This window comes from Nonomuraea marmarensis, from assembly GCF_043197025.1.
Classification (GTDB): Bacteria; Actinomycetota; Actinomycetes; order Streptosporangiales; family Streptosporangiaceae; genus Nonomuraea; species Nonomuraea marmarensis.
Window position 1 is genome coordinate 54,320 of the sequence record NZ_JBICRM010000030.1, and the last position, 56,072, is coordinate 110,391.

Below are 56,072 nucleotides of genomic sequence, written 5' to 3' on the forward strand. Positions count from 1 at the left end.
ACGAGGCCTACCGCGAGTACGTACGCGACGAGGACGTCCCCGACGGCCTCACCCTCTACCCCGACCGGCCGAACGTCTGCGTCCTGCGCACGTTCTCCAAGGCGTACGGGCTGGCGGGCCTGCGGGTCGGATACCTGATCGCGCACGAGCCCGTGGCGGCGGCAGTGCGTAAGACGATCATTCCGTTCGCCGTCAACCACCTCGCCCAGGTCGCGGCCATCGCGTCGCTGAAGGCCGAGGACGAGTTGCTGGAGCGGGTCGAGCGGGTGGTCAAGGAACGCACCCGCGTACGCGAGTCGCTCATCGCCCAGGGGTGGACGGTCCCGCCCACCGAGGCGAACTTCGTCTGGCTCAGGCTCGGCGAGCGCACCCTCGACTTCGCCGCCGCCTGCGCCGTGGAGGGGGTGGCGGTGCGGCCGTTCGCGGGGGAGGGCGCGCGCGTGTCCATCGGCGACCCCGAGGCGAACGACGCCTTCCTCGCCGCCGCCAGAGACTTCCGCTAGACCCTGACTTCTTCTGGTACGCGCGTTCTGGATCTCGAGCGTCGCTCGGTGGACACCACCAGGGCGACGCCGACCAGGATCACCACACCACCGAGTACGATCTGCGCCGTCACGTGCTCGTTCACCACCAGCACGCCCAGGATGACGGCGACGATCGGGTTGACGTACGCGTACGTGGAGACCAGCGAGATCGGCGCGTTGCCCAGCAGCCAGGTGTAGGCGGTGAACCCCACCAAAGACCCCACCAGCACCAGATACGCCAGTGCCGCCCACGAACGTCCCGAGACCGCCGCGAAGTCCAGCCGTTCGCCGAGCGACATCCCGGCCACGACCAGCCCCAGGCCGCCGACCAGCATCTCGACCGTACTGGCCGCCCACACGTTGGACGGCATCGGGATCCGCGCCGACAGGAACGATCCGATCGACCACGACAGCGAAGCGATCAGGATCACCACGATGCCCGGCGTGCTGGCCGACTCGCCGCCGCCGTTCAACGACAGGGCCGCGACCCCGCCGAACCCGGCCAGCACCCCCGCCAGCGTCAACAGCGCGGGACGGTCCCTGACCGCGATCCTGAACACCACCAGCCACAACGGCACCGACGCCACGAGCAGCGCGGCCAGGCCGCTGGAGATGTGCTGCTCGGCCACGGCGACCATGCCGTTGCCGCCGGTCAGCAGCAATAACCCGACCAGCCCGGCTCCGCCGAACTGGCGCCACGACATCCTGAACGGCGCCAGGCCCTTCCTGATCACCAGGAAACCGGCGAGCAGCAGCGCAGCCGTCACGAACCGCAACGCGCCGCTGAGCATCGGCGGCATGGTCTCGATGGCGATCCTGATGCCGAGGTACGTCGAGCCCCACACCACGTAGACGATCGCCAACGCGCCCCAGACCAGGAGCGGAGCATGGGTGTCAGTGGTGTTCGCACGCATGGCTCATGACCCTACCGGGCGGGTACGACAAAAGCCCGCGAGTATCAGACTCCGGACAATGGCGGGATATTAGCGATAGGCGGCTTTTCCGCCACTGTCACCCTTCCGCCCCGACTGACAGGATCCTTCCGTCGAACCAACCCACCCCACCAGGGAGAACTGCTACATGTCCGCTTTCCAGACCCCCTCCCCGCCCGCCTCGGGGACCGTCACACCTGTCACCACGGCAGAAACGATCGCAACGTCCACAGTCACGACAACGCCGGCCGCTGGCAACGCCACGGCGATCGCGCACTTCGCCGCCCGCCTGACCTTCGAGACCGACGTCTCGGACGTGGCCGGCGACCTGGCCGCAGCGGTCCCCGGCCTCGTCGTCATCGACTCGCGCAGCCAGGAGAGCTGGGACCAGGGCCACATCGAGGGCGCCGTACACCTCCCGACCGCCGAGATCGCCACCAGGGCGGCCACCATGGTGCCGAGGGACGCCACGGTGGTGACGTACTGCTGGGGCCCAGGCTGCAACGGCGCCACCCGGGCCGCCCTGGAGTTCGCCAAGCTCGGCTACCGAGTCAAGGAGATGATCGGCGGCTTCGAGTACTGGGCCAGGGAGGGCTTCCCGGTGGAGACCACGTCAGGCATCACCCGCCACCCGGTGGACGCCCTCACGGCACCAATATCCGGCATCTCCTGCGCCTGCTGACCCCGGGGAGCACTGAACCACCCAAGCGCGCCCAGCACCTCCACAGCCCCGCGCAGCACCTTCCTGAAGGCAGCCCACTCCCCAGACGCGGGCTCAATACCGTCCATGCGGAGAATCGGCCCGCACGGATACCGTGACAACCAGCAACACCACCGAGCCCAGGTACGCCACGACAGCCGACCACCGCCGAAACATCAAGCCCGCAAGGGTGATGTGAATCAACCCGAAACCCGCCCAATCCCTACCACGACGCCAACCTCGGTCCACACCAGCGCCCCTGAAAGGCAGGGGACCGAGCAATCCGTCATCGGGCGAGCACATGATGTTGGGCGAAACCTCGCCAAGCCAACCAGAAACGCACACCCACACCGCACGATCAGCGGCATTCAAGGGCAGAGGGTCTCAACGCGCTCAAGCGGAAGATGCGGCGCCGGAAAAATTTGGTGCCCCCGTCCGAATCCCGTCGATCGGGGGCGTCGAAGAACATACCCCCATCTACACGGGTCAACCAATAAGTTCACAAGAGTCAATGCCGTAGTTCGCAAACTTGACACCCCATGTCAACACCAACGCCCACTTCTAGTCACGCGAACCCCTAACGACCCCACGACATCCCAACCCCGGCAACGTGGCCCACAACTCACCCGCCAGCCGGCCCACAGTGCGCCGTTGCGGCGCCCAGCCTTGTGCGGGTCAGAGGCCGTCCCCCTGGAGGCCCTCAACACCGTGCGGCGGGTGGCGCCTGCTTGGCCGGCCGTAACAAAAAGATCTTGGGTTTGGCCCCTGGGGGCCCGCCGTCCTTGGAAGGGGAAGGGGACGACGGACCCGTACATGGGGCGAACCCGCACCAAGCGCGGCTCACCAATCAGCGCGGCCCTAGTTTCTCCACGATCAGCCGGTACAGCTGCCGAGGCCGCCCAGGTTGCGGCGTTCGGTTCGGCGGGAGCGGCCACGCGAGTCCCTCGTCAACCAACGTGCGCAACAACCGCCGAGCGGTACGAGGCGTAACCCCGAGCATCTTCCCCGCACCCTCCGCGTCGACCACGGTGTCGCCGCCTTCGAGCTTGGCCGCCAGCCGGGCCAGCACCTCCACGCCCTTGGGTTTGAGCGCGGTCGCCCCGGTAGGCGGCATCCGCGGGGCGGGAATGAGCGCCCGCCCCTCCCGATCCACCGCGAACCCTTGCGCCTGCTTCCCGGCCTGCGTCCGGGCCAGGGCGGCCCGGGCGTGCGACTCCGCGTCGTGCGTCGTACGCCCCATCCCCACGCCGACCTCGACCGCCAGCCCCAGCTCGTCCCTGATCCTGGCCGCGAACGGCAACACCCGGAACCCGTCCGTGGCCGCCGCGATCGACCCCCTGGTAGCGGTCACCAGGTAGCTGTGATCGTCGATCGGCCAGACGGTGGCGTTGATCCGGTTCGACTCCTGGACCAGCAGCCGGTGCAGCGACAGCCGCAGCTCGTCGCGCCAGTAGCGGGGCGCGGCGCGGCGCACGGGCTCGCGCAGCGTCGGCACCTCCACCAGCACCACGGTGAGCTGCGACTCCTCCAGCCGGTGATGCGCCCCGAGCAGCGCCGCCGTGTGCAGCGCCGTGCGGACCGCCGCGGAGGTCGGCCTGATCCTGATGACCGCTACGCCCGCCGCGTGCAGGCGTTCGGCCACCGCGGGCAGGCACGTCAGAGCTCCCGTGGTCGCGCCCTGCCGCGCCAGGCGTTCGTGGTAGGCCGCGATCGTGCCGGTGGCGCCCGGCTCGTCGCGGCTGTGCACGTCCGTGGCGGGGATGCCGAGGTCGGTGTACGCCTCCTCGACATCGGCCCGGCTGACCACGTCGATGCTGACCCGTTGTGGGTCCATGCGGGTGTCGAGCGCGGCCTTGGCCAGCGCCGCCACCAGTGCTGCTCCGCCGAGTTGCACGTACGTCGCGGGCATCGTCAGCACACCGGAACGCCTGGCCAGGTCATAGGGGACCGGGCTGGCGAACAGGCATGCGTCGACACCGGGACCGAGTCGTGTCACCTTGTCCGGCGCCTCCTGCTCGTCGCGGTAGGCGGCCGCCACCAGGCGACATGGCAGCGGCGCCGCGGCGTGGCCCATCAGCATGACTCGCTCGACCAGGTCGTGTGGTCCGACCACGCCGATGGTGAGGTCCGGTGTCATAGCGCCCGGGCGTGACACTCGGGGAGTTTCTTCGGCCCTCTCGACCAATGTTCGTCCCATCCTGCCGTCCGTTGCAGTGCTCTCTTTTGGAACGATCGCTCGCGGGGGCCGTAATGTCACGCCCGACTTTTCCGGAAAGCCGTTCTGGTTGACCGCCCGACAAGATGTCCTAGCAGCTCAGCGCGGTTTTTCTCGCGTTTTTTAGCGCTCGGAAATCTCTCGTGTAATGTCCGCGCCGAGGGCCCGCATTCGCGCCGCGAGATGTGCGTGACCGCGATCGATCAGGTATCCCGACTCGATCACGGTCTCGCCCTTGGCCGCGAGTCCGGCGAGCACGAGCGCGATCCCCGAACGCAGATCGTGCGCCGTCACCTCGGTTCCGGTCAGCGGCGTCCGGCCGCGCACGACGGCCCGGCTGCCCTCGACCTCCACGTTGGCGCCCATCTTGTTCAGCTCCGCGGCCAGGGCGAACCGGCCGTCGAAGATGCGCTCATGGATGTAGCTGTTGCCGTCGGCGAGCGCCGCGACCGTCATCATCGGCGACTGCAGGTCGGTGGCGAAGCCCGGGTAGGTGTCGGTGATGATGTTGATCGGCCGCAGCGGGCCCTCGCACCGCACGTGCAGCACCGCGCCCTGCCGGGCGAACTCGACGCCCATCTGTTCGAGCTTGTAGCGGACGACGCCCAGGTCGAGCCCGGTCCCGACCAGGCTCAGCTCGCCCCCGGTGATCGCCGCCGCCATCGCGAACACGCCCGCGTCCAGCCGGTCGGGCATCACCGTGTGCTCGACGGCGTGCAGCTCGTCCACGCCCTCCACGGTGATGAACCCCGTGCCGCCGCCGCTGATCCGCGCGCCCATTTTGGTGAGCATGTCGATCACGTCGAGCACCTCGGGCTCCAGAGCCGCGTTCTCGATCACCGTCGTGCCCTTGGCCAGGGCGGCGGCCATGATGAGGTTCTCGGTGCCGGTGTGGGACGGAGTGTCGAGGTAGAGAGTCGCGCCGGTCAGCCCCGACGCCTTGACGTGGATGACGGTCTCGCCCTCGTCCACGATCGCGCCCAGCCGTTTGTAGCCCAGGTAGTGGAAGTCGAGATTGCGGCTGCCGAGATTGCAGCCGCCGACCCCTTCCACGATCGCCTCGCCCAGCCGGTGCAGCAGCGCGGGGGTGAACAGCACCGAGCCCCTGAACCGTCGCGCGATCTCGGCGGGCAGCACCGCGCTCGTCAGCCTGGAGGCGTCGATGACCAGCGTGCGCTCCGACTCGTGCAGCTCGACGTAGGCGCCGACCGCCTCGGCCAGCTCGATCGCGCGGCGTACGTCTTCGATGATCGGCACGTTGCGCAGGACGGTGCGGCCCTTCGCGGCGAGCAGAGCCGCACCGATCATCGGCAGCACGGCGTTCTTCGCGCCCTGGATGAACGCGGTTCCACGCAGTGCGTTGCCACCGCGCACGCGGTAACGGACCATTCGTGCGGCTCCTTGAATTCAGGCGGTGAGGCTCGATCGGGCCAACAGTAGTCGGTAACACCACATGACCCAGCCGAATCATCCGCTAAAGGGAGCCCCCGTGACGCGCTCATACGCTTCTAGGTATCGCTGCCGGGTGCGTTCGACGATGTGGTTTGGAAGCCGAGGTGGGTGGGTTCCAGAGGCTTTGTCCCATCCGGATTCGGGCGATAGTAGCCAATCGCGTACAAATTGCTTGTCAAAAGAAGGTTGCGCGCGGCCGGGTTGCCATTCGTCGGCGGGCCAGAATCGCGATGAGTCGGGGGTCAGAACCTCGTCGCCCAGCGTCAGCACGCCGTCGGCGTCCCAGCCCAGCTCGATCTTGGTGTCGGCCAGGATGATGCCCCGCTCGCGGGCGATCTCCGCTCCGCGCGTGTAGACGTCCAGCGTGATCCGCCGCAGCTCCGCGGCCGTCTCCGCGCCGACCTCCGCGACGACCTGCTCGTACGAGATCGGCTCGTCGTGCTGCCCCACAGGCGCCTTGGTCGACGGCGTGAAGATCGGCTCTTGCAGCCGCGACCCGTCGTCCAGCCCGTCGGGCAGGCGCACCCCGGAGACCGTGCCGTCGTTCCGGTATTCGTTCAGCCCGCCGCCGGCCAGATAGCCGCGGGCAATGCACTCGACCTGCACCATTCGTAGCGGCCTGCACAACACACTGCGGGAATCCTCGCCCGGCGCCACGATGTGATTGGGCACGACGTCCTTGAGCTGCTCGAACCACCACAACGACATCTGCGTGAGAATGGCCCCCTTGTCGGGGATATCCGGCTCCAGCACGTAGTCGAAGGCCGACATCCGGTCGGAGGCCACCATCAGCAACAGCCCGTCATCCCTCTGGTAGAGATCACGTACTTTGCCGGAGTGCAGGTGCTTCATCGGGCGATGTCCGTTCGGTAGTGCGAGCCGCGCATCTCGATCTTCGCGACCAGGTCATAGGCGTGCCGACGTGCGCTCTCCTGGTCGGCTCCGCTGCCCACCACGGTCAGCACCCGCCCCCCGTTGGAGACGACCTGGTCGCCCACCCGCTTGGTGCCGGCGTGGATCACGTACGCGTGCTCGGTCGGCTCCAGGCCCGTGATCACGTCACCTTTGACGGGCGCGTCGGGATAGTTCTCCGCCGCGATCACCACGCCCACGGCCGAGCCCTCCTTGAACACCGGGTCCAGCCCCAGCTCCCCGGTCGCGCACGCCATCAGCAGCCCGCCCAGCGGCGTCTCCAGCCGATCGAGCAGCACCTGCGTCTCCGGGTCGCCGAACCGCGCGTTGAACTCCACCACCTTCGGCCCCTTCGCCGTCAGCGCCAGCCCCACGTAGAGCACCCCCTGGTACGGCAGCCCGCGCCGCGACAGCTCGGCCATCGTCGGATGCACGACCTCCCGCATGACCTGGTCGGTCAGCCCCTCGGGCGCCCACGGGAGCGGCGTGTAGGCCCCCATGCCGCCGGTGTTGGGTCCTTCACCGCCGTCGTGGACCCGCTTGAAGTCCTGCGCGAGCTGCAGCGGCACGGCGGTGCTCCCGTCGCACAGCGCGAACAGCGACACCTCCGGCCCGTCCAGGAACTCCTCGATCACCACCCGCTCACAGGCCCGCGCGTGCGTGAGCGCCTGCTCCCGGTCCTCGGTGACCACGACGCCCTTGCCGGCGGCCAGGCCGTCGTCTTTGACGACGTACGGGGCCCCGAACTCGTCGAGCGCCGCCGCGGCCTCCTCCTCGGTGACGCAGGCCCTGGCCCGCGCGGTCGGCACGTCGGCGGCCTTCATGATCTCCTTGGCGAACGCCTTGGAGCCCTCGATCATGGCCGCCTCGCCGGACGGCCCGAAGCACGCGATGCCCGCGTCGCGTACGGCGTCGGCCACCCCCGCCACGAGCGGCGCCTCCGGCCCCACCACCACGAGATCGGCCCGCAGCCGCCCGGCCAGCTCCGCCACCTGCCCGGGATCGACGGGATCGACGGGATGGACGGTCGCCACCTCCTCGATGCCGGCGTTGCCTGGAGCACAGTGGAGCTCGCTGACCTGGGGATCGAGCTTGAGCGAACGGCACAGGGCGTGCTCACGCCCTCCGGAACCAATGACTAGAACGCGCACACGTTCCATTGTCGCAGGCCCGCCGCCTGGCGCACGCTCAGCCCTGCTACACGCCTTTATTCCGGAATACCGGAAAGAGCGGTCAATCTTTGTGGAGTTCTACCTGAGCCCGGCGCCGCACGGCGGGTATCGTCGGATGGGTTCAGCCGCCTGTGGTAAGTTGGGGCGGCTTTGCGGTGTCCCGTGTGATTGGAGGTGGTCCGGGATGAATCCTGGTGATCCCAGCAGTACGTGCTTCCACACGTACAGCCGGTGTACCCCCGACCACTCCAATCCGGCAGCCTGATCGTGCCTCCACGCATTTGTGTCGATTGAGGTGACTTTTCATCGCGCGTGGAGCGTGCCAGGTCGGGCGGAAAGGGACCGCGATGCGCTCGTCCACGCTTTTCCGTCGTATCAACCGTCACCCCGTACAGCCGCGCACCGCGCGTCAGCTTCCCAAGCCGGTGCGTGAGGTCCGCGTGCCTCCTGTTGACTCCGTCGTCGAGTTCGGCGCCTACGTGCAGGGCAAGAAGGTCGCCGCCACGGGCATCGTCGAGGCGCTCGACCTCGTACGCGAGCACAACAAGACCGCGGACGGCGCCAACGCGTTCGTCTGGGTGGGACTGCACGAGCCCGAGGCTCCCGAGGTGGAGTGGCTCTCCGAGGTGTTCGGCCTGCACCCGCTGGCCGTGGAGGACGCCGTCAAGGCGCATCAGCGTCCCAAGGTGGAGCGGTACGGCGAGTCGTTGTTCATGGTGCTGAAGACCGTCGCGTACCTCGACCACGATGAGCTGACCGGCACCAGCGAGATCATCGCCACCGGCGAGATCATGGTGTTCCTCGGCGTGGACTTCGTGGTGACGGTGCGGCACGGCGAGCACTGCCCGCTCACCGTGGTCCGCGAGCGCCTGGAGGACAAGCCCAAGCTGATGAACCGCGGTCCCGCGGGCGTCCTGCACGCCATCTCCGACCACGTGGTGGACCAGTATCTACAGGTGGCCGACCTGATGCAGCTGGAGCTGGAAGAGGTCGAGGCGACGGTGTTCGCCGACGTCAGCTCCCGCGACATCAACCGGATCTACCAGCTCAAGCGGGAGATGCTGGAGATGAAGCGAGCCGTCACCCCGCTGCTCTCCCCGCTGTCCGCACTCCCGCAGCGCCGCGTCATCCCGTCGGACATGCGCGAGTATTTCCGCGACGTCGGCGACCACCTGTCCCGGGTGTGCGAGCAGGTGGAGTCCTCGAACGAGTTGTGCAGCTCGATCCTGCAGGCCGCCCTGGCCCGCTCGAACGCGCTGGCCAACGAGGACATGCGCAAGATCTCCTCCTGGGTGGCCATCCTGGCGGTGCCCACGATGATCGCCGGGGTCTACGGCATGAACTTCGACTTCATGCCGGAGACCGATCAGGTCTGGGGCTATCCCGCGGTGCTGACCGTCATGATCACCGCCTGCGTCCTCCTCTACCGGGGCTTCCGCAGGAACGGCTGGCTCTAGACCCCTACCGGCTTGAGCGGACCGATGGGCTCGGGAAGCTCAAGTCCGCGTTCGCGCCAGAGCTCCCGCATCCGGTCGGGATAGTCGGTCACGATCCCGGCCACCCCCAGATCCAGCATCCTGCCCGCCAGCACCGGCTCGTTGACCGTCCACACCGCCACCTCGAGCCCGGCCGCCGCCGCCTGCGCCATCAACGCCTCGTCCACCATGATGTGCTCGGGCGAGAGCGTGGTGGCCCCGGCATCCCGCGCGGCGGCCGGCACGTCGTCGCCCACGCCGTCGTTCCAGTGCAGGGTCTTCAGCTCGATCAACGCGAACCGCGGCGTGTCCGGGGCCAGCCTGGCGGCGTGCGCGATGATCCGCCAGTCGAAGCTGAGAATGGCCACGTTGCCGAGCCGGCCATGGCGTTCGAGTTCCTCGACGACCAGCTCGGTGAAGACCGCGGGGTCGGGCGTCAGCTCGGGCCGGGTGGGATCGGACTTGAGCTCGACGTGCAGCCGTACGCCCTCCGCGTCGTAGGCGTTCACCAGCCCCAGCACCGCACCCAGGGTCGGCATCCTGGTCTCGGGCACGGAGACCTGCGTCAGCGCGAAGGGATCGTCGAGGTGCCGCGGCAACCGCACACCCACGTCGAGCGTGCGCAACTGCGCCAGGGTGAGGGAGTTGATCGGCTTGCCGACGTACGGAAAGAGCGGATCACCGGCATGCAGCGGCCGCCTGTCGGCGCTGGTCACGGCGGACACCATGAGATCGTGCGTGAGCACGAGGCGCCGGTCGGCGGTGAGCGCCACGTCGAGCTCGAGCGCATGCACGCCGAGCTCCATCGCGCGGCTCATCCCCGGCAGAGTGTTCTCCGGCCACAGGCCCCGAGCCCCCCGGTGACCATGAATCTCAACACGCACAACCCGGACCCTACCTGCCGGGAGCCATGACTAGGCAGTGCCACGCCGTGTCCTTTTTATCCTGCTACGCCCGTTCGCTTACCGGACGCTCGGCCGTCACCCTGCGCCGGGCTTATTGACAAAAATTGCAACTATTGTGCAATACGCTGGACATCATGGCGGGTGCTGTCAAAACTATCCGTCCCGCAACAGTCCGGGCATGGGTCGACGGCTGGGTGGTCTCCCGCCGAGCCCCGAAGCCCGTACCCGAACCGTGGGGCCTGAGAGTGGACGTGGGCCTCCCGGACCACGTGGCCAGGCACATAGTCGCGGACCCGACCCCGGAAGTCCTGACCCACCTGACCAGGACCCTCACCGTCCCGGGCACCTGGCTGAAACTCTGCGCCTCGGTGGAGGCGGTGGCCCCCCGCCTGCCCGCGAAGTGGTCCGTCAAGGACCCGGAATTCATGATGACCACGACCCTGACCCGCGCGACCCCCCGGACTCCCGCGGGCTACACCCTGGCCATCACGACCCGCGCGAACGTCACAGCCGCCCGCTTACTGACGGCGGCGGGCGAGGTGGCGGCGCGGGGCCAGTTCGCCCTGGCGCGGACGACGGCGGTGGTGGATCAGGTGGAGACGGCGGGCAACCACCGCCGCCGCGGCCTCGGCACCGTCATCATGCAAACCCTGGCGACGACGGCCGCCTCGATGGGCGCCAGAGACGGCGTCCTGGTGGCCACAGCCGAGGGCAGATCCCTGTACGAAACCCTCGGCTGGACCCTCTACACCCCGATGACGGCAGCGGTCCTCACCACGTAACCGACGTCAGTGCTCAGACCAGCGACCGCACCACCACGGTCTGGTCCCGGCCGGGCCCCACGCCGATGGCCGAGATCGGCGCGCCGCTCATCTCCTCCAGCGTCCGCACATACGCCTGCGCGTTGGGCGGCAGGTCATCGAACGACTTCGCGGTGGAGATGTCCTCCTGCCACCCGGGAAACTCCTCATAGATCGGAGTCGCGTGGTGGAAGTCGGTCTGCGTCATCGGGATCTCGTCGTGCCGGACCCCGTCGACGTCGTACGCCACGCACACCGGAATACTCTCCAAGCCGGACAAGATATCCAGCTTGGTAAGGAAGTAGTCGGTGATGCCGTTGATCCGGGTCGCGTACCGGGCGATGACCGCGTCGAACCACCCGCACCGCCGGTTCCGGCCCGTCGTCGTGCCGAACTCCCCGCCGGTCTGGCGCAGCCATTCGCCCACCTCATCGGTGAGCTCGGTCGGGAAGGGGCCGGATCCGACCCGGGTGGTGTAGGCCTTGAGGATGCCGATGATCTTGGTGAGACGGTTCGGCGGGATGCCTGCCCCGGCGCACGCGCCCCCCGACGTCGGCGACGACGACGTGACGAACGGGTACGTGCCGTGGTCGATGTCCAGCAGCGTCCCCTGCCCGCCCTCCAGCAGCACGAACTTGTCCTCGTCCAGCGCCTTGGACAGCACCAGCGAGGTGTCCGCGATATGCGGCTTGAGGCGCTCCGCGTAGGCCAGGTACTCCTCCAGCACGGCGGCGGGGTCGATGCCGCGCCGGTTGTACACCTTGGTCAGCACCTGGTTCTTCTCGGTCAGCGCGACCTCGATCTTCTGGGCGAGGATGCCCGGATCGAGCAGGTCCTGCACGCGTACGCCCATGCGGGCGATCTTGTCCCCGTACGCGGGCCCGATGCCGCGTCCCGTGGTGCCGATCCTGGCCTTGCCCAGGTAGCGTTCCGTGACCTTGTCCAGCGCCTTGTGGTGAGGCATGATCAGGTGCGCGTTCGAGGAGATCAGCAGCCGTTCGGCGGAGATGCCCCGCGCGGCCAGCCCGTCGATCTCGCTCAGCAGCACCCCCGGGTCGATCACCACGCCGTTGCCGATCACCGGCACCACGTGGGGGGACAAGATCCCCGTGGGTAGCAGGTGCAGTGCGTATTTCTGGTCCCCGATGACCACGGTGTGTCCCGCGTTGTTGCCACCCTGATAGCGGACGACGTAGTCGACGTCGCCACCGAGCAGGTCGGTGGCCTTGCCCTTGCCTTCATCGCCCCACTGGGCGCCAACGAGAACGGCAGCCGGCATGGTTCAGTCTCCCGAGCACAAAACGAAAACCCCTGGCGCAAGCGCGACAGGGGCTCTTGCGTAGAGAGACTACCCGAACGTACCTATACGTCCCAAGGGCTAACCCTTGGTCAGCGCGTCGTAACCCGTTTCCGTGCTGTCTTTGAGGAACTGCAGGCACCGCTCGGCCTCGTCCTTCTCGCCGATCGCCTGGGCGGCCCGCGACAACGCGTACAGGCAGCGCAGGAAGCCCCGGTTGGGCTCATGTTCCCAGGGAATGGGCCCGTGTCCCTTCCAGCCGTTGCGGCGCAGCTGGTCGAGCCCGCGGTGGTAGCCCGTACGGGCGAAGGCGTAGGAGGTGACCGCGTGCCCCTTGGCGAAGTATTCCTCCGCGAGAGCGGCCCAGGCCGCCGGGTGGGCGGGGAAACGGGCGGCCACGTCGGCGGCCTTGGCACCGGATTCGAGCGCCTCCCTGGCCTCGGGCAAGTCCGGCAGGTGAGTCGGGGGCGGCCCGGCGAGAAGGTTATCCATAGGACAAGTCATACCCGCCGGGCCACCGAAGTGGCTAGGAGATCTTCGTCCCACTCGACTTGAGGTTCTCGCACGCCTCCACGACGCGCGCGGCCATCCCGGCCTCCGCGGCCTTGCCGTAGGCCCGCGGGTCGTACGCCTTCTTGTTGCCCACGTCGCCGTCCACCTTGAGCACGCCGTCGTAGTTGCGGAACATGTGGTCCGCGATCGGCCTGGTGAAGGCGTACTGCGTGTCGGTGTCGACGTTCATCTTGACGACGCCGTACGAGATGGCCTCGTGGATCTCCTCCTGCAGCGATCCGGAGCCGCCGTGGAAGACCAGGTCGAACGGCTTGTCCTGGCCGTATTTGGCCCCGACCGCGTCCTGGATCTCCTTCAGCACGCTCGGCCGCAGCTTGACGTGCCCCGGCTTGTAGACGCCGTGCACGTTGCCGAACGTGGCCGCCAGCATGTAGCGGCCCCGGTCGCCGATGCCCACGGCCTCGGCGGTGGCCAGCGCGTCCTCGGGCGTCGTGTAGAGCTTCTCGTTGATCTCGCCGACGACGCCGTCCTCCTCGCCGCCCACCACGCCGATCTCCATCTCCATGATGATCCGCGCCCTGGCGCACTTGTCGAGCAGCTCCTTGGCGATCTCCAGGTTCTCCTCCAGCGGTACGGCGGAGCCGTCCCACATGTGCGACTGGAACAGCGGGTCGAGCCCCTTGGCGACCCGCTCCAGCGAGATGTCGATCAGCGGCCGCATGTAACCGTCGAGCTTGTCCTTGGGGCAGTGGTCGGTGTGCAACGCCACCGTGACGGGGTATTTGGCGGCCACCACCCGCGCGTACTCGGCCAGCGCCGTCGCGCCCGTGACCATGTCCTTGACCGTGGTGCCCGAGAGGAACTCGGCGCCGCCCGTGGAGACCTGCACGATGCCATCGCTCTCGGCCTCCGCGAAGCCGCGCAGGGCTGCGTTCAACGTCTGCGATGAGGTCACGTTGATCGCCGGGTAGGCGAATCCGCCGGCCTTGGCCCGGTCGAGCATTTCAGCGTAGACCTCTGGAGTCGCAATAGGCATGATTCATCTCCCTGAGAAGTTACGGCTTCACGCCAGGCCCAGTATCCAGGCTCACTACCCTGATGCGGTAGGGACGATGCGATGGATCCGCAACGAAGCGAGGACATCCATCGCATCCGAGCGCGGCTCGGCCAAAAGGGCGTGGTTGATGGTCACGTCGTGAGCCCCGGCTACGGGTAGGCTCTCGGCGTGGACTGGCTTTGGAATCTCCTCGACCCGACGTGGTGGCTGACCGTGTTGGGGGCATTCGCCACGATCGGCGTTCTGGCCATCATCTTCGCAGAAACGGGTTTGCTGCTCGGGTTCTTCCTGCCCGGCGACTCGCTGCTGGTGGCCGCGGGGATTTTCAGCTCGGCGTCGGTGGCCGCGGGAATGGGCATCGAGGCGCTCTCCCTGCCCGTGTTGTTGATCGGCACGCCGCTGTGCGCGATTGCCGGTGCCCAGCTCGGGCATTTCCTGGGGGCGCGATTCGGCCGCAAACTCTTCGACAAACCGGATTCGCGGTTGTTCAAGAGGGAGCATGTGGTCCGGGCGGAGGAGTTCTTCGAGAAGTTCGGCCCGGCCAGGGCGGTGATTCTGGCCAGGTTCGTGCCGATCGTGCGCACGTTCATGAATCCCGTCGCCGGCGTGCTCGAGATGCCGCCCAAGCGATTCCTCGTGTGGAACTCGATCGGCGGCGTCGTCTGGACCGAGGGCCTGCTCCTGCTCGGCCACTTCCTCGGCGGCCAGGTCGATCCCAAGCAGATCGACAAGTACATCCTGCCCGGCGTCTTCCTCATCGTGCTCATCTCGCTGATCCCGATCATCGTCGAGGTCGTCAAGAACCGCAGGGCGGGCAAGAACTCCCCCTCGCCCAGCGGCAAGCACCACCGCATAACATCTGGCACGGACACTCAGCACTAACAGGAACGCAGCGTTACCAACAGGTACGCTGCCTGCTGTGGGACGCCACAGGTCAGATCCGATGGGCCTCGCCCGCTTGGCGCTCGCCATCCTGGCGGCAGGGGCCGTGGTGACACTCCTGGTCATCGGTGGTCGCGCGCTGCTCGGCTCGTTAGCGGCGGCGCCGCCCGAGCGCGAGCGTGCCTCCGCCGCCGCCACCCCCGACCCGGCCACGGCCGACCCCACCGGGACCGCCCAGGTGCCCACCGTGCACATCGAGTGCGTGGCCGACACCTGCCCGATCGTCACGGTGCGGGTGCCGGGCGGCGACGTGCTGCAGTATCGCGAGATGAGCAAGGGCGAGGAGGTCAGCTATTTCGAGCCCGAGCTCGACGTGGTGCTCAGCGACGCGGGCACGGTCCGCGTCACCGAGAACGGCGAGCCGCGCGAACAGGGCAAGCCGGGCGCCCGAGAGGCCTTCACGGTGCGCGCGCCGGACTAGAGCCCGAGATCCTCGAGCGTGAAGGCCGTGCGGTAGTCCAGGCCCTCGTCGGTGATCCGCTCCCTGGCGCCCCTGTCGACGATCGTGGCCACGGCCACCACCTCGGCGCCCGCCTCCGTCAACGCCTCCACGGCCGTCAGCGGCGAGGCGCCCGTCGTGGAGGTGTCCTCGACCGCGAGCACCCGCCGCCCCTTCACCTCGGGTCCCTCGATCCGGCGCTGCATGCCGTGCGCCTTCTGCGTCTTGCGCACCACGAACGCGTCCAGCGTGCGCCCCCGCGCCGCCGCCGCGTGCAGCATCGCGCCCGCCACGGGGTCGGCCCCCAGCGTGAGCCCGCCCACCGCGTCGTAATCGAGATCTGCGGTCAGGTCGAGCATCACCCTGCCGACGAGGGGCGCGGCCACGCCGTCGAGCGTGATCCGCCGCAGGTCGAGATAGAAGTCCGCCTCCAGACCCGAGGAAAGCGTGACCTTGCCGTGCACCACGGCCTTGCTCTTGATCTCGGCCAGGAGGTTGTCGCGATCCGTCATGGGTCCAAGCTTATGGGTCCTGATCAGCTGCCCAAGGTCCTGATCAGCGCGAGCGCCTGCCCGTACGCCCTGGGCAGCGGGCGCACCCGCGGCGCGAGCCCGCCCGCGCCGCGCCCAGCTCCCAGCACGCCTGCCGCAGGCCGCAGCCCCCGCGCACGGCCCTGATCGCGAGCTCCGCCTCGGGCGTCCACCAGTCGTGGGCCAGCGACCAGCCCCGCGCCATGCTCCTGCCGCGCCGGCGCACCAGCATGTCCGCCAACATATCCTCCGCCATCGAGTCCTCCCTGAGGTAAAGACGCGCTGGCGGTTTAGTCATGACGGGGAATGCGGAATGATTCCGCGGGGCAACCCTGCGTAATCGTGAGGTCACTATGAGTGTCGAATCGCCGCAAAGCGACGCTGATCTGCTGCAGGCCGTCAGAGAGGGCAACGCCGCCGCCTTCGGGCAGCTCTACGAGCGCCACGTCGCCGCGGCCCGTGCGCTGGCCCGGCAGCTCGTCGGGGGCGCCGAGGTCGAGGACGTGGTCGCCGAGTCGTTCACGAAGATCCTCGATCTGGTGGGCAGGGGCGGCGGGCCCGGCGCCGGCTTCCGCACCTACCTGCTGACCGTGGTGCGGCGGACGATCTACGACCGCTCCAGGGTCGAGAGCCGCCAGGTGACCACGGGCGAGATCGAGCTGTACGACCCGGGGCTGCCGTTCGTCGATCCCGCGCTCGTCGGGCTGGAGAAGTCGCTGATCGCCAGGGCGTTCCTGTCGTTGCCCGAGCGGTGGCGGGCGGTGCTCTGGCACACCGAGGTCGAGCGGAGCAGGCCGGCCGAGGTGGCGCCGCTGCTGGGCCTGTCGGCCAACGGCGTGGCCGCGCTGGCGTACCGGGCCCGCGAGGGGTTGCGGCAGGCGTACCTGCAGATGCATCTGGGTGTGCCGCCACAGCAGCAGTGCCGTCCCGTGCTCGGCAAGATAGGCGCCTACGTCAGGGGCGGGCTGGCCAGGCGCGACTCCAAGGCGGTCGACGAGCATGTGAGCGGCTGCGAGGAGTGCCACGGGGTGCTGCTGGAGCTGACCGACGTCAACCGCGGGCTGCGCGTCATGGTCGGCCCGCTGATCGCCGGGCCGCTCTTCGGCGGCTACGCGGCGGCGCTGGCCAAGTCGGCCGCCGCGGGCGGCGGCGCGGCCGGTCTGCTGGGCGTCTTCGGGTGGTTGCGGCGGTCGCCCAAGCAACAGCGGGCCGCGATGGCGGGCGGGGTGGCCGTCACGGTCGCCGTGGCGGCCGCGCTCATGCTCGTCTCCGATGAGGAGCCGATCAGGAAGCCCGCGACCACACCGATCGCCCAGCCGCCCGCGCGCGTACGGCCGATGCCGTCGCCGAGCGAGCAGCCCGCGCGGGTACCGGCCCCGGTCAAGACGAACCAGCCGGGCAAAGCCCGGCTGCACGCGACGATCGACCCCCTCGGAGCCCTGGTACGCGCCCAGCCCGGCATCGTCGGCATCCGGTTGCGCAACCACGGCGACGGGCCGAGCGAGGAACTGGCGGCGTTCGTGGACCTGCCTCCGGGCGTGACGCTGATCCCGCCCGCGCACCGCGGCCACGGCGTCGCCCTGGTCGATCCCGTGGGGACCGTGGACGGCTGGGCGTGCCGCCCGTCAGGTCGTGGCGCCCGGTGCGCCAGGGAGCCGCTGAAGGCGGGGCAGGGCACGGCGGTGTTCCTGCGGGTGCGGGTGGCCGAGCAGGCGCCGGAGGGCGCCGCGCCCGCCGTACGCGTCGACTCGGGCCCGCTGCACATCCAGGCGCGGGCCGAGGAGGGGGTGCGGATGACGGGGGCGCCGGCCAGGTTCGCCACCGATGGGAAGGTGGCCGTCAGGGCGATCGGCAACTCGCTGCTGACCTGCCCCGAGGAGCGCGCGGGTTGCGCGGAGGCCCGGCGGCGCGCGGGCGACCAGCGCGACAACGACCTGTGGCCGATGACCGCACTCGACCGGGACGCCGATCCCGGCACCGCCGCCTCCAGCGCCGCCTGGTTGTCCCTGCCGAAGGGCCGCCGGGTCGTGTGGGCCGGGCTCTACTGGTCGGCGAGCGGCGAGAGCGCCGGGCCCATCAAGATCCGGCCGCCGGGGCGGCGCAAATACCTGACCGTCCGGCCCACTGAGGTGGCGCTGCGCAAGCTCCCCCTGGGGCCCGTCTACCAGGCCTTCGCCGACGTCAGCGGGCTGGTCGCCAACGCGCGCAGGAACGGCGCCTGGTGGGCGGCGGCCGGCGCGCCGCTGACGGAGGGGGTGTCGCGGCATGCCGGGTGGAGCCTGGTGCTGATCGTCACCGATCCGGCGGAGCCGTACAGCCAGGCCGTGGTGCTCGACACGGCCACCGTGGTCGGTGGCGAGGCCCGGCGGCTGCGGATCCCGCTGGGCGGGCTGAGACCGTCCGCCACCCCCGCCAGGGTCGAGCTGGTGACGTGGGAAGGCGACGCCGACCTGAAGGGCGACAAGGTCGCGCTCGGGTCCGGCGCGCTCACCCCCGCGGGCGGCGACCGCGACCGCGCGAACGTCTTCGACGGATCGTCGAACGGCGTGGCGGAGATGACGTTCGGCGTCGACGTCGATACGGTCAGCGCTGAGCTCGGGGTGGATCCCCGGCTGACGATCGCCACGGACAAGGACCTCGTCCTGTTCGGAGTCGCGGCACTGAGCGTGCGTGCGCGGTCGTGACCGTGAACGGGACAAACTGGTACGGTCTGCCTTATTGGTCTGACGCGGCGGTGGCCAGCAGCCGAATCGTCGGGATTAACCCTCGCGCGATCACCTGCTTTCATTACCCTGAGAAAGGGCCGCCGAGTCCGGTCTCTGACGGTGCAGAGCCAGCAAGGTCGGACCACCAGGAAAGGGGCGGTGTCAGTGGATCGCTGTGCGCTGTTCGTGGACGCTGGCTATCTGCTGGCTGATGGAGCGATGGCCGTGCACGGCACGCGTCATCGCGAAGCGGTTTCCTGGGACTACCCAGGGCTGCTCCAGCTGATGACCAGCCTGTCGCGCGAGCGCACCGGCCTGCCGCTGCTGCGGTGCTACTGGTACGAAGCGACCGTCGAAGGCCGCCGTACACCGGAGCACGACGCACTGGCCGACATTCCGGGCCTCAAGCTCAGACTGTCGCGCATCCGGCCAGGCCGGCGCGAAGGCGTCGATGCCCAGGTGCATCGCGACCTGATGACCCTCGCCCGCAACAACGCCATCTGCGACGCGGTGGTCGTCAGCGGTGACGAGGACCTGGCGCAGGTCGTGTGCGACGCGCAGGACCTCGGGATCAGGGTGAGCGTCATCCACATCGCGGCCGACGGCGGCTGGGCGGTCTCGCGGTCGCTCAGGCAGGAGTGCGACGACCTGGTCGAGCTGGGGGCCGTCCACCTGCGCCCGTACGTCAACGTGGTGACCGGCGTCGGCGAGGCGTCCAACGGGCACCACCAGCCGCTCAGCAACGGGCAGGCCGCGCATTCGCTGCCGCCCGCCCAGCCGTCCCTGCCTTCGCTGCCTCAGCAGCCGTCGTCCACCGGCAGCCACGCCGCGAGTTCCTCGGCCTCCCAGCCCAGCCAGCCTTCGTCCAACGGGCCGTCGTCGGGGCGCGGGCAGTCGTCCACGCCGCCCGCGTTGCCCTCCTACACCAACTACCAGCCCGAACAACCTCCGCCCGCGCCGCCGCCCGCGGCTCCGATGACCGGTCCCATGCAGGCCCAGTCTCAGTCGCCGAGCACCGGGCAGTTCGCTTCGCCGTCGAGCGGGTCGTACCAGCATTCGCAGCTGGGGCCGTACACCGGGCCGCAGGCCGCGCCGGTCACGCCGCCGCCGGCCGCGACGGCGGGCGCCACCACGCTGGCCGACGCCGTCAAGGCCGCCCACCGGGAGGGCCACGACTTCGGTGAGTCGGTCGCCCGCGACGCCCCTGCCCTGTGGCTGGAGGCGGTGCTGGCCCGCAAGCCGCGCATGCCGTCGGACCTGGAGGCGCGGTTGTTGCAGGGGTCGTCGCTGCCGATCGACTTCCTGCTGCACGATGAGGTCCGTCATGCGCTGCGGCGCGGCTTCTGGGACGCTTTGGAACGCGCCCGTCACTGACCGCTCCCCGGACGCACGCGCGTCCGGGGCTGAAAGTCCTTCCTCAGGAGAGTGCGTCGAACCCGGCGCGTAGGTGGGTCAGCCGGTCCGTCAGGTCGGCCATCGGCACGGCCAGTGCCGGATCCTGCGACTTGCGAGCCAGCTCCCTGACCCTGGCCAGCTCGTCCTCCACCGCGGTCAGCCGCCGTGACAGCTCGGGCAGCACCGACGCGTGATCACCCGCCCCGGGCGGCAGCTCGCCGCTCAGGCGGTCGCGGAGCATCGACGCCTGCTCGGCCAGGCGCTTGTTCATGTTGTACAGCTCCGTGAAGACCGACACCTTCGCCCGCAGCACCCACGGGTCGAACGGCTTGGTCAGATAGTCGACCGCGCCCGCCGCGTAACCGCGGAAGGCGTAGTCGGGAGCGCTGTCGACCACGGTCAGGAAGATGATCGGGATGTTCCTGGTCCGCTCCCGCCGCTTGATGTGCGCGGCCGTCTCGAACCCGTCCATGCCCGGCATTCGCACGTCGAGCAGGATGAGCGCGAACTCGGTGTTGAGCAGCGCCTTGAGCGCCTCCTCACCCGACCTGGCGCGGATGGGCACCAGGTCCAGCGAGCTGAGGATGGCTTCGAGAGCGATCAGGTTCTCCTCGCGGTCATCGACCAGGAGGATCTTCGCACGATCCGGCATCGATCACGACCCTTCGGCTGATGAGTCGGGCCCCGAGCCCCGTCCGCGGCTGAGCCAGCCGCGCAGGCGTTCGAGCAGACGGTCCACGTCGACCGGCTTGGGCACGTAGTCGGACGCGCCCGAGGCGATGCTCTTCTCGCGATCACCCCGCATGACCTTGGCGGTCAACGCGATGATCGGCAGGTCCGCGAACTGGGGCATGCGTCGGATGGCCGAGGTCGTGGCCCAGCCGTCCATCTCCGGCATCATGATGTCCATCAGCACGAGCGCGACGTCCTCGTTCCGTTCGAGCTGCTCGATCCCCTCCCGCCCGTTTTCAGCGTAGACGACGGTCGAGCCGTGCCGCTCCAGCACGCTGGTCAGCGCGAACACGTTGCGGATGTCGTCGTCCACGATGAGGATCTTCGCGCCGTTGAGCGGGTCGTCGCCCTGCCACTGGGTGGGCGTCTCGACCGGCGGCTCGACCAGCTCGGGCATCGGCAGGTCCAGCGGCAGCGGCGGCTCGGGCGCGGGGGCCGTGGGCTCCTCCTCCGGCGGGGTCATGAGCTGCCTGCGCGCCGTGCCGCCGTCGGTCGCGGCCAGCGGCCCGGTGTAGGAGGCCGGCAGGTAGAGCGTGAACCTGCTGCCCTTGCCCAGCTCGCTGTCCACGTGGATCTCGCCGCCGAGCAGCCGGGCGATGTCCCGGCAGATCGCCAGGCCGAGCCCCGTGCCGCCGTATTTGCGGCTCGTCGTGCCGTCGGCCTGCCTGAACGCCTCGAAGATGACGTCCCGCTTGTCGGGCGCGATGCCGATGCCGGTGTCGATCACCTGGAAGGCCAGCAGGTCGTCGGCGTCGTGCAGCGTGTCGTCGTCGAAGTCGATCCCCGTGGGCGCCGTCGAGACCCGCAGCTTCACCTCGCCCCTCGGCGTGAACTTCACCGCGTTGGAGAGTAGGTTGCGCAACACCTGCTGCAGGCGTTGCTCGTCGGCGCGCAGTTCGTGCGGCACGCCGGACTCGACGTCCGCGGTGAACGACAGCCCCTTGTCCTGCGCCAGCGGCGCGAACGCCGCCTCCAGCAGATCCACCATCTTCGGCAGCGACACCTGGATCGGGTGGATGTCCATCCGGCCCGCCTCGACCTTCGACAGGTCGAGCATGTCGTTGATCAGCTGGAGCAGCGCGGAGCCGGCGCTGTGGATCGTCCGGGCGAACTCGACCTGCTGCGAGGTCAGGTTGCCCTCGGCGTTCTCGGTCAGCAGCTTGGCCAGCACCAGCAGGCTGTTGAGCGGGGTGCGCAGCTCGTGCGACATGTTCGCCAGGAACTCGGACTTGTAGCGCGAGGACACCGCGAGCTGCTCCGCGCGCTCCTCCAGCGTGCGGCGGGCCTGCTCGATCTGGAAGTTCTGGATCTCGATCGCGCGGTTCTGCTTGGCCAGCAGCGCCGCCTTGTCCTCCAGCTCGGCGTTGGACCTGCGCAGCTCCTCCTGCTGGCGCTGCAGCTCGTCGGAGCGCTCCTGCAGCTCGCGGGTCAGTCGTTGCGACTCCGTCAGCAGGTCTTCGGTACGGGAGTTGGCGATGATCGTGTTCATCGTGACGCCGATGGTCTCGACGAGCTGCGTCAGGAAGTCGAGGTGCACCTCCCCGAACGGCGTGAACGAGGCCAGCTCCAGCACCCCGAGCACCCGGCTCTCGAACAGGATCGGCAACACCACGATCTGCGCCGGCGTGGACTGGCTGAGCCCGCTGTCGATGGTGATGAACTTCGGCGGTACGTCGTCGAGGATGATGTGACTGCCCTCGGCCGCCGCCTGCCCGACGATGCCCTCGCCGATCGCGAACCGCTGGCGCGGCCCCCGGTCGGGGCGCACCCCGTAGCCGCCGATCAGGATCAGCTCGTGGTCGCCTTCGGGCTCGATGCCGTAGAAGGCGCCGTAGCGGGCCGACACCAGCGGCGTCAGCTCGCTCATCGTCAGCTTGGCCACCTCGAGCAGGTCGCGGTGGCCCTGCATGAGCCTGGAGATGCGGGCCAGGTTGGACTTGAGCCAGTCCTGCTCCTGGTTGGCCTGGGTGGTCTCGCGCAGGTTGGCCACCATCAGGTTGACGTTGTCCTTCAGCTCCGCCAGCTCGCCCTGCGCCTCGACGGCGATCGACCGGGTCAGGTCGCCGCGCGCCACGGCGCTGGTCACGGTCGCGATGGCGCGCACCTGCGTGGTGAGGTTGCCGGCCAGCTCGTTGACGCTCTCGGTGAGCCGCTTCCACGTGCCCTCGACGCCCTCGACCCGCGCCTGGCCGCCGAGCTGCCCTTCCGAGCCCACCTCGCGGGCGACTCGGGTCACCTCGGAGGCGAACGACGACAGCTGGTCGACCATCCGGTTGATGGTGGTCTTGAGCGCCAGGATCTCGCCCTGGGCGTCCACGTCGATCTTGCGGGTGAGGTCGCCGTTGGCCACCGCCGTGGTCACTTCGGCGATGTTACGCACCTGGTACGTCAGGTTGTTGGCCATGAAGTTGACGTTGTCCGTCAGGTCCTTCCACAGCCCCGACACGCCCTGCACTCTGGCCTGGCCGCCGAGCTGGCCCTGCGTGCCCACCTCGCGCGCCACTCGGGTGACCTCGTCGGCGAAGGAGGACAGCTGGTCCACCATCGTGTTGAGGGTGTCCTTGAGCTGCAGGATCTCGCCCTGCGCGTCCACGGTGATCTTCCTCGACAGGTTGCCCTGGGCCACGGCCGACGACACGGCCGCGATCTGGCGTACCTGTGAGGTCAGGTTGTTGGCCATCGAGTTGACGTTGTCCGTCAGGTCTTTCCAGACCCCGGACACGCCGCGCACCTGCGCCTGGCCGCCGAGCTGCCCTTCCGTGCCGACCTCGCGGGCGACTCGGGTCACCTCGGAGGCGAACGACGACAGCTGCTCGACCATCGTGTTCATGGTCGACTTGAGCTCGAGGATCTCGCCCTGGGCGTCCACGTCGATCTTGCGGGTGAGGTCGCCGTTGGCCACCGCCGTGGTCACCTGGGCGATGTTGCGCACCTGGTACGTCAGGTTGTTGGCCATCGAGTTGACGTTGTCGGTGAGGTCCTTCCAGACGCCCGACACGCCCTTCACCTCGGCGCGGCCGCCCAGCTTGCCCTCGGTGCCCACCTCGCGGGCGACCCGGGTGACCTCGTCGGCGAAGGAGGACAGCTGGTCCACCATCGTGTTGAGGGTGTCCTTGAGCTGGAGGATCTCGCCCTGCGCGTCGACGGTGATCTTTTTCGACAGGTTGCCCTGGGCCACCGCCGTCGCCACGGTCGCGATGCTGCGTACCTGGGAGGTGAGGTTGTTGGCCATGAAGTTGACGTTGTCGGTGAGGTCCTTCCAGACGCCCGACACGCCGGACACCTGTGCCTGGCCGCCGAGCTGGCCCTCGGTGCCGACCTCGCGGGCGACTCGGGTCACCTCTTCGGCGAAGCCGGACAGCTGGTCGACCATCGTGTTGACGGTGTTCTTCAGCTCGAACATCTCGCCCACGGCGTCGACCGTCACCTTGCGGCTCAGGTCGCCCTTGGCCACCGCGGTGGTCACGACGGCGATGTCGCGCACCTGTGCGGCCACGCGGGACGACATCGTGTTGACGGCCTCGGTGAGGTCGCGCCAGCTCCCCGACATGCCGCGCAGGTTGGCGCTGCCGCCCAGGCGCCCCTCCGTGCCGGCCTCGCGGGCCACCCTGGTGACCTCGGAGTTGAACAGCGCAAGCTGGTCGACCATGCCGTTGATGGCCTTGCCCAGGCGGCGCACCTCGCCGCGGGCCGACCGGTCGAGGTCGATCCGCCGCGACAGGTCACCCTTGGCGACCGCGTCAATCACATCGGCCGCGCCACTCACGGGGCTCACCAGGGCGTCGATCAGCATGTTGACCGACTCGACGCTCTCCGCCCAGGCGCCGACCCCCGGCCCCGGCGTCAGCCGCTCGCTGAACCGGCCTTCCTTGACGACCTCTTTTCGTACGCGCACCAGCTCGTTCGCCAAATGCTCGCGACGATCGGCCACTTCGTTGAGCAGCAGCCGCACCTCGCTGAGAATCCCAGGAGGCGCATGAGGAACCCGACGCCGGAAGTCGCCGTCACGCCAGGAGAAAAGAGTCTCCAGGATGGGCACGAGATCCGATTCGGTATATGTCCTCTCCTCCGGGCTTAGCGTGGCCTTGGCCGTGGTCATGGGGCCTCCTTCACTCGCGGTGGGCTCCGGCGAGTGATTCAAGTCTGTCACGATGAGTAGCTCGTAGTCCTGTCCTTGGATTTACCCCAAGTCAGCGGGAAGTGTGGTAGGCACGTTGGGATGACTGCTTCTCCCCATGCGGTGCTGGCTGCGACGTTCGCGCCCGGCGAGACCGCTGTGACGGCTGCGATGAGGTTCACGCGCGAGGTGATGACCGCGTGGGCCACCGGCGGCGTGCTCCATACCGCCGAGCAAGTCGCGGGAGACTTGGCCGAGCAAGTCGCTGACGAGCCGTTTGAGGTGATCTGGAAGCATTTCGGGGATGCCGTACAGGTGGAGTTGAGGCAGCGAAGCCTCTCACAGGGTGATCCAAAAGCTCCTTCCGCGGGTGTTGAAGAGTGGGGAGTCACCTTCTCGGGCGATTCCCGTGTCCATTGGGCAAGGCTCACGCTACCTGGCTCCGTGGACCGGGTGGCGGCCGAATGGCTGGAGGAGAGCTCCCGAGGGCCACATTGGCTGGGGTTCCTGGCTGACGCGAGTGACCTGCTCGCGGGCACTCTAGACCCCGACATGGTGCCGGCGATCATCGCCCAGGTCGTGGTGCCGAGGTTGTCGAGCTGGTGCGCCGTCTACACCTCCGACGATCCGCTCGGGCCGCTGCGGCTGGTCTACCTCTGGCACGCCGACGAGGCCAGGATCGACGGCCTGCGCGAGCAGCTCACGGGGATGGACGTCTCCGCGGCCGATACACGCGTCACCTCGGCGATCCACCTGGCCGACGCGCAGGTCCTCGCGGTCCCGCTGACCGCCCGCGGCCGCAGCCTCGGCATGATGTGCCTGGGCAGGTCCGACCGCTTCCCCGACGAGGTCATCCAGTTCGCCGAGGACATCGGCAGGCGCGCCGCGCTGGCCATGGACAACGCCAGACTCTACGCCCAGCAGGCCGCCGCCAACCGCGCGCTCCAGCGCAGCCTGCTGCCGCCCAACGAGCCCGAGGTGCCGGGGCTCGACTACGGCGTCATCTACGAGCCCGCCGGTGAGGCCAACGAGGTCGGCGGCGACTTCTACGACCTGTTCAAGGCGGGCGACGACTCGTGGCGGTTCGCGATCGGCGACGTCTGCGGCACCGGCCCCGAGGCCGCGGCCGTGACGGGCCTGGCGCGCCACACACTGCGGTTGCTCGCCCGGGAGGGGTACGGCGTGGCGGCCGTGCTCGGGCGGCTCAACCAGGCGATCCTGGAGGAGGGCGAACGGGCCAGGTTCCTCACGCTGCTGCACGGCGACATCACGCCCGTGGCGACCGGGCTGGAGGTGCGCCTGGTGTCGGCGGGGCACCCCGAGGCGCTGCGGCTCAAGCCGAGCGGCAAGGTGGAGGCGGTGACCACGCCGCAGTCGCTGCTTGGCGTGTTCCACGAGGTCCTGTTCGAGCCCGACACCGTCCACCTGGAGCACGGCGACGTGCTGCTGGCCGTGACGGACGGGGTGACCGAGCGGCGCTCCGGTGGGCGGCTGCTCGACGACGACGGCGGTTTGGCTAAATTGCTGGCCGAGTGCGCGGGGTTGTCGGCCCGGGCCGTGGCGGAGCGCATCCGCAGGGGCGCGGCCGAGTTCGCCTCGCAGCCGAGCGCCGACGACCTGGCCATCGTGGTCCTGCGCGCCCGCTAGGCCCCCCGCACCTGCCCGCCGCTGCGAGCCGACCTGGTGGTCGCCTTTCATCGCGTCCGCCGCGCCGAGCCGGCCGAGGGGTGATCGGCCAGGCTGATCGCGGGTTTGGTGGTCAACATGCGCCCTTCGAGTGACAACGTTGGGCGCGATGGTGACAGCGGTGACGACCGACGATCAAGACCGGAAGTCAGCCAACTTCTTACGAAATGTCAATTGTTACTGTGGATTAGCGTGCTTTCTCGCGAATTCGAGCTGAAGGGTGATTTGCGCGATTCGTTCCGCGACCACGAGAGAGCCGCGAATGGCGTCGTAGGTGTAAACCTCGTGCTCCCGCCCGTGCTCGGCCAGCTTGGCCACGTATTTCTCGATCTGGCGCAGCGGGCAGCGCGTGTCGTTCTCGCCCGCGAGGATCAGCAGCGGGCTCTTCACCTGGTCCGCGTAGGTGATCGGGGAGCTGGCCGCGTACTGCTCGGGCTGTTCGTCGGGCGAGCCGCCCAGCAGCGCCCGGTGGTAGGCGCGCAGGCTCTCCGCCTCGTCCTCGTACGAGGTCTGGTGGCAGGCGATCGGTACCGCCGCGATGCCGGCCGTCCACAGGTCGGGCTGGGTGCCGAGGCCGAGCAGCGTGAGATAGCCGCCCCAGGCCGAGCCCGCGAGCACCATCCTGCCCGGGTCGGCGATGCCGCGGTCGACCACGCACTGGCGTACGGCGGCCACGTCGGCCAGCTCGATGTGCCCCACGTCGCCGTGCAGCGCGTCGCGCCAGGCCGAGCCGTAGCCGGTCGAGCCGCGGTAGTTGACCCGCACCACCGCGAACCCCGCGTCCACCCAGGCCGCGACCTCGGGCGAGAACGCGTCGCGGTCGTGTGCCGTCGGGCCGCCGTGCAGCAGGAAGACGGTGGGGAAGGGGGCGGTGCCCACCTCGGGCTTGGAGACCAGGGCGTGGATGCGGCCGCCCTCGCCCTCGACGTCGAGGTCCTCGACGGGAACGCTCGGCGGGGCGGGCGGGCCGCCGGGGTTGACCACGACCTGGTCGTTGCTCGATCGGATGACCGGCGGGCGGGAGGCGCTCGACCACAAGTATTCGACGTGGCCACCGGGTCTGGGAACGGCCTCGTCGATCACGCCGTGCGGCGTCTCGATGAGGGTCAGGCCGCCGCCCGGGAGGTCGTAGCGGTGCAGGTAGCTGCGCGCCCGGTCGTCGCGCAGGATCAGCAGGCCGCGGCCGTCGTCGTACCATTCGGCGTTGAGGTCGCCCGAGTCCTTCAGCCAGATCTCGCGCTGCTCGCCGGTCACCGGGTCCCAGACCAGGGGCTCGTGGCGGTGGCGGCGCTCGTGCAGGGCGAGCAGGCGCCGGTCGCCGACGACCGGGGCGAAACTGAGGCCGATCACGCCCTTGGTGACGCCGTCGTGGAGCTCGCCCACGGTCTCGCCGTTCTGGCGGACGACTCGGAGCGCGGGATGACGGAAGTCACCGTATTCGCCGTGATTTATCGCGATAAGTGAGCCGTCGAGGGACATGTCGGCCACCCATGCGGCCTCGGTGTTCTCGTACAGCAGTCTGGCCGGCTCGCCCTCCTGCACCAGGTGGATCCGGAACGTACCGGCGCTGGCCAGGCTGATCGCCGCGCCGCCCGTCGTGGACAGCGCGATGCCGCCGGGCTGGCCCGGCGGCAGGTCGGGCGCGACCAGCTCGTCGGGGCCGCCGGTGAACGGCTGGCGCCACCACACGCCGAACTCGTCGCCGCCGGTGTCGGCGAACCAGTAGATCCACTGGCCGGTGGGGTCGATGGCGGCGTACGCGGTGCCCTTGGGCCGGTCGGTGACCTGGCGGGTGGTGCCCGTCACGCGGTCCCAGGCGTAGACCTCCCACGTGCCGGTGGCGTTGGAGCGGTAGATGGAGCGGTTCGGGGCCTGGCGCGCCCAGGACGGCAGCGTCATGCGCGACGCCCGGAACCTGGCCTGCCAGCGTTCCTCCGCCTTCATCCGGCGCGCCCCCTCCCATTGATGTCCCGCGCCTCCGGGCGTGGGATGCCGTCCAGTATTGCGCCTGTGTCGGGGAAATACTTGGGGAATGTGGGGGAATTTCGGACTAAATGCCCCATCAGTAACACCAGTCGCACATGTCCGTCAAGAAACGGACCTTGATCGGGGTGTGGGCTCGAAGGTAGACAGATGAAACGCCGCGTGCGTTACTACTTTTTCGCGCCTTTTCGCGACATTTTGGGAGACAAATCCCGCGATTCGCTCATCAAGCTCGGCCTCGTCGGTATGCCACGCACTCGGGCCCATCCCGACCACTCGGGCGATGTCGCCATGCCCCAGCTCCATCTCGAACTCGATCGAGCGCCGCCCGGTCTCGACGAACCCCTCCAGGCTGCGCGCCACCCTGCGCTCCTTCTCCTCGTCCACGGAGAGCAGCCCCAGGTCCTCGACCAGCGGGCTCAGGTGCGTCCTGGCAGGTGTGACGACCACCACGACCCCGTCCGGTCGCAGGATCCTGCTGAACTCCGGCCCGTTCCTGGGCGCGAACACATCGATCACCACATCGGCCACCCCACTCCGGATGGGGAGCGGTCGCCACACGTCCGCCACGAACGCCCCCAGCCTCGGATGCGCCCGCGCCGCCCGGCGTACAGCGTGCTTGGACACATCGAACGCCATCCCGATGCCACCGTTCACCGCATTGAGCGCGGCCACCAGATAGTGCCCGGTGCCCGCGCCGGCGTCGACGATCACCGGCGCGACCCTGCCCTCCGCGCGACGACCCTCGACGATCTCCGGCTCCTGCCCGGGACCTCCTGGTCCCACGCCGTAACCGGCCTCCACTCCCGCCCCACGGTACGCCCTCAGCTCCCTGCCGTCATTCGTTTCGGTAGAGGACTCATGTTTTCCTGGAACGTTCTCAGGAACCCCATGTGCCTTTACCGTCTCCGCCACGGCCGCGGTCAGCGGGGCGTAATGCCCGGCGTCGAGAAACTCGGCCCGCGCGGCCACCATCGCCGCGCTGTCGGCGGTGCCGGGTGGTCTGGAGCCGACGAGCAGGCTGACGTATCCCTGCTTGGCCACGTCGAACGTATGCCCTTGCACGCACCGGAGCGTCGACTCGCCCAGCCGCAGGTCGGCGCGGCAAACGGGGCAGATGAGGTATTCGACGATGTCGGCCAGCATGCGCCCATTCTCGCGGACCCGCGGGACGTGGCGCCGCCGTGCGGGTGCGGCCGGGATGGCGTCTCAGGTGGCCATGCGCTGCAGTGTGGCGCGATGAACGCGCATTGGAGGGCGATGGGCGTGTGGTGATGGCGGTGAGCGACCCGGGGCCGTGGGGCGTCAGGCGCTGGCTTCGAGGAGGAAGGCGGCGTTGGAAGGTGTGGAGCGGAGCTTGCTGACGAGGAGCTCGAGCCCCTGCTGCTTCTCGAGAGTCGTGAGCATCCGGCGCAGCCGCCAGATCACCTGCTGCTCCTCCGCATGCAGCAGGATCTCCTCCCGCCGAGTCCCCGAGGCGTCCAGGTCCACGGCCGGGAACAACCGCCGCTCGGCCAGCTCCCTGACCAGGTGCAGCTCCATGTTCCCCGTGCCCTTGAACTCCTCGTACAGGTTGTTGTCCATCCGCGACCCCGTGTCCACCAGCGCGGTGGCGAGGATGGTGAGGGAGCCGCCGCCCTCGACGTTGCGGGCGGCGCCGAAGAAGCGCTTGGGCGGGTACAGCGCCCGGGCGTCGATGCCGCCCGTCAAAACGCGTCCCCCGCTGGGCGCCAGGTTGTTGTACGCCCGCCCCAACCGCGTCAGCGAGTCGAGCAGCAGCACCACGTCCTGCCCCGCCTCCACGAGCCGCTTGGCCCGTTCGATGGCCAGCTCGGCGATGGCGGCGTGGTCGCGGTCGGGATGGTCGAAGGTCGAGTAGAAGACCTCGCCCTGGATGGTGGCGCGCATCTCGGTGACCTCCTCGGGCCGCTCGCCCACCAGGAGGACCATGAGGTGCACCTCGGGGTGGTTGCGGGCGATCCCGGCGGCCAGCGCCTGCAGGACCATGGTCTTGCCGGCCTTGGGCGGTGCGACGATGAGGCCGCGCTGCCCCTTGCCGACGGGCGCGAACAGGTCGATGACGCGCGTGCTGAGCGACTCGGTCTCGATGTTGAGCCGCTCGGTCGGGTGTATGGGTGTCAGGTCGGCGAACCTCGGCCGGTCGCGCCAGTGCGCGGACCCGTTGACCGATTCGACGCCGACGAATTTGTTCCCTGCGAAAGACGCCACGACGTGGTCGCCGGGCCGCAGGTCGTACTGCCGGATCCGGTCCGGCGGCAGCCGCACGTCGCCCGGGCTCGGCAGATGTTCGGCCCGGAGGAACGCGGACTTGTCGCCGACGTCCAGGAGACCGCTCACCTGCCGGATGGGCGTGGAGGCACGCTGCTCTGGAATGGTGTGCACAGACATGATGAACCCCTTGAGGGAGTGCGCCGGAACCCAGAGGGCCGGCGGGTGATGAAAGGAAGCCTGGCCCCTCAACTCGGGGCGGAGCTTGAAGATCAAGCGGAGCTCGAGCTCAACGCTTGGTGGCAACATACCACACGATCTGACCCATGAAACGCCTAGCCCTCTTGGGCTATTCCCGGGCGGTTCCCGGGGTTTCGCGCGCGAGCACCGGACAGGGCGCGTGACAATGTTCTTCTCAGCACCACGCCGCGACGAAAATTACCGCGGCGTGTGTAGCGAAGGGCACAGTACCCCCATCGGCGCAGCGTCATCGTGTCAAGTGGTATGCAGGATCCCTGCAACTCGGTGAGGGTTCCATAGGACGAAAGAACCTCCTTGGGGGAGCAGCATCATGAAGACCAACCACTGCCCGCGGTGCCACCACGAGCTCGACGAAGGCCCGATCGTCTACAGGTGCGCGCACTGCCGCCGCGCCGTCTACGCCGCCGACCTCGAGAACGAGTACGTTCCGCGCCAGCCCGTCGCCGCCTAGTCTTGGCGGGGTGCACAGACCGATAAGCGTGTCCGGCGTCGAAGTGACACCACTCTGCGACGCCGTGGGCCCCATGGGAGCGGCGATCCACCGCCCGCTCGCCCAGATGTTCGCAGGTTCCGGCCTCGAGGACGAGCCGTGGGTCCTGCACTTCCACTGCTATCTGCTGCGCGACGCGGCAGGCCGGCTGACTCTCGTCGACACCGGCATCGGCGGCGAAGATTCGCCCGCGTCCAGCTGGGCGCCGGTTCCCGGCACGCTGACCGGTGAGCTCGCCGCCGCGGGCGTCACGCCCGCCGAGATCGGCACCGTCATCCTCACCCACCTGCACAGTGACCACGCCTCGGGCGCGGTGGCCGATGGCGGGCCGGCGTTCGAGAACGCCCGTTACGTGCTCCAGCAGGCCGAGCTGGAAGCGGCTCGCGGCCCGATGCTCGACCAGGTCGTCGCCGCCATCAAGGGACAGCTGCAGGTCGTCGAGGGTGACGCCGAGGTCGCGCCGGGTGTGCGCGTCCACTTCGCGCCGGGGCACACGCCGGGCCACCAGATCGTCCGGGTCGGTGACGTCGCCATGACCGGCGACCTTGTGCTCCACCCCGTACAGCTGGAAGATCCCGGCATCCGCTACCTCTACGACGACGACCAGGAGGCGGCCGCGCGCACGCGCGCCGAGGTGCTGGCCGCGCTCAGGGCCGAGCGCGCGATTCTCGCCACTGCTCACTTCAGCGAGCCTTTCCTGCGTCTTTGAGTGGCTCGGGCAACATGGGTGCTCATGAAGATTCGTGTTGTCGCCGGCGCCGTGCTCGGCGCCGTCCTGGTGGTCCCGTCGGTCGCGTCGGCCGCCACCACGCCTGAGCTCTCGGGCGGGGCAGTCTATGTGAGCGCGGCCAACCAGCTCAGCCGGTACGAAGACGGCAAGTGGGCCACACTGGCCAAGACCGGAGACCTACCGCAGTTCTCCGCCTCGCCCGACGGCAAGAAGGCGGCCTGGGTGACCTCGGACGGCAGGCTGCAGATCAGGCAGGGCGGCAGGACCACCACGATCGTCAGCGCGCTCCAGGGCGGCACCCCGTGCCTCACCCCGGTCTGGTCGCCCGACTCCGCGCGGGTGGCGTACGCGGGCGCGGGCAACAAGATCATGCACGTCCGGGCCGACGGCACCGACTCCCCGCACAAGCTGGGCACCTCCGAGGGCGTCTGCCACCTCGCCTGGTCGGCGAACGGCCGCTACGTCGCCGGCTACACGGGCGAGGCCGACGCCCTCTACCGGCTCGACACGCAGACCGGCAAGGCCGTCAGGGCCAAGGGCGTCAAGCTCGTCACGCACCTGCAGAGCCTGTCGCCGGACGGCCGCAAGGCGGTCGTGGAGTTCCCGCAGAACCGTGACATGCTCGGCGACGGCGGGTGGCCCACCTGGTTCAAGCCGGTCGTCGTGGACATGGTGACCGGCAAGAGGGTGCCCATGGCGGTCAAGGGCCGGCTGCTCGGGGCGTTCTACCTGGCCGACGGCCGCCTGGTCGTGCGGGTCGGCGGCGCCGAGCACAACACGCTGGTCGTGCTCGACGGCGCGGGCAAGGAGCTCCAGCGCATCGCCGAGCCCGCCAAGGCCAGGAAGCAGGCGCTGCTCCAGGTCCTGCCGTAGGGCCTACCGCCCGCTCAGGACGGGTTGGTCGGCCAGGAGGGACGAGGGCAGGGCGACCATCGCGGTCAGGCCGCCGTACGGGGAGGGCGCCAGGGTGACCTTGATGTCGTGCCTGGCCGCGAGCCTGCCCACCACGAACAGGCCGAGCCGGTCGCTCTGCGCCAGGTCGAACTCCGGCATCTTCGCCAGCCGCTCGTTGAGCTCGTCCAGCTCGGCGCGCGGCAGGCCGAGCCCGCGGTCCTCGATCTCGATCATGAGGCCGTGCGGCGTGACCGCGCTGCGCAGGTCCACCCTGGTCTGGGGCGGGGAGAAGAGGGTGGCGTTCTCGACCAGCTCGGCCATCAGGTGGGCCACGTCGGTGACCGCCGCGCCCATGAGCGCGACCGGCGGCGGCTGCAGCACCTCCACCCGCTCGTACTCCTCCACCTCCGCCACGGCCGCGCGCATCACGTCGAGTATCGGCACCGGATTGCGCCAGCCGCGCCCGGGAGCCTGGTCGGACAGGATGATGAGGCTCTCGGCGTGCCTGCGCATGCGGGTGGTGAGGTGGTCCAGCTTGAACAGGTCCGCCAGCGTCTCGGGCTCCTCCGTGGCCCGCTCCATGCTGTCGAGCTGCAGCAGCTGGCGGTGCAGCAGCGACTGGTTGCGCCTGGCCAGGTTGACGAAGACCTGGCTGACGCCGTGCCGCAGCCTGGCCTGGCTCACCGCGGCCTCGACGGCCGTGGACTGCACGTCGTTGAACGCCTGGACGATGTCGCGTACCTCGGAGGTGTGCGCCTTGACCTCCACCGGCGCCGCCTCGGCGGGCGTGGGCGGGTCCACGTTCGTGCGCAGCCGCTTGACCAGCCCGGCCAGCCGCACCTCCGCCAGCTCCGTGGCGGCGTCGCGGAGTCCGGCCAGCTCACGTACCAGGCGCTTGCGGAAGCGCAGCGAGAGCATGATCGAGGCGATGACGGCGATCAGGCCCACGCCGCCCGCCACGCCGATCTTGATCAGCATGCCGATGGCCGTCGGCGTCACCCTGAGCACGATGCTCTGCACGGCCAGGGCCTGGTCGCGCTCGACCGCCGCCCACAGGTTCTGGCCGTCGATGGGCCAGGTGGCGGCCGTGGCGGGCAGGCCGTTCGTGGCCGCCTGCCCCCTGATGGCGTCCTCGGCCTGCAGGAACTCCTTGTAGACGGGCGACGCGGCCAGCGCCTCGTACGGCCCCCGCAGTTCGCGGTCCAGATGCGACAGCGCCTGGGAGTAGAGCAGCCGCCTGGTGGCGACCATGCCCGTGAACGCCTCGCGCTCCCGCGGCTCCACCCGGCCCTTGGCCAGCACCACCGCGATCAGCGCCCGTTCCCTGGACAGCACGTCCTTGGCCTCGCCCAGCATGGTCACCGCCCTGGCCTGCTGGTAGAGGGCCATGTCGGGCACCAGGACCATGGCGTCGTACATGCGGAAGGACGCGTCCACGATCTGGCTGTAGCCGTCGATCACGTCGAGCGGCGCGACGGATGTGCCGTCCACGTCGCGGCGGACGTCCGCGAGCTGGTCGATCTTGCCGTTCAGCGCGGTGAGCTGCGCGGTCATCTCGGGTGACAGGTCGCGCTGGTTCTTGGCGAGACCGCGGAACGTCGCCACCGACCGGTCGGTCTGGCCGCGCTGCTTGGCCACCTTGGCGGCGCCTCTGCCGGTGACCAGGAACTCCACGGAGGCCAGCCGCTCGTTCTGGAGCTGGATGTTGACCTGCTCCGACGGGGTGGCCAGGTTGGTGGCCAGGTCGTTGATGGCCAGCAGGCGCAGGCCATCGCCACCGGTCAGACCAGCCGCGAACGCCCACAGGCCCACCAGGGAGAGCAGTGGGACGAGCAGCAGGATGAGGAGTTTCAGTGCGATGGGACGGCCACGCGTGGGGGGCATGCGACCTCCGGGTGCATGATGAGATCGCCTCGCAGATTACACCCCCCTTTGGAAGGATTTCTGTGCGTCTTCCGCGTTCTTTTTCCGGCTGGACCATCGCGGTCTTCGGCTTCCTCGCCTTCGCGCTCGGCCTGCTCGGGCTGATCTCGCCCGACACCCTGCTGGTCATGCTCGGTTTCGAGGTCCTCGACGTACGGGCCGCCGGTGACTACACGCTGGTCTATATGGCCGCTTCGTCGATGGCGGCGGTGAACATGGGCGTTTACTACGTGTTCGCCGCGTCCGCGAACTACACGCCGTTCTTCCGCTGGACCGTGCCGTTCAGGCTCTTGACGTTCGCGGTCTTCAGCACGCTGGTGCTGACCGGGGCGGCGCCCGGCAAGTTCTTCGGCGTCGGGCTCTGGGAGGGGCTCGGCGCGGTGATCACCGGGTTCGCGCTCTGGCGGGAGGGCAACCTGCTGCCCTCCCGCCAGAGCGCGCCCGCGACCTGACAGTTACTGCCTGGGTTCCTCGGAGCTCCCGGCCACCAGGCGATCGCCTGGAGCGGGGGCGCGTTTCTCGCCCTCCGGCCGGGCCGCCCGGCTGGAGGTCTCGGCCCTGGCGCCGCGTAGCCGGCGGCGGCGCCGGGCCGTCCTGCGCGCACCCTTGCCCAGCAGCCAGAGGCCCAGCAGCAGGACGGCCGCGGCGACCGCCCCCGCCAGGAACATCTGCACGTGGTCGAGCTCGAAGGTGTTCCCGAACAGGATGTACCTGGCGCTGTCCTCGGTGAGGACCAACGCGGCCGCGCCGCCGGCGAGCAGGATCAGGACCAGTCCCAGTAAGATCATCCAACTCACCCCTTGTCGAAAGAGCGCCTCTTCACTGCCCGGAGATCGGCGGGGTATGCGCCATGATGGCGTTCATGAGACCCGAGCCTGGCCAGGTCCTCCACTTCTCCGAAGACCCGACCATCGAGCGGTTCGTGCCGCACGTCGCGCCGACGTCCGCGCTGAGGGAGCCGTACGTGTGGGCGGTCGGCCACGAGCGCTGCCCCGACTACTGGTTCCCGCGCGCCTGCCCGCGGGCGATGGCCTGGGCCGGGCCGCGCACCACCGAGGAGGACATGACCCGGATCATCGGCTCCGGCTGCGGCGAGCGGGTGCACGCCATCGAGTACGGCTGGCTCAAGGCGCTCATGGACGTGCGGCTCTACGCCTACCGCCTGCCGGCCGACGTCTTCGAGCCGATCGGGGATCCGCCGAGCGCCCTGGTCGCGAAGGTGCCGGTGTCGCCGCTCGGCCCTCCCGAGCCGGTCAGCGACCTGTTCGAGTTGCACGAGGAGGCGGGGATCCAGCTCAGGGTGCTGGCCAACCTGTGGCCGTTCTGGAAGGAGGTGACGGCGAGCACGCTGGAGTTCAGCGGGATCCGGCTGCGGAACGCTCGTCGATGAGCGCGAGCAGCGTCTCCAGCGGCATCGAGCCGGGCGGCAGCTTCTCGCGGGCGTACCTGTTGGCCTCGCGCCGCAGCACCTCGTTGACAGGGGTGGGCACGCCGTGCAACCGGCCGAGCAGCACGATCTCGCCGTTGAGGTGGTCGGCCTCGATCGAGCCGCTGCTCCTGGCCAGGCTCTGCCACGACGATCCGCCGCCGCGCCTGGAGCCTTCGATGGGGCGTACGTCCACCTGATGGCCGCGGGTCTCCAGCTCCTCCTCCGGGGTGGAGAAGTCGATCCCGGCCTCGCGCAGCACGGTCCTGGCCTCGGCCCTGGCGCGCTCGACCACCTCCGCCATGCCGGGCCCGCGGCTCAGGAGCGCGTCCGCGGCGTTGCCCAGGTTGCCGATCAGCTTGCCGTATTTCCAGCGCATCACGTCGGGCGAGGTGCGCGCCACGAGGCCGTGCTTGCCGAGGTCGGTGACGATCTGCTCGGCGAGGTCGTCCACACCCTGTGGATAGCGGCCGACGTGCAGCATGCCGGAGTAGGGGAATCCGTGCGCCTCCACGACGCCGGGCTCCAAGTGCTGGGCGGGCAGCCACACGCACATGCCGTAGACACGCTCGAACCGCCGCAGGACCGTGGCCTCGTTGTCCACGCCGTTCTGGGCGCACACCACGGGCAGGTCGGACGGCCAGGGGGCCAGCGCGGCGATCGTGTCCTGCGACTTGGTGGCCAGGATGAGCACGTCGTCGTCTTGCACCGGCACGGGACCGTCGGCGGCGGGGATGTCCAGGGTCTCAGCGGAGTCGGGAGTGATCAGGCGCAGGCCGTCGCGTCTGAGCGCCTCGTAATGGGCGCCTCTCGCGATGAGAAGGACCTCGTGCCCGCCCTGATGCAGGCGGGCGCCGATGGTTCCCCCGACTGCTCCTGCTCCGATCACTATGTAGCGCATTGTCCAAGGATGTCACTTTGCCAGGGCCACTTGGGCCTGCGCCGTCACGGCGGTGCCGCGCGCCCGCTCCCGCATGATCGTCTTGAGCACGCGCCAGCCGTCGCGCACGGCGTGCAGGTTGCTCTCGCCGTGGATTCGGGAGCGCTCGTGGCTGGGGACCTCGTGGATGACGAGGCCGGCCTGCGCGGCCCGGACGTTCATCAGGGTCTCGATCTCGAAGCCGTCGCAGTCGAGCTCCATGGCGTCGAGGTGGCGGGCCCAGAAGGCGTTGTAGCCGTAGCACAGGTCCGTGTAGCCGGTGCCGTAGAGGAGGTTCGTCAGCCCGGTGAGGAACTTGTTGCCGAGCGAGCGGATCGGACTGAGGTCGTCCGAGCCGCCACCAGGGGCGTACCTGGAGCCCTTGGCGAAGTCGGCGCCGTTGACGAGCGTGGCGACGAAGGAGCGGATCTCCCTGCCGTCGGTGGAGCCGTCGGCGTCGATCATGACGATGATGTCGCCCCGGGCGGCCGCGAAGCCCTCGATGAGCGCGTTGCCCTTGCCGCGCCGGGTCTGCACGACGACCCGGAGGTCGGGGCGCAGCCTGCGCGCGACGGCGACGGTGTCGTCGGTCGAGTTGCCGTCGACCAGGATCACCTCGTCGATCCAGTCGGGCAGCGTCGCGAAGACATGAGGAAGGTTCGCGGCCTCGTTCATCGCGGGCACGATGACGCTGACGCTGGCGGCGAAAGGCTGCTTGTTCATGGCATCAAGGTCCTCCGGCACACATGCAACCCACTTGAAAGCGCCTTGCATTGGTACTTTTTATCGGACCTCGGCCTCCGCGGCCCTGAAAAAGATCTCGTCCACGGTCTCCTCCGGGGTCTGCCGCGAGGTGTCGAGCCACAGCCCGAGGCGCGGGGTCTCGCCGCGGAGCGCCTCGCCTAGCTGGGCAATCGTCCACTCCTCGGGGTATCCGATCTTGGCCCGCGCCCGCTCGCGGCGCTCCACCGCGGCGAGGTCGGGGGCCAGCACGATGACAAACAGGGGACGAGAATGAATCAATTTCGTAAACCGTTCCAAGTCCGGCCCGAGAATGACGTCTTGGACTATTGCCGTGAATCCGGCATTGAACTACAGGTCCGCCGCGTTCGCCGCTATTCGGTAACGCAGGTGGAGCTGGCGCATCGCCTCGTCCGAGGGCTCCGGGGTCATCTCGGCCCGGCCGCCCACCACCATGCGCCTGAACGTGTCACCCCGCACGTGGGCCGACCGCGGCAGCCGCTCGGCCAGCGCCTGGGCCACGGTGGACTTGCCGGCGGCCGAGATGCCGGTGATCAGGACGACGCCGTTCACCCGCCGACGAGCTTCCTGACCCGGTCGGCGCCCACCGCCATCAGCAGGGTGGGCAGCCTGGGACCGGTGTCGCGGCCCACGAGCAGCCGGTAGAGCAGGGCGAAGAAGGCCCGCTGCGCCGCCTTCAGCTCGGGCGTCGGCTTGGCGTCCGCCGCCAGCCCCGCCTGCACCTTCGGCACGCCGTAGACCAGCGTGGTGAGGCCGTCGAGCGACCAGTCGCCGAGCCCGTCGGCCAGCAGCCGCAACGACTCGCGCTCGTTCCGGCCGAGCGAGCCGAGCAACTCCTCGTCCGGCGTCTCGCGCACGCGGGTGCGCTGGTCGGCGGGCAGGTGATCGTCGACCCAGCGCTGCGCCCGGTCCAGGCGCGGACGGGCCTCGTCGAGGTCGCCGACCCCGTCGAGGTCGCGCAGGATGCGCAGGGTCTGCTCGGCGTGCCCGGTCGTGATGTCCACGACGGAGGCCAGCGTCCGGTAGGGGACGAGGTGGGGAGTGGCCTCGAGCGGGCCCGCGGCCGTGCCCACCGCGCGGTTGTAGGCGGCCAGCTCGGCGGGCTGGGCCTGGCCGGCGTCGACCTTTCGGCCGAGGGCGTCCCACTCGTCGTAGAGCCGCTGGATCTCCTGGTCGAAGGCGATCTTGAAGGACTGGGCGGGCTTGCGGCGGGCGTACAGCCAGCGCAGCACGGGCGCTTCCATGATCTCCAGGGCGTCTGCCGGGGTCGGCACGTCGCCCTTGGAGCTGCTCATCTTGGCCATGCCGGTGATGCCGACGAACGCGTACATGGGGCCGATCGGCTGCTCGCCGCCGAACACCTCGCCGACGATCTGGCCGCCGACGATCCACGCGGAGCCGGGAGAGTGGTGGTCGACCCCGGACGGCTCGAAGATCACGCTCTCGTGGGCCCAGCGCATCGGCCAGTCGACCTTCCACACCAGCTTGCCGTGGTCGTGCTCGGCCAGCCGGACGGTCTCGCCGAAGCCGCACTCGCAGGTGTAGGCCAGCTCGGTGGTCTCGTCGTCGTACGCGGTGACCGTGGTCAGGTCGCGCTCGCACAGGTCGCAATAAGGCTTGTACGGGAAGTAGTCCTCCACCTGCTTGGACCGGTAACGCGACAACACGGCGTCGATCCTGGCCCGCTCGCGCACCGCCAGCAGGATCTGCTCGCGATAGGCGCCCGAGGTGTACTGCCCGGTCTGGCTGATGCCGCGATAGTCGACACCCAGCTCCTCCAGAGCCGCGATCATGGGCGACTTGAAGTGCTCGGCCCAGTTGGCGTGCGGGCTCCCCGGAGGCGCGGGCACCGAGGTCAGCGGCTTGCCGATGTGCTCGGCCCAGGACGGGTCGATGCCCTCGACACCGGCGGGAACCCGACGAAAACGGTCGTAGTCGTCCCAGGACAGCAGGTGCACGCACTCCAGGCCGCGCCGCCGGATCTCGTCGGCGACCAGGTGGGGGGTCATGACCTCGCGCAGGTTGCCCAGGTGGATCGGGCCCGACGGGCTCAGACCCGAGGCGCAGACGATCGTTTTGCCCGGGGCGCGTCTCTCCGCCTCGGAGATCACCTCGTCCGCGAACCTGGAGACCCAGTCGGTCTCGCCACTTTCAGCCATCGCGCCATTGTGGCGGGTCCGCCGGGTACAAGCCAACGCGTTACGCGGTGACCATACCGAGTATGGTCACCGGCGACGTTACGACAGGGTGGCCGCGTACGGGTCCCAGTCCGCTGGGAGCGGCTCCGGCGCGGTCGTGGTGGACGTGATCCGGCGGAACTCGGAGCGCTCGCCCGACCCCGAGATGGCGGCCATGAGCTCCAGTACGTGGAACGCCAGCGCGCCCGAGGCGCGGTGCGGCGTGCCCGCACGGATCGACCTGGCCAGGTCCAGCACGCCGATACCGCGCCCCGCCGTCGTGCCGGACAGCGGCACCTCGCGCCAGTCCTTGTCGTGCAGCCCTCTGGCCAGCAGCGGCCCCTCGAACGTGTTGGGGTCGGGGAGTGACAGGGCGCCCTCGGTGCCGATGATCTCGATCATCCGGCGGTTGACGGGCGAGTCGAAGCTGAACGTGGCCGCCGCCGTGGCCGTGCCGGGGAAGTCCAGCAGGGCGTTGACGTGGGTCGGGACATCGACGGGGAACGCGTTGCCCGCCTTCGGTCCCGAGCCGACCACGCGCTGGTCGCGGGCCCTGCGCGTGTCGGCCGCCACCTGGGTGACCGGGCCGAGCAGGGACACCAGGGCGGTCAGGTAGTAGGGGCCCAGGTCGAACAGGGGACCTGCGCCGGGCTGGTAGAAGAACTCGGGGTTGGGGTGCCAGGACTCCGGGCCGAGGCTCTGCGTGGCGGCCGTGACGGCGACCGGCGCGCCGATGAGGCCGGCGCGCAGGGCGTGCGCCGTCGACTGGAGCCCGGCGCCCAGGAAGGTGTCGGGGGCGCCGCCGACGCGCAGGCCCAGGTTCGCGGCCTCGTCCATGACCTTCGCCGCCTCGTCCGTGTCCATGGCGAGGGGCTTCTCGCCGTACACATGCTTGCCCGCGCGCAGGGCCTCCAGCGCGACGGCCGCGTGCGCGGCCGGGATCGTGAGGTTGACCACGATCTCGACCTCGGGCAGCGCGAGCACCGTGCCGAGCGTCCCCGACACGGGGACGTCGTGCTCCCGGGCGACGGCCGCGGCCCGATCGGCGTCGAGGTCCGCGACGCCGAGCACGCGCACGTCGGGGAAGGCGTTGAGGTTGCGGAGGTACTGGCCGCTGATCACTCCGGCGCCGACCAGGGCGACGCCGACGGGGCCGTTGCTCAAGAGCTCTCCAAGGAGGTGAGGTAGGCGTGGCTGTCCGCGAGAGCGGCGAAGACGTCGGTGGCGCACTCGTCGAGCTCGACGATGCGCCAGGCGTCCGGCGCGGCGGCGAGGATCTCGGGTACGGGCATGACGCCCCTGCCGACCGCGGTGTGCGGCTCGCCCTTGACGACCGGGCCGTCCTTGACGTGTAGTGCCAGCGCGCGCTCTCCGAGGCGGCCGAGCAGGGCGGGCACATCGGCGCCGCCCACCTGCGCCCAGTAGGTGTCTATCTCCAGGAACACCCCGGGGGCGAGCAGGTCCGCGAGCGCCTCGATGGCGTGCCGGCCGTCGATCTCCGGCTCGATCTCCCACCAGTGGTTGTGGTATCCGATCCGCATTCCGTGCCCGGCGGCCTGCTCGGCCAGGCCGTTCAGCAGGTCGGCGGTGCGCGAGAGGCCGTCGCGGGTGGTGAACTCCTCGTGCGCGATGCCGCCCGGAATGATCACCAGATCGGTACCGACCGTGGCGATCGCGTCGAAGACCTCCCCGGGCTCCTTGCTGAGCAGCGCGTACGCGTGCGTACTCGACACGCTCAGCCCCAGGTCGTCGATGACCTGGCGGAAGCCCTTGGGATCGGTCGTGGGGTCGTAGGGCTCCACCGACCGGTAGCCGATCTCCGCGATCCGCCTCAGCACGGTGTCGCGGTCGGCCGCCAGCGGCTCCCTGACGGTGTAGAGCTGAACGCTGATGGGTTTCGTCATCCGCGTACCCCCAGGAGATGCTCGAGAGCGAGCTGGTTGAGGTGGGTGAAGTGGAAGCCGCGCCTGGCCGCCACCTCGGGGTCGAAGTCGTCCTTGGCCAGGTCGGTCCAGGTCTCGCCGGAGGCGAGGGTGGGCTGGGCGAGTTCGTCCACGCGGGAGGCGCGCAGGGCCTCCTGGACCTCGGGGTCGGCGCGGAAGGCGCGCGACTTCTCCTTGAGGATCAGGTACGTGCTCATGTTCGCCGCGGCCGACACCCACACGTCCTCGGGGTCCTCGGTGCGCAGCGGCTTGTAGTCGAAGTGCCTCGGGCCGTCGTAGCCGCCGTGCTCCAGCAGGTCCACCAGGAAGAAGGCGCTCTTGAGGTCTCCGTGGCCGAAGATCAGGTCCTGGTCGTACTTCGGGCCGTGCTGGCCGTTGAGGTCGATGTGGAAGAGCTTGCCGTGCCACAGAGCCTGGGCGATGCCGTGCACGAAGTTGAGCCCGGCCATCTGCTCGTGGCCGACCTCGGGGTTGAGGCCCACCATCTCAGGGTGCTCCAGCTCGCCGATCAGCGCCAGGGCGTGGCCGATGGTCGGCAGCAGGATGTCGCCGCGGGGCTCGTTCGGCTTGGGCTCGATGGCGAAGCGGAGGTCGTAGCCCTTTTCCAGGACGTACGAGCAGAGCAGGTCGAGGCCCTCCTTGTAGCGATCCATGGCCGCCTTGACGTCCTTGGCCGCGTCCGACTCGGCGCCCTCGCGGCCGCCCCAGCAGACGTAGGTCGTGGCGCCGAGCGAGGCCGCCAGGTCGATGTTGCGGATCACCTTGCGCAGGGCGTACCGGCGGACGTCGCGGTCGTTGCTGGTGAACGCGCCGTCCTTGAACACCGGGTGGGTGAACAGGTTCGTGGTGGCCATCGGCACCTTCATGCCGGTCTCGTCCAGGGCCTTCCGGAACGCCGCGACGGCCTTGTCCCTGTCGGGCTCGACGGCCAGCAGGTCGTCGTCGTGGAACGTGACGCCGTACGCGCCCAGCTCGGACAGCCGGTGCACGCTCTCCACCGGGTCGAGCGCCGGGCGGGAGGCGTCGCCGAACGGGTCGCGGGCCTGCCAGCCGACGGTCCACAGGCCGAAGGTGAAGCGGTCGTCGGGGGTGGGAGTGAATGCGGTCATCTGTGCGGCTCCTCTACCTTTAGTCCATAATCTGTACATAATCCTGAGGAGGTGGACATGGTTGCGTCAAGGGGTGTCCGGCATGATTCCATGCGCGCCCGTAACCTGGCCGTAGTACTGGGGACCATCCACCGATCAGGACCTAACACCAGGGCCGCGCTCGCTGAGATGACCGGGCTCACCAAGACCACCGTGTCCAGCCTGGTCTCCGACCTGCTGGAGGCGGGGGTGGTGACCGAGAGCGGCGCCGTGCGGGGCGGCGAGCGCGGGCGGCCGGGGGTGGCGGTGAGCCTGAGCGGTCATCGGGTGGCCACGCTCGGGTTGGAGATCAACATCGACTACCTGGCCGCTTGTGTCGTCGATCTCACCCGTACGGTGCGGCTGCGTCGTACGAGACCGGCCGACAACCGCAACTCCAGCCCGGCCGGCACCCTGCAGGGGCTGCGCGACCTCGTGAAGGAGACCACGGCGGAGGCCGGAGAGGCCGGGCTGCGGATCATCGGCGCGGCCCTCGCCGTGCCGGGCACGGTCGAGGGCGGGGTGTTGCGGAACGCGCCGCACCTCGGCTGGCGGGACGTGCGGATCGCGGACCTGACCGACCTGCCGTTCGCCATCGACAACGAGGCGAACCTGGCGGCGCTCGGCGAGTTGTGGTTCGGCTCGCGGGCGGCGGACTTCCTGTACGTGTCCGGCGAGATCGGCATCGGGGCCGGGCTCGTGGTGGGCGGGACGGTGTTCCGGGGCACGTTCGGGCTGGCGGGCGAGCTGGGTCACGTCGTCGTCGTGCCCGACGGGCCCGCGTGCAGGTGCGGCGGGCAGGGCTGCCTGGAGGTCTACGCGGGCCAGGACGCCCTGCTGGGAGACCTGGGCTCGGTGGCCGAGCTGGTGGCGCGGCTGGAGTCGGGGGACCGGCGGGCGGTGGCGGCGTGCGAGCGGGCCGGGCACGCGCTCGGGGTCGCGCTCACCTCGGCCGTGCACCTGATGGACCCCGGCAGGATCGTGCTCGGCGGGATCTACGCGCCGCTGTTCCGGTGGCTGGAAGGGCCGGTCGCGGAGGGCCTGGGAGTCCGGCTGGCGCACATGCGCGGCACGCCCCCGGCACTCGTGGTGTCGGGGATCGGCGCGGACGCGGCCGTGCTGGGGGCGGCGGGGCTGATCATCCAGCGGCTCATCGCCGATCCCGCGCAGGTGCTCGGCCTTTAGTAGTAACCCTTCTCGCCGTCGAGCAGCTCTCTGACGGTGTCCAGGTGGCCGGCGTGCCTGGCGGTCTCCTCGACCATGTGGATCAACATCCAGCGCAGGGTGGCGCCGGCCGAGCGGTAGCCGGGGTGCTTGCCCACGTCGTCCAGCGAATGGGCGGCGACGATCTCGTTCGAGATCGCGCACTGCTGCTCGTACTCGTCGAGGAGGCGCGCGAGCGGGACACCCTCGACCCTCATCTCCTTGTCCTCCACGCCCTCGTCGAACTGCGGGTTGTCGCCGGAGGGGCGGCCCAGGAAGAGGACCTCGAACCAGCAGTGCTCGGTCCAGCGCAGGTGGGAGATCAGCCCGGCCACGGTCATGAGAGGCGAGGTGGGCAGGACGGGGCGGTGCGCGTCCTCCTCCGGCAACCCCTCGCACTTCCACTGGGCGATCGCGCGCTGCATGTCGAGCCAGCCGACGAGCTGGACGCGCTCGTCTGCCACGAAGGGAGGGCGTACCCGCGGGAGACTCATGTGCGCCGACGCTACTTCAGCCGTACCGACATCGCACTGTATTTTCTGCCAAGTCCCGTGATGACGTAAGGAACCCATGAACCTTCCCGAGGTACCACGATCGTTGTTCCTGCACGCGCCGATCCGGCGCAAACCCGCCGATGTGCTGCGCCGGATGGCGGAGCTGGTGGACGACGACACGCTGCCCGGCGCGCCGCAGGCGGCGCTCGAACGGCGGCTGGCGGAGCTGCTGGGCAAGGAGGCCGCGCTGCTGTTCCCCACGGGGACGATGGCGCAGCAGGTCGCGCTGCGCGTGCACGCCGCGCGCCGGGCCCGGTCGGCCTTCGCCGCGCACCCGCAGACCCACCTGGACGTGTGGGAGGAGCAGGGGTACGCCGTGGTGCACGGCCTGCGCCTGCACCGGGCCGGCGACCGCAACGAGCTGATGACCAGGGCCGACCTCGAAGCGATCGCGGAGCCCCTGGCCGCCGTGGTCTGGGAGTTGCCGCAGCGCGACCTCGGCGGCCTGCTGCCCGAGTGGGACGACCTGCGCGCCCAGATCGACCTCGCGCGGGACCGGGGAGCCGCCGCCCACCTGGACGGGGCCAGGTTGTGGGAGGCGCAGACGTACTACCGGCGGCCCTTCCACGAGATCGCCGGGCTGTTCGACTCGGTGTACGTCTCGCTCTACAAGGCGCTCCAAGGACTGTCCGGCGGCGTCCTGCTGGGCGACGCCGAGACGGTCGCCGAGGCGGGCGTGTGGCTGGCCCGGCTCGGCGGGCGCGCGCTCGAGCCCTGGCCGCAGGCGCTGGCCGCGCTGGCCGGGCTCGACACGCTGCTGCCGCGCATGGCGGACTTCAGAGAGCACGCCATCGCGATCGCGGCCGCGATCAACGCGGACGGCCTCGCGTACGCGTACCCGGACCCGCCGCAGACGCCCATGTTCCACGTGCACCTGCCGGCCGGGCGCGCGGCCGTCGCGGCGGCCGGGGCCGCGATGCTCGCGGACCAGGGGATCCAGCTGTTCCCGCGCGTGCGCTCCGCCCCCGATCCGCGACGCTCGAGCTTCGAGGTCACGGTCGGGGAGAACGCCATGGAGTTCACGCCGGACGAGGTCGCCGGGCTGGTCCGCGAGCTGGTCAGGCGGTCACGGGCGGGCGCTGAGGGCGAAGATCTTGAGGTTGGGGGTGGGCGGGCTGGTGAATGAGGACGCCTCGCGGGCCGGGTCGGCGGGGACCGTCACGTGCCAGATGGTCACCTTGCGGCCGTCCGCGGTGTTGTTGACGTTGTAGCGGGTGTCGGCGGTGATGGCGGGCTCCTCGCCGAAGTGGGGGGAGGCGCTCGCCCAGTCGGTCGCCTTCAAGGGGGCGGTCGAGGTCGTGCCGTCGGTGTAGGTGATCGTGAGCTCGGTCTGCTGGTCGCCGTTCACGGCCGTGACGAGCAGGTCGAGCGCCTGGTATTTGCCGGGCGTGAGGTAGGTGCGCTGGCCCCTGAGGCTGTGGAAGTTCCCCGCGGTGCCCTTGGTCTCGGGGATCAGGTGGTCGCCGCGCGGCCCGGGGGCGGGAAGCTGCTCGGCGGGGAAGCTCCAGCCCTTACCGTCCAGGTTGCCCTGGGACTTGGCGTCCGCGGTGGCCACGCCGTCCACGTCGTACTGGAGTTTCTGGGCGCAGGCGGACCCGGTCGGGACGCACGTGGCGGGCAGGTTCGGGATCGGGGCCGTCGCGGTGGGGACGTGGTCTACGGGGAGGTCGGCCGTGCCCCAGGACGTGTTCGCCGTGGAGCCTACGTTCACCGCGATGTCGCCGCCCTTGTTCAGGAGGGACTCCGGGAGCCAGGAGCGGGTGTGGGGCTTGCCGTTCACCCGGACGTCCTGTACGTAGATCGCGTCCTGGGCGGCCTGCGGGGCGGTCACGGTGATGGTCTTGCCGTTGCCGCGCTTGATCCACGCCTTCTGGAACATCGGGCTGGACAGCAGCATCTCGGCCCGGCTGGGCGTCTGGGGGTACATGCCGAGGGCGGCGAAGACGTACCAGGCGGACATGGTGCCGAGGTCGTCGTTGCCCGGCAGGCCGCCGGGGCCGGTCTTGTACACCAGGGACGCCATCGCGCGTACGGTCTCCTGGGTCTTCCACGGCTTGCCGAGCGCGTTGTAGAGCCAGGGGACGTGGATGCCGGGCTCGTTCGTCGGGTCGTAGCGGAAGCCGTCGCCGCCGGTCGCCCACGAGCCGTCGGGCCGGTGGAAGAACGTGTCGAGCCGGTCCGCGGCCCGCTGGTTGCCGCCCATCGCGGCGGCGAGCCCGGACACGTCGTGCTGCACCATCCACGTGTACGTCGCGCTCGTGCCCTGGGCGAAGCCCGCGTCGGAGGTCGTGGAGAACGGCCACGACCAGCTGCCGTCGGCCTTGCGCGCCTGCTGGTAGCCGCCCTCCGGCCCGGCCGACGGGTTGAACGTGTTGCGCCACCAGCTCGCCCGCGGCATCATCCGGTCGCGGTCGGCGTCGCGGCCGAGCCTGTTCGCCCAGTCCGCGAGCGCGAAGTCGGCGGCCGAGGCCTCCAGCGTCTCCGCCGCGCCGCCCCAGCAGTGGCAGGTGTCCTGGGGCGCGTAGTTGAGCCGCAGGTACTCGGCCAGGTTCGGGCGCTGGCCCTCGCACTGTCCCGGGCAGCCCGCGTCGGACAGGCCCGACGGGTGCGGCACGGTCGCCTGCTTGACCAGGGAGTCGAAGGCACCTCGTACGTCGAAGTTCCGCACGCCGAGGGCGTAGAAGCCGGCCAGGGTGGGAGCCGACGGGTCGCCGGTCATCACGTGGGTGGGGCCGTTGACGTGGACCCAGCGGTCCCACACGCCGCCGTTCTGCTGGGCGAGGTTGTACAAGGACTGGGCGAAGTCGCCCGCGACCTGCGGTTCGAGCAGCGCGAGCAGCTGCGTGTGGGCGCGGTACTGGTCCCAGCCGGAGAAGTTGCCGTACTGGGCACCCTGGTCGCGGGGTAGCCGGTGCACCTCGCGGTCGCTGCCGGGGTAGGTGCCCGCGACGTCGCTGGTGATGTTGGGCTGCAGGTAGGAGTGGTACAGGGCGGTGTAGAACGTGGTGAGCAGGTCCGCTGAGCCGCCGGCGACCTCGATCGAGCGGAGGCGGTCGTTCCAGGCGCGGCCGGCCTTGGCGGCCACGGACTCGACGTCGTCCTTCGGCGACACCTCGCGGGCCAGGTTCTGCCTGGCGGCTGCCAGGCTGGTGTAGGAGATGCCGACCTTCATCCGCACGTCGGCGTCGGAGGCGGTGTCGAAGCTGACGTATCCGCCCGAGCCGCGGCCCGCTCGGTCCGCGCCCGTCGCGTAGCCCTCGCCGCCGCTCGCCGTGGTCGTGCCGGGGCGCAGGTCGCCGTTCACCCAGGTGCCGGTGCCGGAGAAGGCGCGGTCGAATGACGCGACGAAGTGCAGCCGGTAGTAGCTCTTGCGGTTGTTCACGCCGCCGTTGGCGCGGCGGCCGCAGAACGCGCCGGTCAGCACCGAGCCGGTGACCGTACGGGTGGCGGGGTCGATCGTGATCTCGGCGTCCTCGCTGCCGTTGAGCGAGTTGGACACGCGGAACAGCAGGTTGGCCTTGGAGCCCTTGGGGAAGGCGAACTCGCCGACGCCCGCGCGGGTGGTGACCGAGAGGTCCGCCTGCACACCCGAGTCGAGCGTGACGTCGTACCGGCCGGGCTGGGCGGTCTCCTCGTCGTGGCTGAAGGTGCTCGCGTAGATCGCGTCGGTCGTGTCCGCGGTCGGGGACGAGGCGACCTCGCCGGCGTACGGCATGATCGGGATGTCTCCCGCGGCTCCCGGATGGCAACCTGCGCCGTTGACGTGCGTCAGCGCGAAGCCGCGCACGCGCGGCGTGCCGTAGGCGTAACCGTTGGCGCCGGCGGCGTTCGTCTGGTCGCCGGCCGTGTTGGTGGGGCTCCACGAGATCATCCCGAACGGCATGACGGCACCGGGATAGGTGTTGCCGCCGTTGGCCGAACCGATCAGCGGATCGACATGGGTGACGGGGTCAGTGACCTTCGCTGGGACCTTCGCTGGGACCTTCGCTGGGACCTTCGCGGGTAAAGGGGCGGCCACTGCGGGAGCGGTGGGGGCGAGCGTGGCGACGAGCGCGCCGGTGATGGCCATGACGAGCCACGAACGGGGAGAGTGCACCTCGCGATCACACCCTCCCACCTTGGCCGCGCCATGAACGCTCACGTAAGCGCAGGAGTCCTGACCTTGACATTCGCGGATGCGGTGAGTCAGCGCATCCCGGGATCGGATGCTTGCGCGCACCTACCACCAGATCGCTCGCCTGCGCGCGACAGCCGAGCGCCGGGCCTGCGACTGGCACCACCAGACCATAACCGAACTTGCCGGAGCGGATGCGCCGCTGGCGGCTCCTTGACATTACTCACTCTATGTGATTGAGCGATTACAAAAGTGGGTAAAGGGATGGTCGAGAACGTAATCCGACGATGATGCCTGAAGGAGGCAACCCCCGTGCTCGGCTCCCCCGAGCGCTGCGCCACCATGCCGATCCACCGCGAACTGCTCGCTCGCCCCGAGTACGTGGTGGCGCTGGCCGCTCTAGAAAACGCCACGTTCGCCAGGATGACCGCCCGAGTCCCCGCCCGGGAGGGGGTCATCACCGTCCCGATCGTGGTGCACGTCGTCCATCACACCCCTGAACAGGACCTCGGCCAGGAACAGATCGACAGCCAGATCGAGGTCCTCAACCAGGACTTCCGGCGGGCCAACCCCGACGTGTCCAAGGTGCCACCGGTATGGCACGACCTCGTCGCCGACGCGCGACTGGAGTTCAAGCTGGCGGAGGTCGATCCCGGAGGAAACTCCACCTCCGGGGTCGTACGGCGGCAGACCGACGTCGAGGAGTTCGGTTACGACCACGCGGTCAAGTTCGACTCCCGGGGCGGATCCGACGCCTGGCCCGCCGATCGTTACCTGAACCTGTGGGTCTGCCGGATGCGGCCCGCCCTCGGGTACGCCACCTTCCCCGGCGGTCCCGCCGAGATCGACGGAGTGGTCGTCCGGCACGACGCCTTCGGCACGACGGGCACGGCGGCCGCCCCGTACAACGGCGGCAGGACCACCACGCACGAGATCGGCCACTGGCTCAACCTGCGGCACATCTGGGGCGACGACGGCGACGGCTGCTCCGGCAGCGACTTCGTCGACGACACCCCCAACCAGGGCGGGCACAACGTCGGCAGCCCCGACTTCCCCAGGATCAGTTGCGGCAACGCCCCGAACGGCGACATGTTCATGAACTTCATGGACTACTGCGACGACGCGACGCTGGTCATGTTCACGAAGGGCCAGGTGGCGCGCATGGACGCCGCCTTGAGCGGGCCGCGCTCGTCATTCCTGCCGGAGGAGCTCAGGCAGAGCATGGGCATGTGATCGTCGCGGCCCGCGTGAGTCCTACTCCGCGAGGCTTCCGCAGGTGAACCCCTTTTCGCGGTCGGGGCCAAACATCTGGACCTCGGAAAGGATCGTGCTCTCGGAGAACTTGCGGAACGTCTGCGCCTTGTCGCAGTCGTAGATGGCGTACCCGCCCTCGTTCTCGCCGAGCACCATCATCCAGCGGCTGTCATAGAGGGGCTTGCCGCTGCTGTCCTGGAGCTTGGCCCACTGCGTCTGGAACCCGACGGCGTCCAGCAGCGCGGTGGACTCCCCCTTCTCCAGCACCGTGATCGAACCGTAGATCATCTGGATCATCAGGATGTAGCCGAGCCCGATCCCGGTGAGCGCTCCGACCAGCACCTTCAGCCCCGCCTTGCCCATCGGCCGGCGCCGCAGCAGCCGGAAGGGCACGAGGTAGGCCAGCACGCCGAGCCCGACCGCGATGAGCACCTCGTCGACGTCGACGGTCACTGCCGCGGTGGGATCGGCTGCGTCGAGCGCGGTCGTGAAGTACAACCAGCCCAGATAGGACGCACCGGCCCAGGCGGCGGCGACCGCGGCGACGATCCATGGTCGTTCTCTGGTTCGTTGCAGCATGCGGCCCACCAAGCCGCGCGTGATCACGTTGAGCAGCCAGCCCAGGCTGACGAGGATGCCGATGGCGATCGCGCCCAGGATCAGCATGGGCAGAATCGTGCCCAGCAGCCGGCCGAGCAACACGGACTGGTCGATGCCCGCCTGCTCGGGGGTGATGCCGAAGATCGCGTACATGCCCTGGTAGCCCATGTAGAGCAGCGCGTACAACGTCACGCCGAGCGGGACGACGATCGACCCGACCTTTTCCAGCAGGTCGAGTACGCTCGCCCGCTCCTCCTCCTCTTTCTGGGGTTGTTCTGTTACGGGCGCCGGTGGTTCGTGGATCTCTTGACTCGGGGAGTCTGGTGCAAAGGGCCGAAAAGTCATGAGCGGGAGCATAGAGCGATCGGTTGACAGTCGCTAAACGCGGACTTGAACGTGTTCCATGCAGCTGAGGGCGCTTCACGATGGCGCCACTCGCCGTTCACGAACCGGCTACCGCAACTGGCCGGTTGACCTGACAGTTTGCCCGATGTCGCCGAGCACGACCGCGTCCGCGCCTTCCACGCTGTGGCGTACGTCACTCTCTGATTTGACAATCATCTAAGTCTTCATGCAGACTCGGCCCTAATTAGATGAACTTCTATTCAGGAGTCCAGCCGTGATCGAGATCGAGCAGTTCACCACCCAGTCCAACCCGGCCGGCCTTCCGGTCGTGGTGATCGGCGCGGGACCGGTCGGCCTGGCCGCCGCCGCGCACCTGGCCGAACGCGGCCTCGACTTCCTCGTCCTGGAGGCCGGGCAGCAGGCCGGCGCGTCGATCGCCCAGTGGGGCCACGTCCGGGTGTTCAGCCCGTGGAAGTACAACCTCGACGCCGCCGCCCGCCGCCTGCTCGAGGCCGACGGCTGGACCGCGCCCGACCCCGACTGGCTGCCCACCGGCGCCGAGCTCATCGACGACTACCTCGCGCCGCTGGCCAAGCGCCTGGGCGAGCGGCTGCGTACCGATGCCAGGGTGACGGCGATCAGCAGGCTCGGCTACGACCGTGTGCGTACGAACGGCCGTGAGCAGGCGCCGTTCCTGATCCGCCTCCACGATGGCCGGGAACTGCGGGCCCGCGCGGTCATCGACGCGTCAGGCACCTACCTCAGCCCGAACGTGCTCGGCGCGAGCGGTCTGCCCGCCCACGGCGAGCAGGCGGTCGCCGACCATGCCCTCCCCGACGTCCTCGGCGGCGACCGTGACCGCTACGAGGGCAAGCGCGTTCTGGTGGTCGGCGCGGGCCACTCGGCCGCCACCACCTTGCTCGCTCTGGCCCAGCTGGAGAACACCCCGATCACCTGGGCGATCCGCGCGGGCGACGCCGGTCGCAGCTACGGCGGCGGCGACGCCGACGCCCTCCCGGCCCGCGGCGCGCTCGGCACCCGCCTGCACGCCCTCGTGGAGTCCGGCCGCGTTCAGCTCCTGACCGGCTTCTTCACCCACCGCGTGAACGCCACCCCTGACGGTGTGGAGGTGGTCAGCCGCGACCCGTCCGGCGTCGAGCAGTCGATCACCGTGGACCGGATCGTATCCGCGACCGGCTATCGGCCCGACCACTCCATCGCCAGCGAGCTGCGGCTCGACCTGGACCCGATCCTCGGCTCCACCCGTGCGCTGGCCCCGCTGATCGACCCGAACCAGCACTCCTGCGGCACCGTACCGGCTCATGGCGTGGACGAACTGGCCCACCCCGAGCCCGGTTACTACGCGATCGGCGTCAAGAGTTACGGCCGCGCCCCGACGTTCCTCCTGGCCACCGGCTACGAGCAGGCCCGCTCGATCGTGGCCGCGCTGGCCGGGGACTGGGAGGCGGCCCGCGAGGTCCATCTCGACCTGCCGGAGACCGGCGTGTGCTCCTCGTCGCTGGCCGAGGCCCAGGAGCAGCGGGTCGGCCTGGCCACCGGCATCAGCGGCGGCCTGCTCGCCCTGCCGCTGGCCACCGTCTCCGCCTCCGGCAGCTGCTGCGGCTGATCGCGCTGTTCGGGTCGGCTTCGATGTCCTGCCGCAGCTGCGCACCGAGCAGGTGCGGCACCGTCGCCTGCCATCGCCTATCATTTAGACAGGCGTCGAAGCAGGAGGTACCCGTCGTGGCCGTCACCGCAGGACCATGCTGCGCCCCGATCGCACGTGAGCCACTCTCGGAGAGCGCCGCCGCCGACCTCGCGACCCTGCTCAAGGCGGTCGCCGACCCCGTACGGCTGCGCCTGCTGTCGATGATCGGCTCGCATCCCGGCGGCGAGGCGTGCGTGTGCGACCTGACCGACGCCTTCGACCTGACCGCCCCCACCATCTCCCACCACCTGAAGGTGCTGCGCACGGCCGGGCTGATCGACAGCGAGCGGCGCGGCACCTGGGTCTACTACTGGATCATCCCCAAGCAGGTGGCCAGGCTCGGCGAGCTGTTCACTCCGCTCGCCGAGCCCGCCGCCGTGTCGGCGGCTCAAGCGTAGGGATCGAACGGGATCCCGGCCGGTTTGGCCTTAGCCAGCTCCCCCTCGAACGAGCCGTCCTTGATCCCGAAATGGGCGCTGCCGAAATCGTGGTCGACCAGGCGGTCGCGGAAGCCGGATGGGTAGTTGTCCCAGCCGATCAACGGCGGCCACTGCCACCAGCCCTTGTGGTTCTCCGGCTGCTCGCCGAAATTCGCGTGCCGGAAACAGTGCGTACTGATGCCGTCCTTGTGGTAAACGACCAGCGGGTGTTTCCCGGTTTCGTCCCAGGGCACGTCATTTCGGTGGCGGGTCGTGTAATTGCCGTGCGCGGACGTCGAAACGTACATTCCCCACTCGCCCTGCACCCACACCACGACGTGCTCCCAGTCGTGCCGGTGGCCGGCGCTACCGGGCCCAAGTGCCGCCTGGTCCTTCTCGAAATAGAGCGCGTACATGTACGCGCACCAGCCGTTGTTGCACTTGACGCGCGAGTAGGCGTTGGTGTTGTCGAGATCCCACGAGTCGCGGCAGTGGCCGTTCTCGGCGCCGCCCAGAGCCAGGCCCGGGGCGATCGTTCCGTCACGCCCGATGGCCGGAGTGGGGTAGCAGCCGTCGCCGTCGTAGTCGAAACCCGGCTCGTATATGCGGTCGGGCCACGGAGCCGCCCAGTCGAGGGCGGGCGGCGGATCCGCGAAGGCGACACCAGGGAAAACGACGAGCAGGGCGATGGCGGCGACAAATGCGCGAATGACGAACGACAACTTTCCGAACCGACGTCGACTCCGGCCCTCGACCGGCGCTGCCCCGGATAACACAGGCCGCATTAAATCTCCTGACCCTTGAGATGCGCGACTTTATCGAGATCAGCTTAGATCTTGACATTTATACGTCAAGCCCGGCAGTGCTTAAGGACGCATGAACCTTGGGGGTCGAGATTTGGGATGCGGGAGGGGTTCGCACCGCCTCACGCGCCTGGCCGCCAGCGCGCCGCCCGGTTACGCGGGAGGTGCTCCCGCGCACAGCTCGGCGAAGCGGCGGGCGTCGACGTTGCCGCCGGAGACGATCAGGCCGATCCGCGGCGGGACGCGTTCCAGCCGCCCGGCGAGCAGGGCGGCCAGCGGGGTGGCGCCGCTGGGCTCCATGACGATCTTCAGTCGTTCGAAGGCCAGTCGCATCGCCGCGCGGATGTCGTCGTCGGAGACCAGGACGATGTCGTCGACGAGGTGCTTGTTGATGGAGAAGGTGAGTTCGCCGGGGATGTCGGCGGCCTGGCCGTCGGCGATCGTACGGGGGACGGGGATGGACACGCGCTTCCCCGCGCTCAGCGACCGTTTGGTGTCGTCCCCCGCCTCCGGCTCCACGCCGATCACCCGCATGCCGGGTCGCAGGCCCTTGGCCGCCGTGGCGCTGCCCGCGATGAGCCCACCGCCGCCGACCGGTACGAGCACCCCGTCGAGGTCGCCCACCTCCTCGATGAGCTCCAGCGTGGCGGTGCCCTGCCCGGCGATGACGTGCGGGTGCTCGTACGGAGGGATCAGCGCGAGACCCCGGTCGGCGGCCAGGGCCTCGCCGATGGCCACCCGGTCGCCGGTGTAGCGGTCGTAGGTGACGATCTCGGCGCCGTAGCCCGCGGTGGCCTCGATCTTGGACCGCGGGGTGTCCGCGGGCATGACGATCACCGCGGTGCTGCCCAGCTCGCGGGCGGCGAGGGCGACGGCCTGGGCGTGGTTGCCGGAGGAGTAGGCCGCGATGCCTCTCTCCAGCTGGGCGGGCGACAGCCGGGAGACCGCGTTGTAGGCGCCGCGGAACTTGAACGCGCCGATGCGCTGGAAGTTCTCGCACTTGAGGAACACCTGCGCGCCGACGAGAGCGTCCAGAGTGCGCGAGCGAAGGACAGGCGTACGGTGAGCCACGCCCTTGAGCCGGGCCGCGGCGTCGTGGACGTCGTCGAGGGTGACCGGGAGTGCGTTCGTCATGCTTGGTGCTCCTGCGAGGTGTCGATGCGGGCCTGGGAGAGGTAGTTGTAGGCGGAGGCGCGGGAGATGCCGAGCCGGGCCGCCACCTGGGGGACCGCCCGGCGCACGGCGAACACGCCGCGCTCGTCCAGGCTCCTGAACAGCTCCAGCCGCTCCTCCCGGCCGAGCTCGGCCCAGGGCCTGTGCTGTTCGAGCTGGTACGCGTCCACGATGGCGGCCACAACGGAATCGATGTCGTCACCGAAGGTCGTGGTCGGCACGGGAGCGGGGGCGGCGAGCCCCGCCAGCTCGCCGATCAGCGCGTGGGCCTGGGTGACCGCGGTGATGTCGAGGTTGACGCACAGCGCCCCGAACACGGTTCCGGTGCTGTCGCGCAGGACCATCGTGGATGACTTGACGAGTTTGCCGTCCTGGGTGCGGGTGACGTAGTTGAGCTCGTCGCCCGCCTGGTCGCCGCGGGCGAGGATGCCCATGCCGATCTCGCTCATCGCCCCGCCGACGCTGCGCCCGGTGACCGAGCCGGCGATGGCGACCACGGAGCTCTCCGGGCGGCGGAAGTCGTGCACGACGACCT

At 69.5% G+C, this 56,072-nt stretch carries 51 protein-coding genes (2 of these 51 running past the window's edge); 19 read left to right on the forward strand and 32 right to left on the reverse strand.

Annotation, left to right across the window (positions count from 1 at the left end; all coding sequences use genetic code 11):
- Nucleotides 1-503, forward strand: partial view of a histidinol-phosphate transaminase gene (gene hisC, locus ACFLIM_RS36670; RefSeq protein ID WP_393172975.1) — the end only. The gene continues 553 nt to the left of window position 1, outside the view; the window shows 503 of its 1,056 coding nt (coding positions 554-1,056); its start codon lies off the left edge, out of view; the stop codon is at nt 501-503.
- Here the strand turns inward: hisC and ACFLIM_RS36675 are convergent.
- Nucleotides 500-1,438: an EamA family transporter gene (locus tag ACFLIM_RS36675; RefSeq protein ID WP_393172976.1), complete on the reverse strand. Its 939-nt coding sequence runs from the start codon at nt 1,436-1,438 to the stop codon at nt 500-502. The two genes, hisC and ACFLIM_RS36675, sit on opposite strands and share 4 nt — an antisense overlap.
- 166 nt (nt 1,439-1,604) lie before the next feature.
- Between ACFLIM_RS36675 and ACFLIM_RS36680 the strand changes: the two genes are divergently transcribed.
- Entirely contained in the window at nt 1,605-2,138 is a 534-nt protein-coding gene (locus ACFLIM_RS36680) for a rhodanese-like domain-containing protein (RefSeq protein ID WP_393172977.1), read from the forward strand.
- 865 nt (nt 2,139-3,003) lie between these two features.
- Here ACFLIM_RS36680 and ACFLIM_RS36685 read toward each other — a convergent pair.
- The 4 genes from ACFLIM_RS36685 to purD all read right to left on the reverse strand — a co-directional run bounded on the left by ACFLIM_RS36685 (nt 3,004) and on the right by purD (nt 7,886).
- The gene (locus ACFLIM_RS36685) at nt 3,004-4,293 is read right to left on the reverse strand and encodes a GTP cyclohydrolase IIa (protein WP_393172978.1); all 1,290 of its coding nucleotides are present in this window, start codon (nt 4,291-4,293) and stop codon (nt 3,004-3,006) included.
- A 201-nt stretch (nt 4,294-4,494) separates the two neighbouring features.
- Nucleotides 4,495-5,760: a UDP-N-acetylglucosamine 1-carboxyvinyltransferase gene (murA, locus tag ACFLIM_RS36690; RefSeq protein WP_393172979.1), complete on the reverse strand. Its 1,266-nt coding sequence runs from the start codon at nt 5,758-5,760 to the stop codon at nt 4,495-4,497.
- Between the two features lie 78 nt (nt 5,761-5,838).
- Nucleotides 5,839-6,675: a phosphoribosylaminoimidazolesuccinocarboxamide synthase gene (locus tag ACFLIM_RS36695; protein WP_393172980.1), complete on the reverse strand. Its 837-nt coding sequence runs from the start codon at nt 6,673-6,675 to the stop codon at nt 5,839-5,841.
- Nucleotides 6,672-7,886 carry a phosphoribosylamine--glycine ligase gene (gene purD / locus ACFLIM_RS36700; protein ID WP_393172981.1) on the reverse strand — a complete coding sequence of 405 codons (1,215 nt, stop codon included), beginning with the start codon at nt 7,884-7,886 and terminating at the stop codon, nt 6,672-6,674. The genes ACFLIM_RS36695 and purD overlap by 4 nt, the downstream gene beginning before the upstream one ends.
- A 461-nt stretch (nt 7,887-8,347) precedes the next feature.
- Here purD and corA point away from each other — a divergent pair, with 461 nt between their 5' ends.
- Nucleotides 8,348-9,364 carry a magnesium/cobalt transporter CorA gene (gene corA / locus ACFLIM_RS36705; RefSeq protein ID WP_393172982.1) on the forward strand — a complete coding sequence of 339 codons (1,017 nt, stop codon included), beginning with the start codon at nt 8,348-8,350 and terminating at the stop codon, nt 9,362-9,364.
- Here corA and ACFLIM_RS36710 read toward each other — a convergent pair.
- A complete protein-coding gene (locus tag ACFLIM_RS36710) occupies nt 9,361-10,266 on the reverse strand; it encodes a glycerophosphodiester phosphodiesterase family protein (RefSeq protein ID WP_393172983.1) in 906 nt (301 codons plus the stop codon). The two genes, corA and ACFLIM_RS36710, sit on opposite strands and share 4 nt — an antisense overlap.
- A 266-nt stretch (nt 10,267-10,532) precedes the next feature.
- On the opposite strand from ACFLIM_RS36710, the gene ACFLIM_RS36715 reads away from it, so the two are divergent.
- Complete coding sequence (locus ACFLIM_RS36715) at nt 10,533-11,069, forward strand: GNAT family N-acetyltransferase (protein ID WP_393172984.1); 537 nt, start codon at nt 10,533-10,535, stop codon at nt 11,067-11,069.
- Nucleotides 11,070-11,082: 13 nt separating this feature from the next.
- Here ACFLIM_RS36715 and ACFLIM_RS36720 read toward each other — a convergent pair whose 3' ends face one another.
- From ACFLIM_RS36720 to fbaA, 3 genes are all read right to left on the reverse strand, one after another.
- Nucleotides 11,083-12,366: an adenylosuccinate synthase gene (locus tag ACFLIM_RS36720; RefSeq protein WP_393172985.1), complete on the reverse strand. Its 1,284-nt coding sequence runs from the start codon at nt 12,364-12,366 to the stop codon at nt 11,083-11,085.
- 99 nt (nt 12,367-12,465) lie between these two features.
- Nucleotides 12,466-12,876: a DUF3151 domain-containing protein gene (locus ACFLIM_RS36725; RefSeq protein WP_393172986.1), complete on the reverse strand. Its 411-nt coding sequence runs from the start codon at nt 12,874-12,876 to the stop codon at nt 12,466-12,468.
- Between the two features lie 34 nt (nt 12,877-12,910).
- Complete coding sequence (gene fbaA, locus ACFLIM_RS36730) at nt 12,911-13,933, reverse strand: class II fructose-bisphosphate aldolase (RefSeq protein ID WP_393172987.1); 1,023 nt, start codon at nt 13,931-13,933, stop codon at nt 12,911-12,913.
- Nucleotides 13,934-14,122: 189 nt separating this feature from the next.
- On the opposite strand from fbaA, the gene ACFLIM_RS36735 reads away from it, so the two are divergent.
- Both ACFLIM_RS36735 and ACFLIM_RS36740 read left to right on the forward strand, forming a co-directional pair.
- Entirely contained in the window at nt 14,123-14,836 is a 714-nt protein-coding gene (locus ACFLIM_RS36735) for a DedA family protein (protein WP_393172988.1), read from the forward strand.
- A gap of 61 nt (nt 14,837-14,897) precedes the next feature.
- Entirely contained in the window at nt 14,898-15,317 is a 420-nt protein-coding gene (locus tag ACFLIM_RS36740) for a hypothetical protein (protein WP_393172989.1), read from the forward strand.
- Here ACFLIM_RS36740 and ACFLIM_RS36745 read toward each other — a convergent pair.
- Both ACFLIM_RS36745 and ACFLIM_RS36750 read right to left on the reverse strand, forming a co-directional pair.
- The gene (locus tag ACFLIM_RS36745) at nt 15,314-15,847 is read right to left on the reverse strand and encodes an orotate phosphoribosyltransferase (RefSeq protein WP_393172990.1); all 534 of its coding nucleotides are present in this window, start codon (nt 15,845-15,847) and stop codon (nt 15,314-15,316) included. The two genes, ACFLIM_RS36740 and ACFLIM_RS36745, sit on opposite strands and share 4 nt — an antisense overlap.
- A 43-nt stretch (nt 15,848-15,890) precedes the next feature.
- A complete protein-coding gene (locus ACFLIM_RS36750; protein WP_393172991.1) occupies nt 15,891-16,121 on the reverse strand; it encodes a hypothetical protein in 231 nt (76 codons plus the stop codon).
- 97 nt (nt 16,122-16,218) lie between these two features.
- On the opposite strand from ACFLIM_RS36750, the gene ACFLIM_RS36755 reads away from it, so the two are divergent.
- The gene (locus ACFLIM_RS36755; protein ID WP_393172992.1) at nt 16,219-18,549 is read left to right on the forward strand and encodes a sigma-70 family RNA polymerase sigma factor; all 2,331 of its coding nucleotides are present in this window, start codon (nt 16,219-16,221) and stop codon (nt 18,547-18,549) included.
- Between the two features lie 180 nt (nt 18,550-18,729).
- The gene (locus tag ACFLIM_RS36760; RefSeq protein ID WP_449291492.1) at nt 18,730-19,944 is read left to right on the forward strand and encodes an NYN domain-containing protein; all 1,215 of its coding nucleotides are present in this window, start codon (nt 18,730-18,732) and stop codon (nt 19,942-19,944) included.
- A gap of 43 nt (nt 19,945-19,987) precedes the next feature.
- On the opposite strand, the gene ACFLIM_RS36765 is transcribed toward ACFLIM_RS36760, so the two are convergent.
- Together ACFLIM_RS36765 and ACFLIM_RS36770 are read right to left on the reverse strand one after the other, a co-directional pair.
- Complete coding sequence (locus tag ACFLIM_RS36765; protein ID WP_393172993.1) at nt 19,988-20,617, reverse strand: response regulator; 630 nt, start codon at nt 20,615-20,617, stop codon at nt 19,988-19,990.
- A gap of 3 nt (nt 20,618-20,620) precedes the next feature.
- Nucleotides 20,621-24,796: a HAMP domain-containing protein gene (locus ACFLIM_RS36770; protein WP_393172994.1), complete on the reverse strand. Its 4,176-nt coding sequence runs from the start codon at nt 24,794-24,796 to the stop codon at nt 20,621-20,623.
- Nucleotides 24,797-25,258: 462 nt separating this feature from the next.
- On the opposite strand from ACFLIM_RS36770, the gene ACFLIM_RS36775 reads away from it, so the two are divergent.
- Nucleotides 25,259-26,461: a PP2C family protein-serine/threonine phosphatase gene (locus tag ACFLIM_RS36775; RefSeq protein WP_393172995.1), complete on the forward strand. Its 1,203-nt coding sequence runs from the start codon at nt 25,259-25,261 to the stop codon at nt 26,459-26,461.
- A gap of 216 nt (nt 26,462-26,677) precedes the next feature.
- Here ACFLIM_RS36775 and ACFLIM_RS36780 read toward each other — a convergent pair whose 3' ends face one another.
- The 3 genes from ACFLIM_RS36780 to rho all read right to left on the reverse strand — a co-directional run bounded on the left by ACFLIM_RS36780 (nt 26,678) and on the right by rho (nt 31,021).
- The gene (locus tag ACFLIM_RS36780) at nt 26,678-28,444 is read right to left on the reverse strand and encodes a S9 family peptidase (RefSeq protein ID WP_393172996.1); all 1,767 of its coding nucleotides are present in this window, start codon (nt 28,442-28,444) and stop codon (nt 26,678-26,680) included.
- Between the two features lie 144 nt (nt 28,445-28,588).
- Nucleotides 28,589-29,629, reverse strand: coding sequence for a putative RNA methyltransferase (locus ACFLIM_RS36785; protein ID WP_449291493.1), 1,041 nt, complete (start codon nt 29,627-29,629; stop codon nt 28,589-28,591).
- 159 nt (nt 29,630-29,788) lie between these two features.
- Nucleotides 29,789-31,021, reverse strand: coding sequence for a transcription termination factor Rho (rho, locus tag ACFLIM_RS36790; RefSeq protein WP_393172997.1), 1,233 nt, complete (start codon nt 31,019-31,021; stop codon nt 29,789-29,791).
- Nucleotides 31,022-31,283: 262 nt separating this feature from the next.
- Here rho and ACFLIM_RS36795 point away from each other — a divergent pair, with 262 nt between their 5' ends.
- The 3 genes from ACFLIM_RS36795 to ACFLIM_RS36805 are packed head-to-tail and all read left to right on the forward strand — an operon-like array spanning nt 31,284 to nt 33,066.
- Nucleotides 31,284-31,424, forward strand: a complete 141-nt coding sequence (locus ACFLIM_RS36795) for a hypothetical protein (RefSeq protein WP_393172998.1) — start codon at nt 31,284-31,286, stop codon at nt 31,422-31,424.
- Nucleotides 31,425-31,434: 10 nt separating this feature from the next.
- A complete protein-coding gene (locus ACFLIM_RS36800) occupies nt 31,435-32,172 on the forward strand; it encodes an MBL fold metallo-hydrolase (RefSeq protein WP_393172999.1) in 738 nt (245 codons plus the stop codon).
- Between the two features lie 24 nt (nt 32,173-32,196).
- Entirely contained in the window at nt 32,197-33,066 is an 870-nt protein-coding gene (locus ACFLIM_RS36805) for a TolB family protein (protein ID WP_393173000.1), read from the forward strand.
- Between the two features lie 3 nt (nt 33,067-33,069).
- On the opposite strand, the gene ACFLIM_RS36810 is transcribed toward ACFLIM_RS36805, so the two are convergent.
- Nucleotides 33,070-34,971 (reverse strand): sensor histidine kinase, encoded by a 1,902-nt coding sequence (locus tag ACFLIM_RS36810; RefSeq protein WP_393173001.1) that lies wholly within the window; start codon nt 34,969-34,971, stop codon nt 33,070-33,072.
- A gap of 62 nt (nt 34,972-35,033) precedes the next feature.
- Here ACFLIM_RS36810 and ACFLIM_RS36815 point away from each other — a divergent pair, with 62 nt between their 5' ends.
- Nucleotides 35,034-35,462, forward strand: coding sequence for a hypothetical protein (locus ACFLIM_RS36815; RefSeq protein ID WP_393173002.1), 429 nt, complete (start codon nt 35,034-35,036; stop codon nt 35,460-35,462).
- A gap of 3 nt (nt 35,463-35,465) precedes the next feature.
- Here the strand turns inward: ACFLIM_RS36815 and ACFLIM_RS36820 are convergent, their stop codons facing one another.
- The gene (locus ACFLIM_RS36820; protein ID WP_393173003.1) at nt 35,466-35,798 is read right to left on the reverse strand and encodes a hypothetical protein; all 333 of its coding nucleotides are present in this window, start codon (nt 35,796-35,798) and stop codon (nt 35,466-35,468) included.
- 74 nt (nt 35,799-35,872) lie between these two features.
- Here ACFLIM_RS36820 and ACFLIM_RS36825 point away from each other — a divergent pair, with 74 nt between their 5' ends.
- Entirely contained in the window at nt 35,873-36,400 is a 528-nt protein-coding gene (locus ACFLIM_RS36825; protein WP_393173004.1) for a DUF6886 family protein, read from the forward strand.
- Here ACFLIM_RS36825 and ACFLIM_RS36830 read toward each other — a convergent pair.
- The 8 genes from ACFLIM_RS36830 to xylA form a co-directional block, all read right to left on the reverse strand.
- Nucleotides 36,366-37,337, reverse strand: coding sequence for a ketopantoate reductase family protein (locus ACFLIM_RS36830; protein ID WP_393173005.1), 972 nt, complete (start codon nt 37,335-37,337; stop codon nt 36,366-36,368). The genes ACFLIM_RS36825 and ACFLIM_RS36830 overlap by 35 nt on opposite strands.
- Nucleotides 37,338-37,349: 12 nt before the next feature.
- Entirely contained in the window at nt 37,350-38,078 is a 729-nt protein-coding gene (locus ACFLIM_RS36835) for a glycosyltransferase family 2 protein (protein WP_393173006.1), read from the reverse strand.
- Nucleotides 38,079-38,138: 60 nt separating this feature from the next.
- The gene (locus tag ACFLIM_RS36840; RefSeq protein WP_393173007.1) at nt 38,139-38,348 is read right to left on the reverse strand and encodes a phosphotransferase; all 210 of its coding nucleotides are present in this window, start codon (nt 38,346-38,348) and stop codon (nt 38,139-38,141) included.
- Nucleotides 38,349-38,447: 99 nt separating this feature from the next.
- On the reverse strand, nt 38,448-38,669 hold the full coding sequence (locus tag ACFLIM_RS36845; protein ID WP_393173008.1) for an AAA family ATPase: 222 nt from the start codon (nt 38,667-38,669) through the stop codon (nt 38,448-38,450).
- Nucleotides 38,666-40,276, reverse strand: coding sequence for a lysine--tRNA ligase (lysS, locus tag ACFLIM_RS36850; protein WP_393173009.1), 1,611 nt, complete (start codon nt 40,274-40,276; stop codon nt 38,666-38,668). The genes ACFLIM_RS36845 and lysS overlap by 4 nt, the downstream gene beginning before the upstream one ends.
- 78 nt (nt 40,277-40,354) lie before the next feature.
- Nucleotides 40,355-41,458, reverse strand: coding sequence for a Gfo/Idh/MocA family protein (locus ACFLIM_RS36855; RefSeq protein ID WP_393173010.1), 1,104 nt, complete (start codon nt 41,456-41,458; stop codon nt 40,355-40,357).
- Nucleotides 41,455-42,198, reverse strand: coding sequence for a sugar phosphate isomerase/epimerase family protein (locus ACFLIM_RS36860; RefSeq protein WP_393173011.1), 744 nt, complete (start codon nt 42,196-42,198; stop codon nt 41,455-41,457). Before ACFLIM_RS36860 ends, ACFLIM_RS36855 begins: the two co-directional genes overlap by 4 nt.
- Complete coding sequence (xylA, locus tag ACFLIM_RS36865; protein WP_393173012.1) at nt 42,195-43,346, reverse strand: xylose isomerase; 1,152 nt, start codon at nt 43,344-43,346, stop codon at nt 42,195-42,197. Before xylA ends, ACFLIM_RS36860 begins: the two co-directional genes overlap by 4 nt.
- 90 nt (nt 43,347-43,436) lie before the next feature.
- On the opposite strand from xylA, the gene ACFLIM_RS36870 reads away from it, so the two are divergent.
- The gene (locus tag ACFLIM_RS36870) at nt 43,437-44,549 is read left to right on the forward strand and encodes an ROK family transcriptional regulator (protein WP_393173013.1); all 1,113 of its coding nucleotides are present in this window, start codon (nt 43,437-43,439) and stop codon (nt 44,547-44,549) included.
- Here the strand turns inward: ACFLIM_RS36870 and ACFLIM_RS36875 are convergent.
- Nucleotides 44,546-45,061: a DinB family protein gene (locus ACFLIM_RS36875; protein WP_393173014.1), complete on the reverse strand. Its 516-nt coding sequence runs from the start codon at nt 45,059-45,061 to the stop codon at nt 44,546-44,548. The genes ACFLIM_RS36870 and ACFLIM_RS36875 overlap by 4 nt on opposite strands.
- 76 nt (nt 45,062-45,137) lie before the next feature.
- Between ACFLIM_RS36875 and ACFLIM_RS36880 the strand changes: the two genes are divergently transcribed.
- Nucleotides 45,138-46,247, forward strand: coding sequence for a threonine aldolase family protein (locus ACFLIM_RS36880; protein WP_393173015.1), 1,110 nt, complete (start codon nt 45,138-45,140; stop codon nt 46,245-46,247).
- Here the strand turns inward: ACFLIM_RS36880 and ACFLIM_RS36885 are convergent.
- Nucleotides 46,188-49,217, reverse strand: a complete 3,030-nt coding sequence (locus ACFLIM_RS36885; protein WP_393173016.1) for a GH92 family glycosyl hydrolase — start codon at nt 49,215-49,217, stop codon at nt 46,188-46,190. The genes ACFLIM_RS36880 and ACFLIM_RS36885 overlap by 60 nt on opposite strands.
- 330 nt (nt 49,218-49,547) lie before the next feature.
- Between ACFLIM_RS36885 and ACFLIM_RS36890 the strand changes: the two genes are divergently transcribed.
- The gene (locus tag ACFLIM_RS36890; protein WP_393173017.1) at nt 49,548-50,468 is read left to right on the forward strand and encodes a zinc metalloprotease; all 921 of its coding nucleotides are present in this window, start codon (nt 49,548-49,550) and stop codon (nt 50,466-50,468) included.
- Nucleotides 50,469-50,489: 21 nt separating this feature from the next.
- On the opposite strand, the gene ACFLIM_RS36895 is transcribed toward ACFLIM_RS36890, so the two are convergent.
- Entirely contained in the window at nt 50,490-51,434 is a 945-nt protein-coding gene (locus ACFLIM_RS36895) for a hypothetical protein (RefSeq protein ID WP_393173018.1), read from the reverse strand.
- A gap of 274 nt (nt 51,435-51,708) precedes the next feature.
- Between ACFLIM_RS36895 and ACFLIM_RS36900 the strand changes: the two genes are divergently transcribed.
- Together ACFLIM_RS36900 and ACFLIM_RS36905 are read left to right on the forward strand one after the other, a co-directional pair.
- Nucleotides 51,709-53,061 (forward strand): FAD-dependent oxidoreductase, encoded by a 1,353-nt coding sequence (locus ACFLIM_RS36900; protein ID WP_393173019.1) that lies wholly within the window; start codon nt 51,709-51,711, stop codon nt 53,059-53,061.
- 116 nt (nt 53,062-53,177) lie between these two features.
- Nucleotides 53,178-53,540: a metalloregulator ArsR/SmtB family transcription factor gene (locus ACFLIM_RS36905; protein ID WP_393173020.1), complete on the forward strand. Its 363-nt coding sequence runs from the start codon at nt 53,178-53,180 to the stop codon at nt 53,538-53,540.
- Here ACFLIM_RS36905 and ACFLIM_RS36910 read toward each other — a convergent pair.
- The 3 genes from ACFLIM_RS36910 to ACFLIM_RS36920 form a co-directional block, all read right to left on the reverse strand.
- Nucleotides 53,531-54,283, reverse strand: coding sequence for an NPP1 family protein (locus tag ACFLIM_RS36910; protein ID WP_393173021.1), 753 nt, complete (start codon nt 54,281-54,283; stop codon nt 53,531-53,533). The genes ACFLIM_RS36905 and ACFLIM_RS36910 overlap by 10 nt on opposite strands.
- A gap of 234 nt (nt 54,284-54,517) precedes the next feature.
- Complete coding sequence (locus ACFLIM_RS36915) at nt 54,518-55,498, reverse strand: threo-3-hydroxy-L-aspartate ammonia-lyase (protein WP_393173022.1); 981 nt, start codon at nt 55,496-55,498, stop codon at nt 54,518-54,520.
- A protein-coding gene (locus ACFLIM_RS36920) for a helix-turn-helix transcriptional regulator (RefSeq protein WP_393173023.1) crosses the window boundary here: on the reverse strand, nt 55,495-56,072 show its 3' portion. Its footprint extends 82 nt past the window's final position; only the last 578 of its 660 coding nucleotides appear in the window; its start codon lies off the right edge, out of view; it ends in the stop codon at nt 55,495-55,497. Before ACFLIM_RS36920 ends, ACFLIM_RS36915 begins: the two co-directional genes overlap by 4 nt.

What these genes read in the sequence shown, in the direction of transcription:
- ACFLIM_RS36765 (WP_393172993.1), bottom strand. Translation starts at nt 20,617, where the DNA reads ATGCCGGATCGTGCGAAGATCCTCCTGGTCGATGACCGCGAGGAGAAC.
- ACFLIM_RS36755 (WP_393172992.1), top strand. Translation starts at nt 16,219, where the DNA reads ATGAGTGTCGAATCGCCGCAAAGCGACGCTGATCTGCTGCAGGCCGTC.
- ACFLIM_RS36695 (WP_393172980.1), bottom strand. Translation starts at nt 6,675, where the DNA reads ATGAAGCACCTGCACTCCGGCAAAGTACGTGATCTCTACCAGAGGGAT.
- rho (WP_393172997.1), bottom strand. Translation starts at nt 31,021, where the DNA reads ATGTTGCCACCAAGCGTTGAGCTCGAGCTCCGCTTGATCTTCAAGCTC.
- ACFLIM_RS36780 (WP_393172996.1), bottom strand. Translation starts at nt 28,444, where the DNA reads ATGAAGGCGGAGGAACGCTGGCAGGCCAGGTTCCGGGCGTCGCGCATG.
- ACFLIM_RS36825 (WP_393173004.1), top strand. Translation starts at nt 35,873, where the DNA reads ATGAGACCCGAGCCTGGCCAGGTCCTCCACTTCTCCGAAGACCCGACC.
- ACFLIM_RS36785 (WP_449291493.1), bottom strand. Translation starts at nt 29,629, where the DNA reads ATGCTGGCCGACATCGTCGAATACCTCATCTGCCCCGTTTGCCGCGCC.
- ACFLIM_RS36795 (WP_393172998.1), top strand. Translation starts at nt 31,284, where the DNA reads ATGAAGACCAACCACTGCCCGCGGTGCCACCACGAGCTCGACGAAGGC.
- ACFLIM_RS36685 (WP_393172978.1), bottom strand. Translation starts at nt 4,293, where the DNA reads ATGACACCGGACCTCACCATCGGCGTGGTCGGACCACACGACCTGGTC.
- ACFLIM_RS36895 (WP_393173018.1), bottom strand. Translation starts at nt 51,434, where the DNA reads ATGACTTTTCGGCCCTTTGCACCAGACTCCCCGAGTCAAGAGATCCAC.
- ACFLIM_RS36750 (WP_393172991.1), bottom strand. Translation starts at nt 16,121, where the DNA reads ATGGCGGAGGATATGTTGGCGGACATGCTGGTGCGCCGGCGCGGCAGG.
- ACFLIM_RS36725 (WP_393172986.1), bottom strand. Translation starts at nt 12,876, where the DNA reads ATGGATAACCTTCTCGCCGGGCCGCCCCCGACTCACCTGCCGGACTTG.
- ACFLIM_RS36835 (WP_393173006.1), bottom strand. Translation starts at nt 38,078, where the DNA reads ATGAACAAGCAGCCTTTCGCCGCCAGCGTCAGCGTCATCGTGCCCGCG.
- ACFLIM_RS36745 (WP_393172990.1), bottom strand. Translation starts at nt 15,847, where the DNA reads ATGACGGATCGCGACAACCTCCTGGCCGAGATCAAGAGCAAGGCCGTG.
- ACFLIM_RS36770 (WP_393172994.1), bottom strand. Translation starts at nt 24,796, where the DNA reads ATGACCACGGCCAAGGCCACGCTAAGCCCGGAGGAGAGGACATATACC.
- ACFLIM_RS36810 (WP_393173001.1), bottom strand. Translation starts at nt 34,971, where the DNA reads ATGCCCCCCACGCGTGGCCGTCCCATCGCACTGAAACTCCTCATCCTG.
- murA (WP_393172979.1), bottom strand. Translation starts at nt 5,760, where the DNA reads ATGGTCCGTTACCGCGTGCGCGGTGGCAACGCACTGCGTGGAACCGCG.
- ACFLIM_RS36860 (WP_393173011.1), bottom strand. Translation starts at nt 42,198, where the DNA reads ATGACGAAACCCATCAGCGTTCAGCTCTACACCGTCAGGGAGCCGCTG.
- ACFLIM_RS36805 (WP_393173000.1), top strand. Translation starts at nt 32,197, where the DNA reads ATGAAGATTCGTGTTGTCGCCGGCGCCGTGCTCGGCGCCGTCCTGGTG.
- ACFLIM_RS36875 (WP_393173014.1), bottom strand. Translation starts at nt 45,061, where the DNA reads ATGAGTCTCCCGCGGGTACGCCCTCCCTTCGTGGCAGACGAGCGCGTC.
- ACFLIM_RS36870 (WP_393173013.1), top strand. Translation starts at nt 43,437, where the DNA reads ATGCGCGCCCGTAACCTGGCCGTAGTACTGGGGACCATCCACCGATCA.
- ACFLIM_RS36915 (WP_393173022.1), bottom strand. Translation starts at nt 55,498, where the DNA reads ATGACGAACGCACTCCCGGTCACCCTCGACGACGTCCACGACGCCGCG.
- xylA (WP_393173012.1), bottom strand. Translation starts at nt 43,346, where the DNA reads ATGACCGCATTCACTCCCACCCCCGACGACCGCTTCACCTTCGGCCTG.
- ACFLIM_RS36720 (WP_393172985.1), bottom strand. Translation starts at nt 12,366, where the DNA reads ATGCCGGCTGCCGTTCTCGTTGGCGCCCAGTGGGGCGATGAAGGCAAG.
- ACFLIM_RS36820 (WP_393173003.1), bottom strand. Translation starts at nt 35,798, where the DNA reads ATGATCTTACTGGGACTGGTCCTGATCCTGCTCGCCGGCGGCGCGGCC.
- ACFLIM_RS36740 (WP_393172989.1), top strand. Translation starts at nt 14,898, where the DNA reads ATGGGCCTCGCCCGCTTGGCGCTCGCCATCCTGGCGGCAGGGGCCGTG.
- ACFLIM_RS36675 (WP_393172976.1), bottom strand. Translation starts at nt 1,438, where the DNA reads ATGCGTGCGAACACCACTGACACCCATGCTCCGCTCCTGGTCTGGGGC.
- ACFLIM_RS36680 (WP_393172977.1), top strand. Translation starts at nt 1,605, where the DNA reads ATGTCCGCTTTCCAGACCCCCTCCCCGCCCGCCTCGGGGACCGTCACA.
- ACFLIM_RS36830 (WP_393173005.1), bottom strand. Translation starts at nt 37,337, where the DNA reads ATGCGCTACATAGTGATCGGAGCAGGAGCAGTCGGGGGAACCATCGGC.
- lysS (WP_393173009.1), bottom strand. Translation starts at nt 40,276, where the DNA reads ATGGCTGAAAGTGGCGAGACCGACTGGGTCTCCAGGTTCGCGGACGAG.
- fbaA (WP_393172987.1), bottom strand. Translation starts at nt 13,933, where the DNA reads ATGCCTATTGCGACTCCAGAGGTCTACGCTGAAATGCTCGACCGGGCC.
- ACFLIM_RS36880 (WP_393173015.1), top strand. Translation starts at nt 45,138, where the DNA reads ATGAACCTTCCCGAGGTACCACGATCGTTGTTCCTGCACGCGCCGATC.